Genomic DNA, 57,671 nt, shown 5'->3' with positions numbered 1-57,671 from the left:
CTGACCCTGACCATCGCCCACCATGCGCTGCGCGCCAACCACCGCAGCAAGGCCATCTTCTGGCTGCTGGTCACGGTGATCCTGGGCTTCTCTTTCGTCGGCTGTCAGGCGCACGAATACCACGAGGCCTACACCGAACTGAACCTGCGCTTCGATTCGGGCATCTTCGGTTCGCTGTTCTTCATGCTGACGGGCTTCCACGGCTTCCACGTGATCCTGGGCGCCACCATGCTGACCGTCATCCTGCTGCGCCTGATCCGCGGCCATTTCACGCCCGACCATCACTTCGGCTTCGAAGGCGCGGCCTGGTACTGGCACTTCGTGGACGTGGTCTGGCTGGGCTTGTACTTGTTCGTGTACTGGTTCTAGGTACTACACGCGCCGCGGGCCGCCTGGCGCGGCGCCGCGGCAGGCCCCACGGGGCCGGCATTTCATGGCAATACCCGAAAGGCTGGCTGCGCCAGCCTTTTTTCCAGTGGCGCGAACATGGCAGCGCACTTGCAGCCCCGGCGCAGCAAGGCAGCCCAGGCCGCGGCCACAAGGCCCAGCAAGCGCACATGGGCACAGACACGATGTACATAGCGCCCTCGCCTCGCGGTTTCAAGGGCGCCCGGCCGCCGGCCGGCAGGCCAACCCAGGCCGGACCGGCGGAACAGCCCCGAAACTACCGCGCCTGCAGCCCCGTGCTCTGTATCCAGCCCATGTGGTGGGCGAACAGCACGAACAGGAACAGGGCTATCGACAGGCCGATGCGCACGGTCAGGGCATTGACGGTGCGGTTGGTGCCGCCCTTGTCGCGCATCAGGTAGTACAGGGCGGAGGCCAGGCTTGCCAGGATCCCCAGGAAAGCCAGGATTACTACGTAGCGCATAACAGCCTCCAGTAAAACTGGAATTATTGCAGACATGACCGCAACTTCGAGCATTGCCCCCAAACGCACGCTGGCCACTCTGGTGGTGCTGGCGGCTTTGCTCGCCATATTCGTGGAGGCAGGGCGCTGGCAGTTGCGGCGCGCCGACGAGCGCCGCGCCATCGGCCAGCAGATCAGCGCCGCCAGCAGCCACGCGCCGCTGCAACTTCAGGCCGGCACGCCGCCCGCGGAATTCATCAAGTGGCGCAGCGCCCTGGCTTCAGGCACCTGGGTGAACGCCGCCACGGTGCTGGTGGAAAACCGCAGCTTCGAGGGACGGCCCGGCCTGTGGGTCGCCACGCCCCTGCTGCTGGATGCCGGCTCGCGCAGCGCCGTCGTGGTGCTGCGCGGCTGGATACCCAGCCCCATCGGGCCCGAGGCCCGGCTGCAGGCCATACCGGCCCCCACGGCGCCCGTGACGCTGCAAGGCACCATGACCGACCAGGTGCCGCGCCTTTTCGAGCTGTGGTCGCTGGAACACCGCCACGCCGGCAAGATGCCGGCGCGGCTGCCGGCGCCCGGGCAAGAGCCGCCGCGGGTACAGAATATCGACCTGGCCGCCTATGCGCAGGCCAGTGGCTTAAAATTGCTGCCGGTCGTCGTCGAACAGACCAGCGACGACGGCAGCGGCTTCGTCCGCCAATGGCCCCAGCCTTCGCAGGACGCCAACCAGAACATCAGTTACGCCATGCAGTGGTTCAGCTTCGCCGCCATTGCCGCCATCGCGTGGCTGGTGACGCTGGCGCGAGCCCTGCGCCGCCGCCGCGCATCGGGCGCACAGCCCGGCCGCCAGCCCTGAAGGCCGTCACTTTTACCCCCGAGGAATCCGTGTCCAGTTCGTCCAGCTCCAGCTCCAGCTCTATCAAGCTTATGCCAACCAAGCCCGCCAAACCGCGTTCCATCCTGCCCCTGGTGCTCGTGCTGCTCGTCTGCCTCGCGCCGCTGGTCTTCGCCCTGCTCGCCTATTATGTGCCCGCGCTGGGCCTGCGCCCTTCCGGCGAAAACAACTACGGCGCGCTGGTCGAGCCGCAACGCCCGGTGCCCGAAGCCCAGGCGCTGGACCTGCACACGCTGGACGGCCAGCCCTTCGACCTGCGCAGCCTGCACGGCAAGTGGGTGCTGCTCAGCGCCGGCAGCGGCGCCTGCCCCGAATCCTGCGTCAAGAAGTTGTTCATCCTGCGCAATTCGCACGCCAGCCAGGGCAAGGAAGTCAACCGCCTGACGCGTGTCTGGTTCATCACCGACGACGCGCCCGTCTCGCAGCAGATCCTGGACGCCTACAAGGGCACCATCATGGTGCGCGCCGATCCCGCGCGCCTTGCCGCCTACCTGGCGCCCAAGACCACCGACCCCAGCGCCACCCTGGCGACCCCGATGTGGATCATCGACCCCCTGGGCAACCTGATGATGCAGTTCCCCGCCAACGCGGACCCGATCAAGGTGCGCAACGACATCAAGAAGCTGCTGGCCAATTCGCGCATCGGCTGAAATGAAACACGCCCCCACGTCGCCTGCGCGCGCCGCGCTGCGCAAGAACGCGCCGGCGCCCGAGGCCAACCGGCGCAATTGACATGATCGACCGCATCCACGCCAGATACCGCAAGCTGGTCTTTACCACCTGGTTCCTTACGCTGGACCTCATTATGTTCGGCGCCTTCGTGCGCCTGACCGATTCGGGCCTCGGCTGCCCGGACTGGCCCGGCTGCTACGGCCAGATCACGCCGCTGCAGGCCAGCGGCCATATCGAAAAAGCGCTGCAGGCCATGCCCTACGGCGCGGTGAGCTTTTCCAAGGCCTGGATCGAAATGATCCATCGCTATGCGGGCTCGATACTGGGCATGCTGATCATCGCGATCGTGTTCATGGCCTGGCGCTACCGCGCGCGCCTGGGCCAGACGCCGCGCCTGGCCACGGGCGCACTGCTCCTGGTGTGCGTGCAGGGCGCCTTCGGCGCCTGGACGGTGACGCACCGCCTGATGCCCATCGTGGTGACCAGCCACCTGCTGCTGGGCATGAGCCTGCTGGCCGTCATGACCTGGCTGGCGGCGCGCGAACGCGGCCACCTGCCCATCGCCGCCTCGGCGCGGGCATGGATGCCCTGGATGGCCATAGGCTTCGTGCTGCTGGCCGTGCAGATTGCACTGGGGGGCTGGGTCAGCACCAATTACGCGGCCCTGGCCTGCATGGATTTCCCCACCTGCCATGGGCAGTGGCTGCCGCGCATGGATTTCCGCGACGGCTATTCGCTGGTACGAGCCCTGGGCCAGTTGCCTTCGGGCGCGATCATTTCCCAGTACGCGCTTACCGCCATCCACTGGACGCACCGTAATTTCGCGTTCATTGTCTTTGTCTACCTGGGCACGCTGGGCTGGAAAATGCGCCGCGAGCCGGGGCTGCGCGGGCCCGCCAACCTGCTGCTGGCGCTGCTGGCCTGCCAGTTGTGCACGGGCCTGGCCACCATCTTCCTGCAATGGCCGCTGCTGATCGCGGTATTGCACAATGGCGGCGCCTCCGGCCTGGTCCTGGCCAGCGTCACATTACTGGTGCGGCTGTCGCGCGCCGGAAGGTCTAAAATACCGGAATGATCACCGCTACCGCCGCCCAACCCAGCCTTTGGCGCCAATACCTGGTACTGACCAAGCCGCGAGTCTCGCAGCTTGCCGTCTTCTGCGCCGTGATCGGCATGTTCCTGGCTTCGCCCGGCCTGCCGCCGCTGGCCACGGTCGTTGCGGCAACATTGGGCATCTGGCTGCTGGCGGCCGCCGCCTTCGCCATCAATTGCCTGATCGAACAGGAAATCGACGCCCGCATGCTGCGCACCGCGCGGCGCGCCACGGCGCGCGGCACCATCTCCAACACGCAAGTGCTGGCCTTCTCGGGCCTGCTGGGCGGCCTGGGCATGGCGGTGCTGTACAACCTGGTCAACCCGCTGACCATGTGGCTGACCTTCGCCACCTTCGTCGGCTACGCCATCATCTACACCGTCATCCTCAAGCCGCGTACTCCGCAGAACATCGTCATCGGCGGCCTGTCCGGCGCCATGCCGCCGGCGCTGGGCTGGGCGGCGGTGGCCAATGCCGTGCCGGCCGAAGCCTGGGCGCTGGTGCTGATCATCTTCATCTGGACGCCGCCGCACTTCTGGGCGCTGGCGCTGTACCGCAACCACGACTACATCAAGTCGGGGCTGCCCATGCTGCCCGTCACCCACGGCAAGAAATTCACCCAGCTGTACGTGCTGCTCTACAGCATCGTGCTGCTCGCGGCCAGCCTGCTGCCCTTCGTCATCCGCATGAGCGGCGCCGCCTACCTGGTGGCCGCGCTGGCTCTGAGCGGGCTGTTCGTCTGCTATGCATGGCGGCTGTACCGCGAATACAGCGACGAACTGGCGCGCAAGCTGTTCCGCTATTCGATCGTCTATCTTTCGCTGCTGTTCGCCGCGCTGCTGCTCGACCACTGGATCGCGCTGCTCTGATTCGATTTTCCCGGGCTGCCTGGCGGGGTGCGCCAGCACGCTGCCGCCGGCAGCCCATGCCATTGCCGGATTCTGCCATGTCCCGCCGCACCCTGTTCCCCATGCAATCGAGCCATCACGCATCGCCCTCCGCGAGCGCCGGTGCGTACCCGCGGCCCGATGCCGCGCCTGCAATGTTTGCCGCGGATGGCGCGGACGATACGGACGGCGCAAGCCTGCCCGGCAGGCGCCGGATGCTAGCCGCGATGGCGGCCGGCGTGACGCTGGCGGCGCTGGCCGGCTGCAAGCAAAAATCAGCCCCCAAGTTCCAGGGCTCGGACATTTCCGGCACCGATATCGGCAGCGGCATGGCCATGGTCGACGGCTCGGGCCAGTTGCGCACGCTGGCCGACTACAAGGGCAAGGTGGTGGTGGTGTTCTTCGGCTACACGCACTGCCCCGACGTCTGCCCCACCGCGATGGCCGAGCTGGCCCAGGCCATGACCTTGCTGAAAGAAGACGCGAAAAAGGTACAGGTCATCATGATCACCGTCGACCCCCAGCGCGACACGGGGACAGCCTTGAATGCCTACGTCAAGGCGTTCAACCCGAGCTTCGTGGGGCTGACCGGCACGCCGGAACAACTGCACAAGACGGCGCAATCGTTCAAGGCCTACTACGCCAAGGCGCCCGGGCCCACGCCCGAACAATACGCCATGGACCATTCGTCCTCGTTCTACATAATCGACCAGCAAGGCCACGCTCGGGTGCTGCTCAACGGCAACGCCCCGGCGAAAACGATAGCCGGGGACATCCAGCAGCTTTTGTAGGATCAGGCCGCCTGGCCGTCCGGGGCTTCGCCCTTCGGCCGGCCTGCTGCGCCAGGCGCCGGGGATGCGGGTTCACGACCGGCAGCCCCTTCGGAATCCGGGCCACCTTCTTTGCCTGCCGCAACGTCGTCATCTACGCCTGGCTTGGACGACGCCGGCGATTGGGCGCCAGGTTCTTGTGCTTGGGCATCGGAGGGCGGTGCGGAGGGCCTGGACGCAGGCGCGGGCGGCTCGCCCGACGATCCACTGTTCGACGACTCATCGCTCGATGAGCCTCCACCCGAGGGCTCTTCGCCCGACGGTTCTTCGCTCGGCCGCGAGGCCGGCAGCATATCGGGCAGCGGCTCGTACTGGCGCAGGCCCGACTGGAATTCCTGCCAGACCGCCAGGGCGCGCAGGCGCTGCTTGGCAACCGCCTCGATTTTTTCGCGCAATACCGGGTCGCGCGCCAGCAGTGCGTCGAAGTCCCGGCCCGCCAGCATCAGCAGCCGGCTGTAGCCCAGCGATTGAGCCCGCATCGCGAATTCGTTGCCCGAGATCAGCGCGATCTCGCCGAAGAATTCGCCGGTACCCAGTTCCATGGTGGTCTGGTCGGGCAGGCTGACCGAGACGGCGCCCGAGGCCACGAAATACATGGCGCGCATGCGCCCCACATGGATGCTGATGGGCTGGTCGGGCACCGCCAGGCGCGGCTTGAGCAGCTTGCTGATCGCCTCCATGGCATCGGCCGAAATACCCTCGAACAGCGGCACCCGGCGTATCAGCTCGCCGGCGCTCATGGCGATGTCCAGCGCCGGCCGCTTGTCCAGATGGCTCCAGCGGCTGTCGATCTGCTTGACCAGGTCGGCGTAGACTTCGCCGCTGATCAGGAATTCGGTCAGCATGTCGCGATAGCGTATTTGTTCCAGCGCGCGCGCCATGCGTCCGAGATAGGATTCCTGCAGCCACAGGGCGAACGACGGGTATTGCAGGGTCAGGGCCTGTATGGCGCTTTCGAGCTGCGCCAGGCGCCGCTGGTGCGCATGGACGATATCCGCCGTGGCCTCTTCGCCCAAGAGCGGCTGGATCTCGGTGTTGGCGAACTGGATCAGGCGCTGCGCCACCGAGCGCTTGCTCATCAGGTTCATGAACCGATAGGCCAGTTCGCGCGCCAGCCATCCCTGGAAGCCGAACAGATAATGCATGCGCAGCGCCACGCGAAAGCCCAGGGAATAACGCATATCGGCGGCGATGGCATCTTCGAAGCCTTTCAGGCCGCCGGCGCGCACCGCGTCGCTCATGCGCTCGGCGCGCGCCAGCAGGGATTCGGCCATGCGCCAGTCGACGATGCGCGCCTTGAGCACATCGAAGAACATTTCTTCTTCGCGCGCCGCGACGATGGCCAGGCCCACTGCCACCTTCTCGTCGGTGGACAGCTGGCGCACCTGGGCGTCGGAAACCGCCGTCAGGCTGGCGTCGAACACCGCGTGGATGCGCGACCGCGCCTCGGTGCCGATGTGTTCGCGCGTGGCGATGTCGTCGGTCTGGGTCTGCAGGTCTTCCAGCGCCACCACCTGCGCCTGGTTGCGGATGGTGCGCTCGATGGGCGAAAGCTGGTTCAGCCGCAGGCGGCGAATCAAGGGCCGCAGGCTGATGCCGTTGATGAACAGCGTCATCAGCACGAAGCCCGTGGTGGCCACGGCGATGAACTGGCGCGCCTCGTGCGGCACGTTGTGCTGTTCGGTGACCGCCAGGGCCAGGGCTAGGGAAACCGCGCCGCGCAAGCCGCCCCACAACATCACCAGGCGGTACGAAGGGCTGACCTTGGTGCCGAAGCGCGTCAGCCCCAGCAGCGGCAGCACGCCGAACACCATGACGGCACGCGCCGCCAGCGTCACCACGAACAACAGCAGTATCAGCAGCACTTGCACCCAGGTGATTTCGTCCATCATGCGCGGGATCAGCATGGCGGCGAACACGAAGATCAGCGAATTGGCCCAGAAGCCGAATTGCGACCAGGCGCTTTCGAGCTGTTCGAAGGTGGTGGGCGACATGCGGGTGCGGCCGGTGGAGCCCACCACCAGGCCGGCGATGACCGTGGCCACGACCCCGGACACATTCAGGTAGTGCTCGGAAATGAAGAAGGTCAGATAGGCGGAAGTAATGGTGAGCGTGATCTCGGCCGCCGGCCAGCCGCGCAGCCGCATGATCAGCCAGCAGGTCAGCCGGCCCATCAGCAGGCCGGCCACACCGCCGCCCAGGAAGCTGATCAGGAAGCTGCTGACCACGGCGCCCACCGACAGATGCGCGCCGCTGAACAGCGTGGCCAGCAGCACCGAATACAGCGAGATGGACGCCGCGTCGTTGAACAGCGACTCGCCTTCCACCAAGGTAGTCAGGCGCTTGGGCGCGCCGACGTCGCGGAACAGGCCGATGACCGCCACCGGGTCGGTGGTGGCCACGATCGCCCCCAGCATCAGGCAGACGATGATGCCGTAATCCGAGGCGGCGGAAAGGGTGAAGCCCACCGCCACGGTACACACCACCACCGCGACGATGGCCATCATCAGGATAGGGCCCAGGTCATCGAGCAGGCGCCGCACATTGATCGACAGCGCCGTCTCGAACAAGAGCACGGGCAGGAAGACGAACAGGAAGGTCTCGGACGAAACCTCGAAGTTCTGCAGCGAATCGAGGAAGTCGGACGCCACCATCGGCGCCCAGCCGTGCACGTGCACGATTACGCCCAGCACGAATCCGAGTATGGCCAGCAGCACCGAATATGGCAGGTGCAGGCGGCCGGCCAGCGGTGGCATGAAGCACACCAGCGCCAACAGGCCAGACAAGCCGAATACCCAGAACCCTACCTGCATTTACCCGATCCCATTGCTTATTTGTTTGGCGCGCCGCGTATGCATGCATGCGCGGGCAGGTTTTCTTAGGATAGCGGTTTTTTGGGCATCTGTTCGCGATCGCGCGAAAACTCGGCCGCCGGAGGCGCGGCCTTTGCGGTTCTTGAACGGTGCCGGGGAGTTCGTAGCGGTTTGGCGGGACGGGTTTGGTGGCGGCCAGGGGCGGTTGGATGACGACTGGGGATGGCTCGGCGGCGGCTTGGCCGCGGGACAGGCAAGGGAAAACATGGTGCGTTTTTGGCGTTTGTTTTTCGGCGTTTATTTTTTTCGCTTCCCCTTGGTTTTTCTTTGCGCTTTGCCTACGCAGCGCCGAACCGCAAATCGAGCGCGCATAAAAAACGGGACTCGCGGAGAGTCCCGTAAACATCCGTTTCAAAAGGGAGGGGAAAGAGGAGAAGCCGAAACGGACGACAAGACTAGAAGCTGGCAGGGGATGCCGTGTTCATCGTCTATGAGGTTTAGTCAGCGGCTCTCGGGATAAGTTCTCGGCGGCCTCACCTGAATTTTGCAACAAAAAGTAATCGAATAATTTGCGGCCATAAGCGCAGATGGCACAAGCGAGAACGGAAACAGAAACAGAGTCAGGAGCAGAGCAAAGCAGAGCAGGAGCAGGCACAGGATCAAGAACAAAAACGGCCAGCTTGCGGCTGGCCGTTCGTGCCGGATGGCAAAATGCGCAGGGTTCAGGCAGCCAGCGCCACGCGCATTTTCTTGAGCGCCGCGGCTTCGATCTGGCGTATGCGTTCGGCGGACACGCCGAATTCCGCGGCCAGTTCGTGCAGCGTGGCGCCGCCGTCGTCCTGCAGCCAGCGCGCCTCGACGATGCGGCGCGAGCGCGCATCCAGGCCTTCCAGCGCGCCGGACAGCCCGGCGCCCTGCAGCGCGTCGCGCGAGCGGCGTTCCAGAACCTGCGAAGGTTCTTGCTGGCCTTCGTCGGACAGATAGGCGATGGGCGCATAAGTGTCGTCGTCGCCCTGGCCTTCGAGCGCCATTTCGCGCCCGGACAGCCGCACTTCCATTTCGCTGACGTCTTCGGGGCGCACATTGAGTTCGCGCGCGATGTCGCCGACCTGCTCGGTGTCGAGCGTCTGGCCATCGGGGCGCATGCGGCGCAGGTTGAAGAACAGCTTGCGCTGGGCTTTGGTGGTGGCCACCTTGACCAGGCGCCAATTGCGCACGATGTATTCGTGGATTTCGGCCTTGATCCAGTGCACGGCGAACGACACCAGGCGCACCCCGCGATCGGGGTCGAAACGCTTGACGGCCTTCATCAGGCCGACATTGCCTTCCTGGATGAGGTCGGCGTGGGCCAAGCCATAGCCCAAGTATTGGCGCGCAATCGACACCACCAGCCGCAAGTGCGACACGATCAGTTGTCGCGCGGCATCGAGGTCGTCATGATCGCGCAGCCGCTTTCCCAATTCGGTCTCCTGCTCGTGCGTCAGCATGGGCACACGATTGACGGCGCCCACATAGGCCTCGATCGTGCCCAGCGCGCCGGGATTGGAGATAGCCATGGCCAAACTGGTGTTGGACAGGACCAGAGAATGCGATTGTTGAGTCATCAGACGATATGCCCCCAGGGACGTAAATACCTTGATGTTTATATTAGCACTCTCGAACCCGGAGTGCTAACCATGAGATCGGATAGCGGCGGAAAAGTTCCCGCCTGCGGCCAGGAGGAGTGGGCGCGCGCGGGCATTCGGGCAGATTCAGGCGCGAATCCAGTTTTCCACTTCGAGTGCCGGCACACGCGCGAATTCCGACACATTGTTCGTTACCAGCACGATGCCTTCGCTGCGTGCGTGGCCTGCAATATGCATGTCGTTCACGCCGATGGGTTGGCCCTGTTTTTCGAGGGCGGCACGGATAGCGCCATAGTGTTGGGCCGCCTTGGGGCCATAGGGCAGAACCTCGAGGCGGCTGCAAAAATCGTCGATGACGGACAGGTTTTCGTTGACGCGACTGCTTTTTTCCGCGCCATGCAGCAGCTCGGCCAGGGTGATGGACGAGATCGCCATGCGGCCAGCATTGGCGTTGAAGATTGGCAGCACCTCGATGGGGCGCCGCTTCAGCACATAGATGACGATGTTGGTGTCAAGAAGGTAACGCAGCATCAGAGCGCTTCCCGCTCCGGCTGGTGTTGGCTGGCGCGTTCGGCCATGAAATCGTCGCTGACGGCGGGACCGTCCAGGAAAAAGCTGTCCCAGGCCTGCCCGACCGGCACAATGATGCGCTCATTCCCTTTGACACGCACTTCTACCTTATGCACGCCCTCGGGTAGGCGCACATCCAGCGGAAGCCGGACGGCCTGGGTTCGGTTGTTGATAAAGACGGTGCCAATGGACATAGCGCGGATCCTTGAAGCCTGACAAAAGTATATAGCAATAGTATATAGCATGGTACTGCCCGTCAAGCTCGGCACAACAGCCTCCCGGATACCAAGGCCTCTGGGCCTCTCCGGAAGGCTGCTCGTAGGCGCTTGTGGTCAGAACCGCCAGCTCAGGCTCAGCATGGCACCGTGATCGCTGGAACCGGAACCGTACTGGCCCATATAGGCCAGGGACAGCTCGGCGTCGCGGGCCAGGCTGGCCCGCAAGCCCAGGTCCAGCGTCCAGGCATCGCGCCGGATGGGCTGGCCTTGCGAATGGAACGACGCGTGGCGCGCACTGTGGCGGAAGCGCTGTTCGGTGACCGCGCGCAGGTCGCCTCCGGCGCGGCGCCACGCCGCCGCGGCCCGTAACTGCACGGGCCCGGCCGGCCCCGCGACCGTGCCCGTCAGGCGCAGGCCCAGCGCGCCGAACCAGGTGGCAGTGGCCGTGGGGTCGACGTCCAGCGCCGCATCCGCCCCGCTCTCGGCGTGGCCGCGGGTGTCGGCGCGCACCCAGGCCAGGCGGGCGTAGGGCTCGAGGACGGCCGCGCCGGAGGCATCCGCAGCCAAGCGCAGGGGCAGGGACCATTCCCCGAATACCTGGAACAGCCCCGCCCGATAGTCGTCGCGCAAGGTGTCGCGCCAATCGCCCAGGATGACGCGACGCGTGCTGTTCAGGCGCTGCCAGGAATAGCCGGCGCCCAGCACGTACAGGCCGCCCGCCCCGCGCCCGGCCAGGCTCAGGCCGGCGTGCACGCCGTCGATCGAGGCATCGGCCATGCCGTCGGCGCGCCGCAAGCGGCTGCGCTGGAACCCCAGGTACAGGCCGGCGACAGTGTCTTGCTCCAGCTCACGGGTGGCGCCCAGCACTAGCCCCTGCGTGTCGCGCCCGTCGCCGAAGGCGCCGCCGGAATCCGCGCGCTCGGCCGAGGCATGGAATGCCCGGCTCCAAAAGCGCCAGGGCGAGCGCGCAGGGGCCGGGCCGCCGGCCGCACCACCCGGACGGAAGACAGAGTCCGAGACTGAGCCTGGGATAGAGATGGAGCTATAGGCACGATCCGGGCCAACATCCGAGGCAGTACCCGGCGCAGAATTCCCGGTGCGATGCAGGGTCGAAGGCCCGGAATCGCGGGCGGCGGAATCCGCGACGGAATTCCACGTGGAATACGGATTCGCGGCATCGAGAACCGCCTCGCGCACATAGCGGCTGTCTTCCACCATGGCGGACCAGAGCGACCCGCCCCAGCTACCGGACAGCTGGCGGAACGCCGCACGCGCCCCGGCCGGGTCCAGCGCCACGACCCGATCGTACAAGCCGGGGCCCGGATCGCCTGCGCCGTTGTCACGGCCGTCGCCGTCAGCATCGCCGTCCTTGCCATCGGGCCCCCGGCCGTCTCCCGCACGATCGTCCCCTCCGCCGCCGGGCCCCTCTTCCTCCACGGCCTCGGCCAGTTCGTCGTCGGGGTCGTCGGCCACATCCTCGAAGGACACGTCGTTGCGCCGCAGGGTCAGGTATACCTGCTTGTCGTCATAATCCAGCGAGGGCTCCAGGAACGCGAAATTGCTGTCCGCCGAGGCAAAGCGCGTGCCGTCCAGGCCGCCTTCGGCGCTCAACACCATGTATTGCGTCCGGGGCTTCCAGTCGCCGGCCTGCGCCAGCACGGCGAGTTGGCCGTCCAGGCGAGCCTTGCCGCCCACCAGCACCTGGTCGGCATCACCCGCGGGGCCGGCATCGACCTCGAAGCGCGCGCCCGCTTGCAATACCAGGTCGCCTTGCACGCGCAACAGGCCGATACCCCCGGACGTGCCGCCGCCGCTGCCGCTACTGACACTCCCGCCGCCACTACCACTGTAGCTTGCGCCCTTGGCGTTGCTACTGCCACTGCCATAGCTTGCACCCTTGGCTTCGCCGCTGCCGATGTCTCCACTATCGCCGCCGCTCCCGCCACTATTACCACTTGCCCCTGGGGCCAGCACGCCTCCGGCCTGTATCGTCGCCGAACCCACCGAGCCATTGCCTTCCAGCCGCGCGGCCGCCGCTACCGTCACCGCTCCCGAGAAGGCGGCGTCGGCCGCCAAGGCCCCTTCCTGCACCAGCGCATCGCCCCAATACGCCAGCGCGTCGCCGCTTATGCGCAAACGGCCCGCGCCCAGCTTCACGAAAGGCGCCGTGCCCAGCAGCAGGCCCGCCTGCGCCGCCTCGCCTTCGGCCACCGTCCAACGCGCCCGATCGGCGTACTGCGCCGGCGTGGCGGGCGTCCATGAGCCCTCGGGCAACTGCGCCGCGATATCCACGGCTTGCAACTGGACGGGGTTGTCCACCACTACGCCTGGCGCATATTCCAGCGCGGTGCCGATATTCACGTTCAAGGTGCGGCCCGACGCGCCCAGCGCCTGGCTGCCCGCCACACGCAGGCCGCCCTGCAGCAACACGGTATTGCCGCGATAGCTATTGGCGCCGGACAGCTCCAGCGTGCCGGCGCCCAGCTTCATCAGGCCCTCGCGCGAGCCGCCGTCATTGGCTATGGGGCCGCCCAGGCGCAGTTCGGCGCCTTCCAGCACATCGATACGCGCCTGCTCGCCTATGAGTATCGGACGGCCCGACTCGAAGCTGCCGCCGATGCGCAGCGTATCGCCCAGAAAAACAAAAGGCGCATCGGGAGAACCCCATTGCGCCTCGTCGTAAATGACATCGCTGCCGGCAGCCAGAGCGGGCGGCGGCGACCACAGCACCCGCGACAGCGGATCGTGCGTGCGCTTGTGCTCGATTTCGTCCACGGGCTCGGCCAGCGCCGCGCCGTCCACGCCCATGCAGGACAAGCCGGCCGCCACCACCAGATTCCACATACCGCAACGCAACGCGCGCCACAGTGGCGAACTCGATGCGGGCGCATGCTCCGCACAGCCTGTTTCTTGGTTTGTCTCCCCACTTTTTCCCAAAAGGCATTTCGACGACATAGGGATCTCCATGCTTCCTCCTGTAGGATAAAAATGCCACACATGTGGTCCGGGGATTATGAAACTTTTAGATTCAAATTGAAATCTTTTAAGCGTGTGCCCCAACGCGGCAGCGACGGCAGCGACGGCAGCGACGGCAGCGGCGATGGCGATGGCGATGGCGATGGCGATGGCGATGGCGATGGCGATGGCGATGGCCGTGGCGGTGGCGGTGGCGGTGGCGGTGGCGGTGGCGGTGGCGGTGGCGGTGGCGGTGGCGGTGGCGGTGGCGGTGGCCGTGGCGGTGGCCGTGGCGGTGGCGGTGGTGCGGCGTTAACGCGGTGACGCGGTGACGGCTATGACGGGACTATGACGGCGGTGACGGGCGCGGTGATGATGGTGATGGCAACGATGATGGCGGTAGTAGCCGTGACAACGATGCGAGATCGGCCTCAGACCCAATGACGCGGGTATGGACGGCGGCGCACAGGTCTCTTATAGTAGCTATAGGTATTACCTTCGGCTAATGAGGCGCATATGGCGACAGCGACATCCATCAAGCTCGACGACGAGCTCAAGGGGCGCGTGCAACATCTTGCCGACGCGCGCCAGCGCAGTTCGCACTGGATCATGCGCGAGGCCATCAAGCAGTACGTAGACCGCGAAGAAAAGCGCGAGGCGTCCAGGCAAGACGCCCTGCGTGCCTGGCAGGAATACCAAAGCACCGGCCTGCACCTGACGCTCGAAGAGGCCGATGCCTGGCTGGCGAAGCTGGAAGCCGGCGAAGATGCAGAACCGCCGGCATGCCACAGCTGATCTGGGCTCCCTCGGCGCTGGCGGACGTACAACGGCTATACCGATTCCTGGCCCCCAAGAACGCCGACGCAGCCCGCCGAGCCGTAAAGGCTATCCGCAACGGGGTCAAGATCCTTGCGCGGCAAGCGCAGATCGGGCGGCCCATCGAAGGCATGGACGGCGAGTTTCGCGAATGGCCAATCGACTTCGGCGCCGGCGGCTATGTGGTCACGTACCGGCTCGACGGCGAGCGGGCCATCATCCTGGCCGTCCGGCACCAGAAAGAAGCGGGCACTAATTGATAGAATGGACGCAATGGATCGGGAGGCATGACGAACCATGAACATCCTGCTTTTGGGCAAAGACGGCCAGGTGGGGCGCGAACTGCAGCGCACGCTGCTGCCGCTGGGGCGGCTTACCGCGCTGGGGCGCAAAGGCGCCGACCTCGGCGACTTGGCGCACCTGCAAAACCTGTTGCAGACACACCACCCCGGCATCATCGTCAATGCGGCCGCCTATACCGCTGTGGACCGGGCCGAAACCGACGCCGACACCGCCTATCGCATCAATGCCGAGGCGGTGCAGGTGCTGGCAGACCATGCATGGCGCAGCGGCGCGCTGCTGGTGCATTATTCGACCGACTACGTCTTCGACGGCACGAAGGCCCAGCCTTATCTGGAAACCGACGAAACCAGGCCGCAGAACGTCTATGGGCGATCCAAGCTGGCAGGCGAGGCGGCCATACTGGAAAGCCGCTGCGCCGCGCTGGTGCTGCGCACCAGCTGGGTCTTTTCCTCGCAGGGCAATAACTTCGTCAAGACCATGCTGCGCCTGGCCCGCGAGCGCGACGGCCTGAGCATCGTCGACGACCAGACAGGCGCGCCCACATCGGCCGAACTGATCGCCGACGTCACCGCGCTGGCCATCGCCGCCTGGCGCAAGGAAATCATCGCTAGCGGCCTGTACCACCTGACGGCGGCCGGCAGCACCACCTGGTACGGGCTGGCCCGCCATGTGCTGCAGCGCGCCCAGGACAACGGCGCCAAACTGCGCACCGGGCCCGACGGCCTGCGCCCGATCGGTACCGCCGAATACCCCCTGCCCGCCCCCAGGCCCAAGAATTCTTGCCTGGACACCAGCAAGCTCAGCACTGCCCTGGGGCTGCAATTGCCCGACTGGACCGCGCACGCCAATCGCGCCGTGGACCAGTTAACCGGGGGCGACAGCCGCTAAGTTCACCTCAAGGCGAGCCGCAGGGTCTTTCCCGGCTTGGCATCGGGCCCGATGCACCCGAGCCCCGCCCCCCATACATCCAGCATGCGCTTCGCGACTTCACGAAATCCCGGATAATGCCCCGCATGCTCGGCAACCTTGGGCACCACCTTGCGCATGGCGGCCGCGATGCGTTCGCGCGCTTCGTTCATGTCAGTTTTGCTCAGGCCAAGCCGAGCGCCCCCATACAGCGCCAGCATGCTTCCAGACGCCCAGGTGCGCTTGCCCTGCAAGGGCAGCGCCGGCAACTGCGTCGCATATTTGGGATAGGCCGTCACGCTCAGGATGTCGTACACCGGGGCCAGCCGCACGTCCTCGGTACTGGTGTAGACCAGCGCGAAATTCTTCAGATGCGCGTCGGCATTGCCGATCGCGTAGTTCAGCAGTATCAGCGTATAGAGACGCCGCGCCGCATCCTTGAATGCCGTGCGCGGCACATAGACGCTGGTGAGCCTGGCGAGATCTTCAAGGCTTCCCTTGTACTTATTGACGGGGTCGGCGGGCTTGAGCGCGCAATAGTCTTCGACCGCAATCATCAGGCCGTCCGCGCTGCGGTCGAAGCGCCGCAACGCAAGGACTTGCCCATCGTGGGACAGATGCGCTTCGGGCACATCGAGGCCGGCTTCGCGAGCGACTTCGAGACAGAGAAATTCGTTGATTGCAAGGCCCGGCAAATCACCGAAACCCGTCTTCAAGATGAACTCATCGGTCCAGACCGTAGCCCTGTCCGCAGGCTGCACAAGCGCCTTGGGCATGACACCCGACACCCCCTGCGCGACCCCGTCTTCAAGCAGGCGCAGCAGGTTGTCGCGCGAATCGGCCGACGCGAGCAGGGCCGCCATGTCGGCGCGGTTGTTTGCGGCCTCAAGGGCGGCGCCACGCGGCACAACTTGAACACGCCCGATCGTGTTTACGCCCGTGAATGCGAGCAGGCCGAAATCGCTCACGTCCGCATGCGGCCCAAGGCGCCGAACCAGCAGATCCTTCTTCCAGCCTTCCGGCAAGTTCATCTGAAAGAAGGGATGCAGCGTTTTCCAATCGTACGATGCCGCCCGCACCGGCATGAGCAAGGAAACGAGATTCTGCGGCGCAACATCCGGCAAATAGCTGAATACGAATCGAGCCGCTTCTTCGGTAAGCGTGCCCACAAGCCCGCCGCTTACATAGACATCCAGGGCCGCGCGGTTCATGACTTGCTCTTTGCTGCCTTCGGATGCCGCGGCAGCCTGGCCCGCACACGCTGGCGTGGCGGCGCCTCGTCCACCGCGTCCGACTCCGCCAGGACATCATCGAGCGTACGCTGGTGCCCTGGCCGACGGGCGATCAGTTCCAGCCCGACCGCATCAAAAAGGCTGAGCATCTTCACGGCACCAATTTCGGGCAACATGCCCGTCTCGAACAGACTGACACGGCTGCGCGCAACGCCGCTCGACTCGGCGACCTGTTGTTGCGTCAGGTTGGCCGCAATGCGGGCGCGGCGAAAGGCTGCGCTAAGCTCGGCAAGGTTCATGTTCTGAATACAGCACATTAAAGTGTTATCTATAGCTAATGTACTGCATACATCACACAAAGTCTATGCGCGACGCACTGTAGGTCGAAGGCGGCGTAAGCCGCCTTCGGCTCAGGGCTCGATCGGCGGCAGTTCTTCGGCCAGTATCTGCAGGCCGGCGCGCAGGACGCGGCTGTAGCGGTCTTGCTCGGCGCGGATGCGTTCGGGCGGCCAGGCGTAGAAGCCCTGGCCGGACTTCATGCCCAGATGGCCGTGGCGCGGCTTGTCGGCCAGCACCGGCGCGGGCTTGTCCGTGTTGGACAACGACGGATAGATCGTGGCCGCGGCCGCGGCGTGTATGTCCCAGCCGGCGTGTTCCTTCTGCATGATGGGCCCGGCCGCCAGGTAGCGGAAGCCGAAGCCGAAGCGCACCGCGGCGTCGATGTCCTCGGGGCTGGCCACGCCCTCCTGGATCAGCGCAAAGGCCTCGCGCCCCAGCGCGTGCTGCAGGCGGTTGGCAATGAAGCCCGGCACGTCCTTGCGCACCAGGATAGGCACCGAGCCGCAACGGCGCATGAAAGCCATCAGCGCCTGGCCCACGGTCGGGTCGGAATCCGGCCCGAGCACGACTTCGACCAGCGGCACGATGTGCGCGGGCATGAAGAAATGCAGGCCCAGCATGCGGCCCGCGTGCGGCAGGCCCGCGGCGATCTGGCTGATGGGAAAGCTGGAGCTGTTGCTGGCAAGAACGGCCTGCTGCGGCGCCAGCGCGGCCAGCTTGGCGAACAGTTCGCGCTTGATGTCCAGCACTTCGGGCACGCATTCGACCACCAGCCCGATGGACGGCCAATCGACTTGTTCCAGGCCGGGGGCCACCTGCAGCAGATCCAGGCTGTCTTCGCGCCCCAGCGCACGCAGGTTCGCGGCGATTTTCTCGCGGATCACGGCGTGCGTTTCAGCGCGCGGCTCGACCACCGTGGTAGCGCAGCGGGCGCGCAGCAGCACCACCGCCACGTCCGCCCCCATGGTGCCGCCGCCCACCACCACCGCGCGCGTCGCCGATGGCGCTCCCAACAAACCGGCCTCGGTCACGTTCATCCCTTTTCTTCCCTACGATATTCGAACAAGCAAAATCATAACGCTTGCGCCGCGGCCGGCATGGCCCGGACCGGCAGTCCGTATAGCTTGCCTGTATCTCAAATTTGCCCGTAACGATTTGCTGGCGATCGTCGATTGACACACCCACGGAGCGCCCGCGTTTCTCCGCTGACCGCATCCGTAATGACAACGTCTTTACGCTACTGCTAGAATAAGCTGCACACTTGGAGAATTTCTGCCATGACTACGGCGACAAATGCACAAGCCGCGAAGCGCGAAACCTTGAACATCCGGATCCGGGCCGAAGAACGGCACCTGATCGACCGAGCCGCTAAGGTTCGCGGCAAGAATCGTACGGATTTCATGCTGGATGCCGCCCGCGCAGCGGCCGAAGAGGCTCTGCTCGACCAAGCCATCCTCATGGCCTCGCCACAGGCCTACGCCGCCTTCCTGGCACGCCTGGACATGCCTGCGCAACCGAACGCGGCGCTGCGCAAGACCCTGCAGACACGGGCTCCGTGGGACAAGGCCTGAAAATCAGGGCGCCCGAGCCCCTTGCACCTCATCATGATCTGGAGCCGTTTGCCTCGGGCGTCGAAAGCCTGGATCAATGGCTCAAGCATCGCGCACTGAAAAACCAGAACACGGGGGCTTCGCGCACCTTCGTCGCCTGCGCCGAGCATCGCGTGCTGGCGTACTACGCGTTGGCATCGAGCGCCGTCACGGTGGATGCGGCGCCAGGCCGCTTCCGGCGCAATATGCCGGACCCGATACCCGTCGTAGTGCTGGGGCGGCTCGCCGTAGACCAATCATGGCATGGCAAAGGAATTGGACGAGCCTTGGCTAAGGATGCATTCCTGCGCGTGATCCAGGCGGCGGACATAATCGGTATCCGAGGCATATTGGTGCATGCGCTCTCCGAGGAGGCATGCTCCTTCTACGAGCGTATCGGCTTCGAACCGTCGAGACTCGACCCAATGACGCTGATGGTGACGCTGGCAGACCTGAAAGCCGGCGTATAAGTCATGGCGCCCGGATAAAACCACGCCATTATCACGACGCCGCTACCTGCCCCGATCGGGAATCGCCGCGCGGATGCGTGGCGCGGCGGCCAGCAGCACCGGCAGTACGCGTTCCTCGAGGTAGGCCTGGCCGCGGCTGCCGAGCACCATGCTTACGCCCAGGCCGGCCAGCACTTCGCCGCTGGCGGTGGCCACGGGGATGGACACCCCGGCAAAGCCTTCCACCAGCTCGCTGACCGAAATGCTGTAGCCCTGCTCGCGCACTTTCTTCAGCAGGTCTTTCAGGGCGGTCTTGGACGTGTAGGTGTACGGCGTCAAGGGCTTGAGCGTGGCCTGCTGGAAATAGCGGTCCAGGCCGTCCTTGTCGAGGCCGGCCAGCAGCACCTGGCCCATCGAGTGCGCATAGGCCGGCAAACGGCTGCCCACGTTCAGGTCCAGCTTGAGCAGACGCCCGGTTTCTTCCCGCGCCACGAACACGATGTGCTGGCCGTCGAGCACGCCCAGCGAACACGTTTCGCCGATTTCGGCGGCGATCTCCTGCATGATGGGCCGCATCAGGTCGTGCAGGCCCAGCGAAGAAAAATACGCGTAGCCCAGGTCCAGCACCTTGGGCGTCAGCGAGAACTGCCGCCCTATCTGCTGCAGATAGCCCAGCTTTTCCAGCGTAAGCACCAGGCGGCGCGCGGCAGCGCGCGTCACGTCCAGGTGTTCTGCGGTTTCCTGGATCGTCAGCGTGTAGGCGCCGGCGCCGAAGATGTTCAGCACCTTCAGGCCGTTGGCCAGGCTTTCCAGGAACTCTTCTTTAGGCTGGGTCTCGCTCATCTGCTTGGTTTTCATGGTTTCTTTCGATGAAGGCGCCCGGGCGTTGCATCGCGGCGCCGGCGGCCAATCTTAGCAAACAGCGCCGCGGCGGCAAACCTCGGCCGCGGTCTTGACGCCGTCCGTCTCCAGGTATAAATTGCGTTTTGCGAACTTATGTTCGCAAATTAACCAAAACAGACCAAGGAGACTCTCCATGCCATTCCGATCCCCTGCAGGCCTGTCCGGCCTGATGCGCCGGCTTTCGTGCGCCGGCGCACTGGCCGCCTGCATTGCGGCCCCCTCTTTCGCGGCGGACCACTTTCCGGACCAGCCGATACATTTCATCGTGCCGGCCGCCGCGGGCGGCCCCACCGAGATCGTCACCCGCCTGCTGGCAGTCAACATGGCCAAGGACCTGGGCACCAACGTGCTGGTCGAAGCCAAGCCCGGCGCCGGCGGCAATATCGGCGCCGAATATGTCGTGCGGTCCAAGCCGGACGGCTACACGATCTTGATGGGCACCATAGGCACCAACGCCATCAACCAGACGCTGTACAAGAACCTGCACTACAAGGCGCTGACCGACCTGGTGCCGGTGTCGCAGGTGGTGTCCTACCCGCTGGTGGTGGTCGTCAACCCCAAGCTGCCGATCAAGACCATCGGCGACCTGATCGCCTACGCCAAGGCGCATCCCGGCAAGCTGAACCGCGCTTCGGGCGGCACCGGCACGTCCATGCATATGTCGGGCGTGCTGTTCAACAAGATGGTCGGCATCAACACCGTGCACATTCCCTACAAGGGCAGCCTGCCGGCGCTGACCGATGTCATCGGCGGCCAAGCCGACTATGCGTTCGACAGCATGGTGCTGGCGCTGCCCATGATCAAGTCGGGCAAGCTGCGAGCCATCGCCGTCACCGGCCCCGAACGTTCTGCGGCGCTGCCCGACGTGCCCGCCATCAAAGAGACGGTGCCGGGCTATGTGATGACCTCGTGGATAGGCGTGTTCGCTCCGGCCGGCACGCCTTCGCCCATCGTGCACCGCCTGTCGCAATCCATACACAAGGCCCTGGCCGACCCCGAGATCAAGCAAAGGCTGATGTCGCAGGCCGCCCAGCCGGTGGGCAGCACGCCCGAGGAATTCTCGAAATTCGTCCATGACGAAACCAGCCGCTGGACCACCGTGGTGAAGGAATCCGGCGCCTCGGTCCAGTAAGCGGCGCTGCTCGTAAGCAGCGCCGCCAGCCCGGGCCCCGGCCCGCAATCCATGCCTACGCAACACGCATAAGGAATCAATCAGTGAAGAACATCGATTTTCGGGCCCGCCGCCAGGCGGTGGCCCGCCAGGCCCGCGAGCAAGGGTTCGACGCCTACCTGGGGACCCGGCAGGGTTCCCTGCATTACCTGAGCGGCGCCTTCATGCCCTGGCGCGGCGCCGTGCTGGTCACGGCCAGCGGCGAATGCGAATTCATCTACTGGGCCATGGACGCCTCGCGCGTGCGCGCCGAAGGCCACGACATGGAACTGCACGAGTTCGAATTCTCGGACTTCCCCAGCCTGATCCAGCAGCGGCTGGCCAAGCACGGGCTGAGCGCCGGCCGCATCGGCCTGGACCTGGCGCACCCCGGCGCCGCGCAGGTCGCCCCCGGCATGCTGACCGCCGCCGAATACTTCGAGCTGAAAGAGCACATGCCGCAAGCCCGCCTGGAAAACGGCGTGGACATCATCGACGAGGTCATGCTGATCAAGGACGCAGCCGAAATCGAACGCCTGCGCCACGCCGCGCAGGTCTCGGACTACGGCTTCGAGCAAGGCAGGCAGCAGGTGCGCCCGGGCGTCACCGAAAACCACGTGGCCGGCGCCATCGAGCAGGCCATCCGCGACAAGGGCAGCATCTGGTCCTGGGCCGTGACCGGCGGCACCGAAGTCGGCTCCGGCCCGCGCACGGGCTTCCTGCGCGGCGTCACGCAACAGGCCAGCGACCGCCCCATCGGCAACAACGAATTCGTCATCCTCGACCTGCATCCCATGCTCGACCTGTACCTGGCCGACACCGCACTGCCGCTGTTCCTGGGCAAGCCCACGGCCGAACAGGAAAAACTCATCGCCTGCTGGGAAGAAACCGTGGACACCATGCTGGCCTCGCTGACGCCCGGCCGCGCCATCGCCGAATGCGCCGCGATGGGGGTCAAGGTCTTCGAAAAACACGGCCTGGCCGAATACGGCCTGCCGCTGTTCGGCCACGGGCTGGGCACCTGCGCACGCACCCGCCCCTTCATCAACCTGCGCAGCCGCGACGAAGTGCGGGCCGGCATGGTGGTGGCGCTGGGCACCCACCTGTACCGCCCGCAACTGGGCGGCATGCGCCTGGAATATCCGGTGCTGGTCACCGAACACGGCTCCGAGCCGCTGGTGAGCACGCCCGCCAAGGTGCATCGCCTCGCCTGACCGGCACACGCGGCGCCCGGGCCCAGGCATGACGGGCCCCGGCGCCGCGCGACTCGTCTCCACCCCTGGAAGCTGGAAGCCATCATGAAAGTCACCCCCCTGAGCTCGTATATCGGCGCCGAAGTCCGCGACCTCGACTTGGAACACCTGGACGACGCGCAGTTCGAAGCCGTCAACCAGACCTTCTTGCAGCACCAACTGCTGGTCTTTCGCGACCAGCGGCTTTCGCCGCAAGGCCAGTTGTCGTTCGGCCGCCGCCTGGGCGAGCTGGACATCCACATACTGCGCCAATACAACCACCCCGAATACCCGGAAATCTTCGTACTGTCCAACCAGACCAAGGACGGCAAGCCCATGGGCATCGCCGACGGCGGCTCGTACTGGCATTCGGATTTCGCCTTCCGCGAAAAACCCGCCAAGGCCACCGTGTTGAACGCCATCACCATCCCCCCGGAAGGCGGCAACACCCTCTTCATCAATATGTACCAGACCTACGAAGAACTGGACGCCGACACCAAGCGCAGCCTGGACGGCCTGCAGGCCGTGCACCGCTATCGCAAGAAATCGGCCGGCGGCGAAGAAAGCACGCGCGTGCAAATGACAGGCAGCCAACTGGCCGAAACCCCCGACATCGCCCACCCGGTAGTGCGCACGCACCCCGAAACCGGGCGCAAGGCCTTGTATGTGCACCCCGGCATGACCGCCGAAATCGTCGGCTGGGGCGAACGGGAAGGCCAGGAGCTTCTGGATCGGCTCTTTGCCCACTGCACCCAGGAAAAATACCAGTACGTCCTGCGCTGGTCTCCCGGCGACGTGGTGATGTGGGATAATCGCTGCGTCATGCACAAGGCCACTACCCGGAACCTGTCGGCGCAGCATGCGCGCACCATACACAGGGTCACGATCATGGGAGACCGGCCGCTCTGAGCGCACTTTCCGATCGATTGAAAGCCCTCACCTTTGAAGCATTGCCGCTGCAATCCGGCGACACCCTGCCGGCGGCGACCCTCGCCTGGTGCCATTACGGTCCGCCGCCGGATAAAGCTCGCGCAGTCATTTTGCTGCTGCATGGCATAAGCAGCAGCCCTCAAGCAGCGATCTCGCCCAACGACCGTCCCGAATTCTGCGACCGCGGCTGGTTCCGCGACTGGATCGGCCCCGACCGCCTCTTCGATACCGAGCACCATTGCGTACTGGTACCCAACGCCCTGGGCTCGTGCTTCGGCTCCACCGGGCCGCAGCACTGGTCGCGGCCCGACACTTTCCCCGACATCAGCATCGGCGACACCGTGGCGCTGCAAGGGCTATGGCTGAAAGCGCTGGGCATCCCGCGCCTGGACGCGGTGATCGGCTATTCCTACGGCGGCTACCAGGCCTTCGAATGGGCCATGCGGGCGCCGGTGCCGGCGGACAAGGTCGTGGTGCTTGCCTCGGCGCCCCGCGGCAACGGCGCCCCCGCCGACATCCAAAAGCTGCGCCATATCGCCGCCAGCCTGCGCAGCGGCAAGCCCGGCGCCCCCGAACAATGGATACAACAGCGCCTGAACACGCTGGAACGCTATGGCTACGCCCGCAAGCTGGCCGACGACGGGGTCGAAGACCCGGCGGCCCGCCTGCGCCACGAGGCCGAAACCTGGGCGCGCCAGTTCTCGCCCTGGTCGCTGGCCTGCCTGCGCGCCGCCAGCGTCCACTTCGACATACGCCGCGAACTGGCCGCCGGCAGCAACCCCATGCAACTGCTCTGGCTGCAATGCCTGACCGACCCGATCTTTCCGTGCGAATTCGGCAGCTACGAAAAATCCCCCAGGCTGAAGACACTGTGCGTCCCGGGTAAATACAAGCACGTATCGCCGATATACGAAAGCGGGCTGTGGATCGGGCATGTGGCGGCGTTCTTGAACGCACGCTCCTGACCACGCCGCTGGCGCCCAGCCCCAATCCCTTCCGCACATGGACCCAGACTAAGGGTTAATCCCGAGTAGCTCTCTCATTTGTTACCGGTAACATATCCCTTTGAATTCAGCCCGCGCAGAGATCGACAGGCACCGCCACCGGTGCAAACCCCTGCTTGCGCCACGCCACCACGGGCCGCCCGCAACAAGACCGGAGGAGACACACATGAAAACACGATTCACGGCGATGTTCCTGGGCGCCTTGGCCCTGGCCGCCGCCATGCCTTGCATAAGCCAGGCAGCCGGCGGCGACACGTACCCGTCGCGGCCCATCACGATGGTCATCCCCTTTCCCCCCGGCGGGACCGCCGACGGGTTCGCCCGATCGCTGGGCCAGGAACTGGGCAAGCGGCTGGGCCAACCCATCATCGTCGAGAACAAGCCCGGCGCCAACGGCAACATCGGCTCGGCCGCGGTCGCGCACATGCCCGCCGACGGCTACACGCTGCTGTATGCGTCATTGAGCACCCTGGCCGTCAACCCGTTCATCTACCCCGTCAAGGGCTACGATCCGCGCACCGATTTCGCGCCGGTCACCATCACCCACCAGATGGCGAACGTCCTGGTGGTGGGCGAAAAAACCCAGTTCCACGATGTGGCTGGCCTGATCAAGTACGCCAAGGCCCACCCCGGCAAGCTGAGTTTCGCCTCGGCCGGCATCGGCAATACCATGCACCTGGCCGCCGAACAATTCCTGGCCGCAACCGGCACGAAAATGGTGCACGTGCCCTATAAGGGCGGCGCCGGCGCCATCAACGACATACTCGGCGGACGCATACCCTTGATGTTCGACAACCTGCCCGCCATCGTGCAACTGGTCAAGGCCGGCAAACTGCGCGCCCTGGCGGTGGCCGACACCAAGCGATCGCCCCTGCTGCCCGACGTTCCCACCATGGCTCAAGCCGGCGTGCCCGGCTTCACCAACGTAGTCTGGGTGGGGTTCGTCATGCGCAAAGGCACCGACCCGAAAATCATCGACAAGCTGTCGAAGGAAATCCGGGCCGTACTCGACGACCCCAAGTTCCGCAAGATACAAGAAGACCAGGGCTACGAAATCATCGGGTCCACGCCCGAACAATTCGCCCAGACCTGGAAGGCCGCCACCAAAGACATGGGCGAACTGACCAAGCGCATCGGCATACGCGTGAACTGATTCCGCGCCGCATGCCGCGGCAACTCACTGTTTTGAAAGAGATGAAATGAGAGCAAACACCCTGAAAAGGACCCTGGCAGCGGGCGGCACGGCCACCAATGCCTGGCTGTCGATACCCTCGTCCTTCAGCGCCGAGGTCGTGGCCAACTGCGGCTTCGACGCCGTGACGGTGGACATGCAGCATGGAATGATAGATTTTTCGCAGGCCATGACCATGTTCCAGGCCATTTCCACCACCAGCGCCATCCCCATCGGACGCCCGGTCTGCTCGAGCCCGGTCGAGATCATGCGCCTGCTGGACGCCGGCGCGTACGGCGTCATCTGCCCCCAGGTCGACACGGCCGAGATCGCCGAGGCGGTCGTTTCGGCGTGCCGCTATCCGCCCGTGGGCGCGCGGTCCTTCGGGCCGCCCAGGGGGGTGCTCTACGGCGGCGCCGACTATTTCCAACATGCCAACGAAGAGATCCTCGTGTTCGTCATGATTGAATCCCGGCAGGCGATGGACAACCTGGACCGGATCCTGGACGTCAAGGGCATCGACGGCATATTCATCGGCCCCAACGATCTCAGCCTGAGCTTCGGCGGCGACCCCGGCTGCGAGCCGCAAGGCGAGGCTGGAGCCGCGATCGAAACCGTGCGGCAAAAAGCGTCGGACCGAGGCCTGTACACCGGCATCTTCTGCTCGGACACCGATATGTGCCACCGGCGCATGGACCAGGGCTTCCAACTAGTGAATGCCGCCAACGATTCGGCGGTGCTGAAAAGCGGGTATGTCGGGCAGGTGAGCAGGCTCAAGAAAACCGCAGCGGGGCCGGGGGGCAAGACAGGGTATTGAAGTCCAGTGGCCGCGGCAAGCGTGGCGCGGCCGCTCATGCATGAACGGCCGCCAATATCCAGGAGCGAACCGTCGGCCCGGCTTGGCTAGATTCCGAGTGGAAAGGGCTGCGAACCATTTACCGACCAAAGGAAACATCTGCCTCGGAGAAGCGGATTAAAATCCCGTACCACCTCCAATAGCAAGAAGCTGATGTTCAATCAAGGTTCGTTCAAGAAAACCCTGCAGTCCTCTCTAGCGAGTATCGGGTTGGCGTGCGCGGACTTTATTACCTTCAATGCCAGCGCCTTGATTGCCGCAGGCTTGGTGTACCTGCTCTGGGACAATTTCTATGCGTATATCCCGAAGGATGAAATCGGCTCGCGGCTGACGTCGCATTTTCTGCTTTCGCTGGTATGCGTCGCATGGTTCTGGATACGCCTGCGCCACTATACATACCGCAAGCCTTTCTGGTTCGAGTTACGGGAAACCCTTAGAACCATCGTGATTTTCGCCATCATAGACTTGGCGATCGTCGCATTTTCCAAGTGGCACCTATCGCGGTATGTCTGGGTTTTTACCTGGTCGATCGCCATCGTGCTGCTGCCACTAGGGCGCTATGGCGCCAAAAAGCTGCTGATCAAGCTGAAGATCTGGAACAAGGCCAGCATCATATTCGGCACCGGGCGCAATGCCATCGAGGCCTATGCCGCCATCAAGAGCGAAAAAGGGCTGGGCTACGAGATCCAGTACTTCTACGCGACGAGCCCGGACCACCCCGCAACCCTGTTCGACATCCCCGTGATCGACAACGAGGCCGACCTTTGGGCGAAGACCGACCCCCACACCACCCAATACTTCGTCGCGGTGGAACTGGGCGAGGACGGGCACCGGGAATTGTGGATCAAGAAGCTGGCCACCCATGCCTGCCGGGCAGTTTCCGTGATACCCACCACCCGCGGCATCCCGCTCAATAGCACGGACATATCGTTCATATTCAGCCACGAAGTGCTGATACTGCGAGTCCATAACAACCTTACCAAGCTGACCTCGCGTGTCCTCAAGAGAATCTTCGACATTTTCGCGTCATTGGGCTTGGCGCTGCTGCTGTCGCCGGTACTTATCATCCTGGCCGTGCTCATCATGCGCGACGGCGGCAAACCCATTTATGGGCATGTTCGCGTAGGGCGCGACGGACGCAAATTCAAATGCTATAAATTCCGGTCCATGATCCTGAATTCCCAGGAAGTACTGGAACAATTGCTCGCCAACGACCCCGAAGCCAGGGCCGAGTGGGAAAAAGACTTCAAGCTCAAGGACGACCCCCGCGTCACCCGAATCGGCCATTTCATACGCAAAAGCAGCCTGGACGAGCTGCCGCAGCTATGGAACGTATTGATGGGGACCATGAGCATGGTCGGCCCGCGCCCGGTGGTAGAAGAAGAACTGCAGCGCTATGCGGAAAATGTCGACTACTACCTGCTTGCCAAGCCAGGCATCACCGGCCTGTGGCAGGTAAGCGGCCGCAACGACGTGGATTACGAAACCCGCGTCTATTTCGACGCCTGGTATGTCAAGAACTGGTCGCTGTGGAACGATATCGCGATCTTGTTCAAGACCGCGAACGTGGTGCTCAAGCGCGTCGGCGCATACTGACGGCCACGGGCCAGGCAAGGCCTGCAGCGGCAAGGACAGTCACACCATCAAGTACAGCCCCAGAGTGCGCAAGCCGCTACTCATGCGCAAGCCATGACGCATGCAGAACCATTTGCGCCACAATCGCCCACGCCCGGACAACTGGGAAAACTGAAGAAAAAAGTCGCGCTGGGCAGGAGCAAGCTCGGCACCATAACGCTGGACTAAAGCCCCGGCCTGACGCTCGGATGCCAGCAAGGCGCCGCGAATGCCCTGCCTCATGTACATAAACCGGCGCAGGGCGTGGCCCAGCCCTTGCCCTTCCGAGCCCAGGACATTGGCGCCATGCTGCCGATACTTAAGCGTGGGCGCATCCACATAGCCGATATGCCCGAACAGAGCGGCTACCAACATCATCCAGTGGTCGTGCATCCTCGCCTCGGGCGGGATATCTCGCAGCTTTTCAAGCAAGGCCCGATTGAAGACGAAAGTGCAACCCTGGCCGACATTCTGCAGCGCCAGTCGCTTGTATGAATGGCAGAAACCGGGGTCGAGCTTTTCATGGCGCCAGAACGAAGCCGCAATGGTATGCAAGTTTTCGTCGACCACTTCCGCATCGGTAAACACCAGCAGCGGCACGGACGCACCATAGGCCTGCTCCATTTCCCGGAGCTTGTCGATGCCCAAGCGCAGTTTCCCCGACAGCCATACATCGTCCTGATCACTCAGGCCGAAATAGCGCTGCCGGCGGTCCAGCGCGCAACGCAGCAAGCTGGAAAAATTACCGGCTGCGCTGCCCGAAGGCGCGGCATGCTCGATATATTCCAGGCCGTCCGCAGGGTAGTCGGCCAATACTTCGCGGCTGCCATCCGTGGAAGGATCCAGGCCAGCAAGCACCGAAATCCGGCCGTCAAAGTCCGAAAGAAAAATGGAATCCAATTGCGCGCGCAGATAACGAGCGCCATTGCGAACCGCCAGCAGAATCAGGATATCGGCGTTCACCGCGGCGCCGCCCCCTTCAACGCGCACTGCCGGCGTGTACTACGGGCAGCGCAGCTTCCCGATGGCGCAGGCAGCCCCAAAACACGGCCAGCGAAATCAGGAAGAAAAGCAGCGTATTGTTGCGCCCCAATATCACCTGCGACATGCCAAACACCAGAAACGAAACCAACAAAGACGTGCCGGCCACGGCCAGCACACGTAGATCCATACAGGGCGAACGCAGGCGCCTGCCAAAACACCACAGCATGTAGGCGAACAAAGCCAGGGTGGCCGCCAGCCCCAACAGGCCTTGAAACACCCACAATTCCAGATAATTGTTATGAGTATTGGCCAGAAACAAAACAACGGGGCGCGCCTGGCCGCTATCCACCAGCGCCTGCATGCGCGCATGAAAATCCTTGACGCCCCAGCCCAGCCACGGCTTCTCGGGGATAATCTTCGCCAATGCGCGCCACATTTCGAAGCGGGCGCCGAGCGATGTGTCGGCATCGCGGTCTTCTTGATACTGCTGGACTTCACTGACCGCCTGGTCGTAGCGCGACTCGATGCTGGGCACGGAAACCGACAAAACACCTATCCCCACACATAGCGCCAACAGCCAAGCCAGCACACGCTTCACATTGCGGCGGTGCAGAAACGCAATACAGAAAATGACAGCCACCGGGGCGACCGCCAGCCAGCCGCCGCGGCTACCCGACGCAATCGACGTGTAGACCCCGCCCAGCAAGCCGATCGCCATGAATGCCTGCCATGCCCGGCGGCCCTGCATCCCGTACCATACCAGGGCAGCCAGACACAGAACCCCCATCATGATGCCCAGGTCGCCGAACTGGATCACGCCGGTAAAGCCCACGGCCCGCGGCATGCCCAAGTATTCAATCTGCCAGGCCGCAAGCGCCGCTGCCGACACACCACCCAAGGCCAGCCCGGCCCATAAAGCATCCAGACGGGGCGGCACCCGGCACAACATCCACAACACGGGGATCAACAACAAGTAGCGGCTGGGCAGGTCCAGCGCCCTGGTACGGTTTCCATGAAACAGGCTCAGCCCAAGGGCAATCAGGAAGATGGCGCACAACAGCCATGAAAATACCCGGTCTTCGTGCGACAAAGACCGCCAGGGCCGGGTAATCAAGAACCAGACGCCGGCCAGCAACAACATGGCCGTTCCCAGGTTATAGCTGTCGGGTATCGACAGCACGGGGGCAAAGAACACAAATACGCCGCAAGATACCCAGGGGCCCAGTAGCCGGCAACGGCCGGATTCAATATTTTTCATAGTCATACACAGGCGGTGGTATCGGCCTCAAAGCGGGCCACTGAGCCCGAATTATAGTCGGACCTTCCTTCCGCCCGCCCCCTTATCCAGGGCGCCGAGCCCTTACAATCCATGATATCCACCTGTCGCCACAACCACCCCAACCCCATGCCCCCCGACACAGCCGCAAGCCCCCAAGTCGCCATCCTGCTGGGCACCTATAACGGCGAAAAATACCTGCCCGAGCAACTGGATTCTTATGCCAGCCAAAGTTACGGCAACTGGAAGGCCTGGGCGTCGGACGACAGCTCGTCGGACGCCACGCCCAAGCTGCTGAACGACTACCAGCGCAAATGGGGGGAAGAGAAACTTGCCATCATCAACGGGCCGGCCCGTGGCTGCACCCGTAATTTCTTGTCCCTGGCGACCAACCCCGCAATAGTGGCCGATTACTATGCGTTTTCCGACCAGGACGATATCTGGGAACCCGACAAGCTGCAGCGCGCACTTGACTGGCTTCAAACCCAGCCGCAGGACATACCGGCGCTGTATTGTTCACGCACAATGTTCGTGGACGAGGCCAACCACGACATAGGAGTTTCGCAGCTATATACCCGCCCTCCGGCCTTTGCCAATGCGCTGGTGCAGAATATCGCAAGCGGCAACACCATGGTCTTCAATCACGCAGCCCGCCAGCTATTGTGCGCGAGCGGCGCCGATGCCGATGTGTACATCCATGACTGGTGGCTGTACTTGCTAGTCACTGCCTGCGGCGGGCCTGTTCACTATGACCCACACCCCACCTTGCGCTACAGGCAGCATGACATCAACCTGATAGGCATGAATACCGGCTGGAAGGCCCGCCTGGCGCGAATACGCATGTTGTTTGCCGGGCGTCTGGCGGAATGGGACGAACAGCACGTGCGTGCGCTACAAAAGCTGGACTCCCATTTGATAGCAACTACCAAGCAAACCTTGAGGTTGTTCGCCATGGCCCGACACCGGCGGCTCCTGCCTAGGTTAGTGGGTTTCAAACGTGCAGGAATTTATCGTCAGACCCGATTGGGAAATGTGGGCCTATTGATAGCTGCAGCGTTCGGCAAATTATGACGCCGGCCCCTTCGTTCGCCAGAAGATCTTAAGCAATGTACGATGCTTATGTGGTATTCAAGCATCCCCATACCGCCTAAAACCATTCTAAAAACCAGTTTCTGCAAAAATAATTAATCCGGGTGGTAGCCGATTTCATATTTCGTCATATCATGTATTGCTTGACGCGATCAATTCTCGGCTACAGTTGGTTCATGCACGCCATGTCACGCTCTATCACGTATTCCATAGCTGCCCGAGTCTCAGATTCTGTTCATATTTACATTTGGAGAAAGCTTGATTACAGAAGAGCAATCCATTGCCGTAGTTATTCCCGCATATAAGGTAAAAAGCCACATCTTACAAGTCATTGAAAAGATAGGGCCGGAAGTATCTCATATATATGTGGTAGACGACTGCTGTCCCGAAAATTCTGGCGACTTTGTTGAGAGAAATTGCGCGGACAAGCGTGTCGAGGTTATCCGCTGCCTGCAAAATCTGGGCGTCGGAGGAGCTACGATGACCGGATACAAGGCCGCAATAGAAAAAGGAGCTCTCGTCATCGTAAAAATTGATGGTGATGGTCAGATGGATCCGGCGTTAATTTCCGATTTTGTAGAACCCATAATTGCTGGGATAGCTGATTATACGAAAGGCAATCGGTTTTATGAGTTAGAAAGAGTCCGCGCAATGCCCAGAATACGTCTACTAGGCAATGCCATATTATCCTTCATGACAAAGCTCTCTTCAGGGTACTGGGATTTTTTTGATCCAACAAACGGATACACCGCCATACATAGAGATGTTGCCCGCTGCCTCCCATTCTCAAAAATAAGTAGTCGTTATTTTTTTGAATCAGACATGCTTTTTCGACTAAACACGTTAAGAGCCACAGTTGTTGATATACCAATGGATGCCAAGTACGAAAATGAAGTAAGCAATCTAAAAATAAAAAAAATAATCGCTGAATTCTTGCTCAAACATTTTTCAAATTTTCTGAAGAGAATTTTCTATAATTATTATTTGCGTGACACATCGTTGGCCTCCATCGAACTACCTTTAGGCATCGCGCTGTTAATTTTTGGGGTAGCCTTTGGCGGCATCCATTGGGTCATTTCAGCAAAGGAAGCCACACCGGCCTCCGCGGGCACAGTGATGCTGTCTGGACTAACAATTTTGGCGGGATTGCAACTCATTCTGGCATTCATCGGCCACGATATTGCTTCCGTGCCTCGCAGGCCATTTCATTTGCTGCGAAGCACAAGCCTAAAGAAAAACAAAGGTTATAAAAACTGATGGCTTACCTAATTTCGTTGTTATGCGTGCTCGGGATAGCAATTGGGCAAATATTGTTTAAATTAAGCGCCGCTTCATTACGCAAATCCGGCTCATTCTTTGATATTTCCACTATTACAACCCTCGCTCTTGCATTCGCATTATATGGAGTGACAACTATAGCTTGGGTATGGGTCCTGCAAAGAGTAGATTTAGGGAAAGTCTACCCCTTGATGGCCCTCGCATTCATCTTGGTCCCGTTAGGGAGTCACTATATTTTCGCAGAGAGATTCCATCCCCAATATTTTATCGGTATTACATTTATCATGATCGGCATAGTAATAGCCGTAAAATCCTAACCACATTGAGCCCTAACATTAGATTTACGCTTACCCCATGAGACACAGATTGCAAATAGAAGAATTATTGGGAAAATTGGGAGGCGGCTATCATTATTTTTTAAGGCGTTTCGAACTAATAGAAAAACGGTATATCCCGGCTCTCCTCCTGGGATTCATATTATTTTCCACCCTTGGCCGACTGATACCTCCCATGCAATCACCCGATGAAAACGCTCACATCATGCGGGCCTACCTACTTTCGAGGGGATATATAACTTTAAAATCCGTACCTGGCAAAATGTCCGGAGGAGAAGTCGATCAAGGGCTATATCACTATCAGCAGCTAGCTACAGGCGAATTTGCTTTTCATCCAAATCGCAAAATCACTCAAAAAGACATTGAGACACTTTCCTCTGTCAAATGGGCAGGAAAAAATGTCTTTGTGGAAATCCCGACCACTGGGTATTACTTCCCATTGATATATACACCGCAAGCGCTAGGTCTAACCGTCGGGAAATGGATGGATTTGACCGTACAGCAATCATACCTTCTCGCTCGATTGTTTGCTCTACTCTCAATAGTAGCGTTGCTATTAATTGCATTTCGCACTAGCTCGGTCGGGCCCTTCACCATTGGATTGGTTATCCTACCAATGAGCTTATTCCAGTTCTTTACGGCTAGTATAGACGGGATAGCTCTTGCTCTAGCCCTAGCTTGCTTCAGTACATTTAATGCCAGTTGCAGAAAGGCAGTTGATTTTCCGGACCGAGCCTCATATCTATTAACCGTCGGTCTATTTATTTTAATAAACAGCAAAATTCAACTTCTGCCGTTTTCATTTATACCTTTCGCGATCGCAATAATTCGCAGGAAGCTTCTTTATTTTTGGGAAGGGCTTATATTAGTGGTCGCCAGCCTATCATGGCTTTATATCGGCATACGATTTACGAATGACGGTGGAATACGGCACGCGGGGATAAGCCAGTTCTTTGTGCTTGAATACTATATTTTTCACCCACTCAGATTTTTGGATATTTTAATTAATACCCTAAATATCGACGGAAGGCTTCTATACTATCGAAATAGTTTTATTGGCGTGTTGGGCTGGATAGACACCTATTTCACGCCGAAATTTTACAAGCACGTATCACTGTTGCTAATACTATTGGCCGTTACCTCAACCTCATTAGCAAACCTACGTGATAACTGGTTTCCACGCGCGCTACTACTCACCATGTCTGCCGCGTCCATTTTCGTTATTTTTCTCGCCTTGCTCGTACAATGGAATACTTTTCCAGCGCAGTCCATAGATGGAATTCAAGGGCGATATTTTATCATCCCATTCTGCGCTTTATCATACGCCCTAAGCTGGTCCACCAGCATGAAACCCCGGCCAACCCCTATAAGCAGCTGCCTCCTGGCAGCGTTAATCGTCTTGGTGGCGACGGAGATGCCAAAAGTTCTACTAACCCGTTACTACATCTGGTAGACACGCAAATCCCCTCGAAAATTTGATATAACGAACCTTCAAGGCTTATACGCTAACAACCCTAGCGATGAGCGCCACCTACTCCGCCAGCCAAGCGAGAGCCTAATTATGATTCTTCGACGGCCTCATTAAATATACCCACCAATTGAATTGCCTGCTCCTGAGAAGTGGTAATAGCTGCACCGTTCAAACCTATCTCGTCCCCCACATTCAAACTGCTATAACGTTTAATTACATCAAGAACGGCAGCGATGAGATCTGCCTTGTCCGCCTCCAAAGGAATAATAGTTCCATTCTTGCCCGGCACTATATCCTCGACCGCCCCCCCAGAATCGGTAGAAATAACCCATACGTTCCTCGCAATAGCCTCTCTCACCACCAAGCCAAAGCTCTCTTTAGCCCGAGTCGGAAATAGCAACACATCTACGCCATTGAAAAATTCATCTATTGTTTCTTGGGTATACGCAGGTACTATTTCCACCCACTCCTCTCCGCTTATATCCGAAGGAGAATAAGAAGGGAAGCCCAAGTTATAGGTATTATCAACTATAACTAATTTTATATCATCCTTAACAGGCAAATCGGAAAAGGATTCTTTTACTAAAGAGTAGCCTTTTATATCCGTTTTTCCTCCTACATATGCAAAAACCAGTGGCCCTGGCCTTTTATATTTGGCATACGGTCTTGGCGGCTTAATGCCGTTTTTATTAACTCTCAGCTTCTCTTTTGGTACACCATTCTGAATGTAGAAGTCGGCAAAATATTCGCTTGGAGAAACTAACAACGTTGCCTTATTCAATGCACTTCTTAGCTCTCGCTGTCGAATAGAATTTAAATTTTTATCATCAACACATCGAGCGCAAATATCTAGGTCTATCCGAGTTTGTCCGCAAAACTTACCTTGTCTATTGACCATGTACTGCCTGCCACAGAGCCACCACGCGTCATGCAGAGTAATAACAGTCGGAATACCCCTCTGTTCACATGCGTCTATTATTGATATGCCTATGCCTTGAATACTGTGAAAATGGACGATATCCGGGCGCACTATATCTAGTACTTCAAGAAAAGGCTTTACCATATCCCGATTTTGAAATTGAGCAAGGGGATCCAATGCATCAGGCAGCCCAACCCCAAATACTACCCCTCCCCTATACTCGTATCGCCGAATACCATAAGCAGGCACACCAGCCGTCGGCAATGTGGTAAACACATACACATTAAAAGCGCTATCGCCCTCATTAACTATATTATTGACTTGTTCGGCAACTATCGTAGCTCCACCATACGAGCGAGGGCCATAATATATATTTACGGAAAGCACGCGCTTGGCTTTAACGACATTAGCTTTAATTGCATTTACAAATATAGGCCTTAACTGCCTAGTTGCGATGCTCAAAGGGGAATATGAATTAATAACATCATTGCGAGCAGCCACGCCAATTTGCTCACGCAAGGCCCCATCAGAGATCAACAATTTCAAGGCATGATACCAACTACCAACGTCGTCTTCGGCCAGAAAGCCGTTGACACCATTTTTTATGGTAGATCGAAATGCATCCCGCGGCGAACACACACTCGGAATTTGGATTATGCTAGCCTCTAAATACTTAATATTGCTCTTCGCGTCGTTAAACTCCTCATTTTCCAATGGCGCTATACTGATATCGCTCTCTGATAGATGTTGCAAGTACTCCGGATAGCTACAAAACGGAATTATTTCTATCTGCTCTCTATATCCATTTAACTCTTCTGGAATATCCAACATCCCAATAATTCGCAACCTGACATTGAGAAAATCGTGAAGAATTTTCGCTATCGCTAACGACGCCACCTTAAAATCCGAATTATGAGTATTGGTTCCTGATCCATATACAATCCGGACAGCAGCGTCACCGGTGCCTTTTTTAGCACACCGCTGATCCAAGATCTCTTGGGCGACCCGTAATGTTTCCTCGTCAAGGGCATTTTCCACCACAAATACGTCTTCTATCTGGGAAGACGAATGCATGGCATTTGCGAGCCCTGGAGTAGAAGCTATAGCCTGATCGCAGGACAACATTGTCTTTCGATAAAGATCAGCACCTTCTAGCACTCCATCAAACGTCGATGGGTCTAAGCCGTGTAGTGCCCGGCGACTTGCTAATAAGTTTCGGTCGAAGATTAAATCGTCAACCTCCCAAAGGGTTCGCATCTTAAGCCTACGTGCTTCAGCAAGAAGCTGGAGCACGGATGAGACTGCTGGCGTTCGATAAAATATCACTACCGAATGTGTAGAAAGAGCATCGAAGCAAGCCTCCGTATGGGTCCAATTGAGAGTGGTACAGGGAATCCCCAGGCTATTTAGCATCTCCTCTTTTTGTGTCACTCTATACTTGACACACTGAGGAATACTAAGCTCGGCTATGATCAATACGCGTAAAGGCAGGGCCTCCTCTGCCAAGCGAGTTATTCGCGGTAACAAGCCTCCAACACTCAGTTCTGCCCCTTCTTTCTCCCGGCCAGCATTGGCCTTTAGTTTACTTTTTAAAGTTACAAGGCCTTCATTTCTATACACACCCCAGGCTTTCGCTGCGGCATACTTTACCCCTCCGGCCCGGTTAACTCCTGATTTCACCGCAGACAGTACTTGCTTTGCCCTTCTGGCTTGGTCCATCGGCCAGCGTAACGGCGCTGTGATTCTCCAGCTTCTTGAATGACGTAATGTATGTATCTCTACAGACAGGCTTTCAATCGCCCGCCTGTGCTCGTTGGCCTGTAATTCCTGCGCCGACACCGTCTCTGTCAAATGGCGGATTTCTTGCTCTTGGCCAGAATTGGCCTCACGCAGCATCGCCAAGTCTTGCGCATAGCTCCTCAGCCGACCCTCTTGCTCCACAATCTGAGTACGCTGCCGCTCAACCTCTTCCATAGGATGAAAGGCTCGAGCAGTCCAAGGATTATTTATCTGGGGAAGCGTTGCCTGCTTACTGCTAAGTGGCGCCACACCTTTGATCTTAACGACGTTTTCCTCTTCGCCCACAATGTACCGATGGCCCAACAGATTTTCTTGAGCTGGAGCTCGTCGAATAACACATAAAGAATTGATAAATTCGATTGAATGTATCCGAGATAGCAATTCTCGTTCGATGGCGCAGCCAAAATGCTTTAAAAAAACCTCCAGCACATCATCAGGCTTTTTCTCCACTCCCCAATGCTCGTAATTGACTACATCCACCAACTGCTTAAAGAAACTTATTGACGAATAAGGGTCATAAAGCCCCCCATCAAATTCTTGCCAATAACTGCAATGCAAGTCCTCCACGACAAACAGGCCGCCATCGGATAAGTGCTGAAAATACCGTGCGAATGTGCGTACGATATCGCCCGATGTGTGCGACCCATCGTCTATTATCAGGTCGAATTTCCCGGCATGGGCGAGTATCTGGCGCTCACTCTCATCCGTATTTGCGTCCCCGACAATTAAGGATATCTTAGGATCGACATATTTCAACTTGCCACAATCCGGGTTTATATCACACCCGACTATAGCCTTAGCCTGTCCGAAGTACTCTCCCCATATTTCCAGAGACCCACCATTTTGCACGCCAATTTCCAGCAAGCTTAGGGGCGACTCTCTATATGAAGAGAAAAGCCGATCGTATTCGGATAAATATATACCCCATTTATCAGATGTATTCCCGTGATGCTCTTGGTAAATCTGCAAAAGGCTCTTCATGAAATTTCGCGAAAATGGTATTACTCAAATTAGCTCGCCAATTTCCAATCCATCGAAAAAATCGAATGCGGGCATCATCAGGAGCCGAAGAACTTCATGATAAGAATTATAGGCTGGTTTTTTCTAAATAAAGTTCACACAAAATATGTTCCCGTGGAGGCCATGCCAAGCAAAAATCTTCTGTTTCGAGCGATAAATTCCTATTGTAGGCTGGATCATTCGGAAGCGTTTCTTTCCAGTGTTCAAGCATGTACGTAGCCTCATGCCTAAACCTAGCTTGCGCCTCAGGAGCACTATCGTCCCCCCTTGTAGCCGACTCGTGGTGATATAGCTCTGCATAAGGGGTCCAAACATTCCTGTATCCGGCGTCCCTAACCCGCAAGCAGAAATCGACATCATTGAAAGCAATTTTCAAATCCGCCTCATTTAACCCCCCCACTTCCAGGTAGATAGCTTTCTTAACCAGCAAACAGGCTGCTGTAACAACAGACAAATTCTGGATTAAAGCAGCGCGAGAGAAATAGCCTCGCATACCCTTCGGAAGATGTTTGTGGGCATGATTTGCTACTCCCTTTATTCCTGTTATGACGCCTCCATGCTGCAAGGTATCATCCGGATACCACAATCGAGCCCCAACCACTCCGGTTTTATTCTGTATCGCGTGCCCCATCATCTCGTCAAGCCACCTTGGGGAGATGACTTCAATGTCATTATTTAGCAAACATACATATTCGCCTGTCGCTAAATTTACCGCGGAATTGTTAAGAGCTGAATAATTGAAATCTCGTTCATCTCTAACAACTCGAACTTTCGAATTGGCGGATATTTCCGAGAAATATTGTAAAGTTCTAGGATCATCAGAATTATTATCTATGATCAATACTTCATAGTTTTTATAAACCGTCTTCTTTAGGATACTTTCGATACATTGCTTGATCAATGAAAGACCATTTCGAGTTGGGATTATTATAGTCACCAAAGGCCCACTGTCAGGCAGAGCATAATGGACACGATACATGCCTGAATCCAGCAAATCAATCGTCCCTTTTATTTCATTACGTCGCAAATAATCCTCGAGGGCCATTTTCCCCGCTGTGAGGGCATACTTCTTAGCATGGCTGGACATTGCTGTACTCCCCTCATGCACCCTCCAATGATAAAGTACCTTAGGAATATGAATAATTTGCTCATCAACAATCCTCTCTATATATCTTAGAGCTAGATCATAATCTTGAGCGCCGTCAAACTCAGACCGAAATCCGCCAATCTGTCTTACTAAGTCAGTGCGATAAACACCCAAATGACAGATCATATTCTGAGACAAAAAGAGCGCGGGATTCCAATCCGATTTAAAATGTGGATCGAAACGGACTCCATTCTGGCTGATCTTGTCCTCATCACTATAGATAAGCTTAGCCTCGGGATTAGTAGAAATTACATGCGCAACAACAAATAGTGCGTCTTCAGTCAACAAATCATCATGGTCAAGAAGGGCCACCCACTGCCCCATAGCCAGACTGAGGGCCGAGTTGGAGGCAGCCGAAATATGTCCGTTTTCGGATCGAAGCATTATTTTTATTCTGGAATCCGCTTGAGATTCTTTTTTTAGTAGTGCAGCGATCCGTTCGTCTGAAGACGCGTCATCCGCTATGCATAATTCCCAGTAAGGGTATAGTTGCGACTTAACCGACTGAATGGCCGCGGATAGATACGTCAAGTCTGAGTTGAAGGTAGGTACCAAGATAGAAATTAATGGATGGCTATCCATCTTTTCAATGACGCCGCGTATCACCGCACGTTGATTTTCATCTATAGTATCAAAACGTCGAATCCATTCCACATAATCATTACGGTCGTATGGGAATGAGCCTGGCGTCGGATTCAGTTTTTGATGAGCATTGGCCTTTAGTTTACTTTTTAAAGTTGCAAGGCCTTCATTTCTATACACACCCCAGGCTTTCGCTGCGGCATACTTTACCCCTCCGACCCGGTTAATCCCTGATTTCACCGCAGACAGAACTCGCTTTGCCCTTCTGGCTTGGTCCATCGGCCAGCGTAACGGCGCTGTGATTCTCCAGCTTCTTGAATGACGTAATGTGTGTATCTCTACAGACAGGCTTTCAATCGCCCGCCTGTGCTCGTTGGCCTGCAATTCCTGCGCCGACACCGTCTCTGTCAAATGGCGGATTTCTTGCTCTTGGCCAGAATTGGCCTCACGCAGCATCGCCAAGTCTTGCGCATAGCTCCTCAGCCGACCCTCTTGCTCCACAATCTGAGTACGCTGCCGCTCAACCTCTTCCATAGGATGAAAGGCTCGAGCAGTCCAAGGATTATTTATCTGGGGAAGCGTTGCCTGCTTACTGCTAAGTGGCGCCACACCTTTGATCTTAACGACGTTTTCCTCTTCGCCCACAATGTACCGATGGCCCAACAGATTTTCTTGAGCTGGAGCTCGTCGAATAACACATAAAGAATTGATAAATTCGATTGAATGTATCCGAGATAGCAATTCTCGTTCGATGGCGCAGCCAAAATGCTTTAAAAAAACCTCCAGCACATCATCAGGCTTTTTCTCCACTCCCCAATGCTCGTAATTGACTACATCCACCAACTGCTTAAAGAAACTTATTGACGAATAAGGGTCATAAAGCCCCCCATCAAATTCTTGCCAATAACTGCAATGCAAGTCCTCCACGACAAACAGGCCGCCATCGGATAAGTGCTGAAAATACCGTGCGAATGTGCGTACGATATCGCCCGATGTGTGCGACCCATCGTCTATTATCAGGTCGAATTTCCCGGCATGGGCGAGTATCTGGCGCTCACTCTCATCCGTATTTGCGTCCCCGACAATTAAGGATATCTTAGGATCGACATATTTCAACTTGCCACAATCCGGGTTTATATCACACCCGACTATAGCCTTAGCCTGTCCGAAGTACTCTCCCCATATTTCCAGAGACCCACCATTTTGCACGCCAATTTCCAGCAAGCTTAGGGGCGACTCTCTATATGAAGAGAAAAGCCGATCGTATTCGGATAAATATATACCCCATTTATCAGACGTATTCCCGTGATGCTCTTGGTAAAGCTGCAGAAGACTCTTCATGACGTGGTTTTCAATGATACTTTTTCAAACGGGATACCGATCAATCCCCAGCGTATCTTGCTGGAAGATACATTCAATATTAGTGCGTCATGCAGCCAATGATGCTGGACATTATTGTATAAATCCCCATCTGCTACAGACACCATAACCGAATACTGGCCGTTTGGCAGCATAGGAAGCGTAAAGACAAATTCACCGCAAAAAAACTGTCCAGCCTCAACGGCAATAGTGTTGGATGAGGTGAAAGGTAAAGTATTTTCCCCAAACAAATCCTGGCCGAGGCGGTCTCGAACTAAGAAACCCAATATTGGGCGATCCAAACCCTCTTTTGATACCGCCGTGATTGACAACCTCACACGCTCCCCACCGTGAAAGACCGTCTGTGGGCTGCCGTCCTCTCGCGCTAAGCCGACTGCAGTGATCTCCGCGGCGCCGCTCTTCCAACCATTTGCGCGAGCCAAGTTGTCTTGTAGCGCTACCTGAGACTCGTAATTGAGAATGGGGGGCACTTGGGCTTCATGATTTACAGGCAGGTCTTCTTCCTCTTGATGCGGCTCACCTGAGCCCGACGCGGGTTGAATAGCAGTGAGCTCCGCGCCTTCACCATACACTTGCTGTAATGTGTACTGTAGATAGGCCTCAGCAATCTCTTTTGCGGGACCTGCCTGAACGATATTGCCATTACCCAGCCAAATTGCCCTTTTACAGAGATTCAACACAGAGCTCATATCATGGCTCACAAACAATAATGTGCCCTTTTTCTGAAACTCCCGGATGAAACGCATGCATTTCTGCGTGAAAACAGCATCCCCCACGGATAGAGCTTCATCCACAATGAGTATATCTGCGTCGACATGCGCGATAACTGCAAACGCCAACCGTACATACATGCCGCTGGAGTAAGTCTTAACCGGTTCGTCCAGATGCTCCCCAATATCAGCAAAGGTAGCGATCTTTTCGAATCGCAAGTCAATCTGATCGTTGGTCAAGCCATACAGAGATGCTGCCATATAGACGTTCTCTCTGCCGGTAAATTCGGGGTTGAAGCCGGCCCCCAGTTCAAGCAGTGCCGCGACTTTTCCCGTTACTTCAACCTCCCCAGATGAAGGATTAAGAGTTCCGCATATCATCTGCAGCAAGGTGGACTTGCCTGACCCATTGCGGCCAATGATAGCGACAGTCTCCCCCCTCCTCACCGTAAACGAAACATCACGCAATGCCCAGAACTCTTTATATAGTGCCTTCCTACTCCTCAAGAACATTTGCAGCAAGCGATCTTTTGGCGATGTATAGATCGGATAGCATTTACTAAGATTGGAAACCCGAATCGCGATCGGAGCGGCGGAGGCATGCGAATCTGCATCTCCGTGGGTCTCTGTTACAGGAAGCACCATTTCAGAAGATCCTAGAGTACGTCCGCAAAGCCCTTCCTCGTTTTTTGAAACCACGCAAACCCTAAGCATGCAATAACGGCTGCACCAACAAGGTAGGCAACATAGTGCATAGGATTCGGAATTACACCCCAATACAGCACATCGCGGATCTGCGCTATTGGCGAGGCCAGAGGATTCAACGAAAGCAGTGGCTGCAACTTGGCTGGCAGAGCACTAATTGGGAAAAATATCGGGGACACAAACATCAATACCGTAGTCAAAATCCCGACAATCTGGCCGACATCCCGGAGATATACGCCCAAAGACGCAAGGAGCCAGCTTACCCCTACGGTAAAAAGAATCATTGGGACCAAAACCAAAGGAGTCAGCAGCACAGTCCAATGAGGAATACCGACGACAAAGATATAAAACAGTAGCCAAACCACGACGCTCACTAGAGCATGAAATAATGAAGACCCTAAAGCCACCCAAGGCAGCACCTCAAGAGGGAATACCACTTTCTTTACATAGTTGGCGTTTGAGATGATCAAAGTAGGAGCACGATTGAAACACTCAGCAAACAAATTGAATACGATAAGGCCCGCAAATAAAACTAGGGCAAATTCCGTCTGAGTTTGATTACCCCCTCCCCACTTTGCCCGGAATACTATGCTAAAGACAAAGGTGTATACCGCCAACATGAAAATAGGGTTGAATAATGACCACAAAATTCCCAAGGCAGAGCCTCGGTAACGCCCTATGACCTCGCGCTTGGTAAGCGCCAAGATTAGCCTTCTGTTTTTTATCAGGCTCTCCAGCATTGCTCCCGGAGACACACGAAAGCTTTGCATCAGCTAAACACCTCAGCATCTTTTAACCGTATGGCGTTTTGATCCTTGAGAGACAGGATAGGCGGTGTGGATAGTTTCCAATCGATGCCTATATCACTATCGTTCCAGCAAATACCTCGCTCAAACTCGGGGGCGTAATAGTTAGTGGCCTTATAGAGGAACTCGGCAGCATCAGAAAGGACCACAAAACCATGGGCGAACCCTTCTGGCACCCAAAGCTGTTTCTTATTTTCGGCACTTAGCAGTTCACCCACCCATTTACCAAAGTTTGGCGAACTTTTGCGTATATCTACCGCCACGTCAAATACTTCACCCACCACAACTCTCACAAGTTTTCCCTGCGGTTGTTGAATCTGGTAGTGCAAGCCCCGTAGTACATTCTTGGTTGATTTAGAATGATTGTCTTGGGCAAAGGTAACTTTACGGCCCACTGCCTCTTCAAATCTCGTGTGGTTGAAGCTCTCAAAGAAGAAACCACGGTCGTCCCCGAAGACTTTGGGCTCAAACAGGATGACATCAGGAATCGTGAGTCGGGTAGCTTTCATTGGTGCTTGGCCTCCTTGACGATCTGCATCAAATACTTTCCGTAACCGTTCTTGCTCAACGGTTTGGCCAACTTCTTGACCTGCTCTGCATCGATCCACCGCTGGCGGAACGCGATTTCTTCGGGGCAAGCCACTTTCAAGCCCTGGCGATTCTCCAAGGTGGCAATGAACTGGCCGGCCTCCAGCAGGGACTCGTGCGTGCCGGTATCCAGCCAAGCGTAGCCGCGGCCCATGATTTCGACGTTCAATTTGCCCTGCTCCAAGTACAAGCGGTTCAGGTCTGTGATCTCCAGTTCGCCCCGAGCGGACGGCTTCAAGCCTTTCGCAAGGCCCGTGACCTGATTGTCATAGAAATACAGCCCGGTTACAGCATAATTGGATTTGGGCTTGGCGGGCTTCTCTTCCAAAGAAAGCACTTTGCCCTCTTGGTTGAATTCTGCCACGCCGTAACGTTCGGGGTCGTGCACATGGTAGGCGAACACGCTGGCACCGTCATCTCGCTGCATCGCACTACCTAACAGCTTGTGAAAGTCGTGTCCGTAGAAAATATTGTCGCCCAGCACCAACGCGGAAGGGGCACCGCCCACGAAGTCCGCGCCAATAATAAAGGCTTGCGCGAGACCGTCCGGGCTAGGCTGCACAGCATATTGCAGATTCAAGCCCCATTGACTGCCATCACCCAGCAATTGTTCGAAGCGGGGCGTGTCTTGCGGGGTGGATATGATCAGGATGTCGCGTATGCCTGCCAACATCAAGGTGGACAGAGGGTAGTACACCATAGGCTTGTCGTACACGGGCAGTAGCTGCTTGCTGACGGCCAGTGTGGCAGGATGCAGGCGGGTACCGGAGCCTCCGGCCAGGATAATGCCTTTGCGTTGTGTCATGCTTTATTTCTCTAGGATTTCTGCCAACATGCGGGCAACGCCCGTTTGCCAAGGAGGCAGGGTAAGGCCAAACGCAGTTTGTAATTTGCGGGTGTTCAAGCGCGAATTCCGGGGCCGTTCGGCAGGGGTAGGGAAGGCGGTAGTTGGCACGGGCTTGATGGCGCCTGGAGCCACCTTCAGTTCCACACCATATTTGCGAGCCGTATTCAGCACATAGCTCGCGTAGCCATACCAGGAAGTTTCGCCACTGGCCACCAGATGGTACAGGCCCGCCACTTCCGGCCTGTGCCACGCGATGCGCAAAGCATGGGCTGTGACATCGGCCAGTAAGTCGGCCCCGGTTGGCGCGCCTATCTGGTCGTCAATTACAGTCAGCCCATCTCGCTCCTTGCCCAGGCGCAGCATGGTTTTGGCGAAGTTGCCGCCGCGCGCAGCATATACCCAACTGGTGCGAAACACGAGATGCCGGCAGCCCACCTGCTGGATCGCGACCTCACTTTCCGCTTTGGTACGACCATAAACGCTGAGTGGATTGACTGTATCGGTTTCCGCCCAGGGGGTACTGCCGCTACCGTCGAAGACATAGTCGGTGGAGTAGTGCACCATCCACGCCCCGAGGCGTTGGGCTTCGGCCGCCAGCATAGCGGGAGCCAGGGTGTTCAGTTGCCGGGCTAGGCCGGGCTCACTTTCAGCCTTGTCTACCGCAGTGTGGGCCCCAGCATTCACGATGACATCTGGGGCGATGTCGCGCACAGTACACCGGACCTCGTCGAGACGGGTATAGTCCCCGCCCGGGTTGTCGCGACCCAAGGCGATCAGCTCACCCAGCGGCGCCAGGCTGCGTTGCAATTCCCATCCCAACTGGCCGCTTTTTCCCAAAAGCAGTATTTTCATGCGGAGCGTCGGCTGTAGTTTTGCTCGACCCAATCGCGGTAGGAGCCGGTTTGTACGGCCTTTACCCAGTCCTGGTTATCCAGATACCATTGCACCGTCTTACGGATGCCCGTCTCGAAGGTTTCAGCTGGCTTCCAGCCCAACTCGCGTTCGAGTTTGCGAGCGTCAATGGCGTAGCGGCGGTCATGACCAGGCCGGTCTGTGACGAACGTGATCTGTTCTTGGTAGCTCTTGCCGTCCGAGCGGGGCCGTAGTTCGTCCAGCAACCCACAGACGGTGTGAACGATCTCGATGTTCGGCTTTTCGTTCCAGCCCCCCACGTTGTATACCTCGCCCAGCTGCCCGGCTTCAAGCACGCGGCGTATGGCGCTGCAGTGATCCTTCACATACAGCCAATCACGAATCTGCTGACCATCGCCATAGACGGGCAGGGGCTTACCGGCCAAGGCGTTGACGATCATCAACGGAATCAGTTTTTCCGGAAAATGATAGGGACCGTAATTGTTGGAACAATTGGTGGTCAGCACCGGCAAGCCATAGGTATGGTGGTAGGCCCGTACCAAATGGTCACTAGCTGCCTTGCTAGCCGAGTAAGGGCTATTGGGCTCATAACGATGAGTTTCGCTGAACGCGGCATCACCCTTGCCCAGAGACCCATAGACCTCGTCAGTGGACACATGCAGGAAGCGGAAACCCGCCTTAGCCTCGTCCTCCAAGCCATTCCAGTAAGCGCGCACCGACTCCAGCAAGTGGAACGTGCCGACAATATTGGTTTGAATGAAATCTTCAGGGCCATGGATAGAGCGATCCACATGGCTCTCCGCAGCAAAATTGACCACGGCGCGGGGCTGATACTGGGCAAGCAGCTGGGTGGTCAGAGCTGCGTCACCAATGTTGCCCCGCACAAAAATATGCGCAGACTGGCCTTCCAAGCGAGCCAGGCTCTGTAGATTGCCGGCATAGGTCAGCCTGTCAAGGTTGATGACAGTTTCATTGCTTTGCGCGAACCAGTCCAGAACGAAGTTCGAGCCTATGAAGCCGGCACCGCCGGTCACGAATATAGTCATAAGAGTATTGCTCTAGTTGGCGAGAAGCCTACGCCGGACTTGCTACGGGCATGCCTGTGGCGATGCCTATTGTAGTGGGCTTGTCTGCTCAGCGCATGCATCAACGCACCATTTTGGTGCGTCGCAGCAATTAACAACCGTTAATTGTCGTCATGTTACAACGCCGCGCGGTATGAAAGGGTGTCGAATAACTACTTGTTATGAACGATCAAGGGGCAACATAAGCACGCCAATCCGGCCTGCGGCACTGTGCCTGTCCTCGCAAACAAATTGCCGGGCAGGGCTAATCCGCATGGAGATTCCCTATCTAACCGGAAAAGCACTTACCAAACCGGTAATACACGCCGTCTGCACACAGGCCCATTCCCACGAGCACGCTACCATCGCCAAGCAGTGCCTACTTCTCAAGGAAGAGATCGAGCAGTGTCCATACTCCTGCCTTGATCCGGCCCATACACCTTATTAACAATCCACATATGTGCCCGCTAACACACACCTCAGTCCATGCGCCTGAAACTTTGCCCAATTCACGGACTCACCCTTATCCAGCGGCACTTAAAAAAAAGGGGCATCCTTGCACACTCACCGATACTTATTTTTTTCCCGGAAAAGAAATAATAAAGCAAAACACATAAACAGAATGCCCAAACAAATTTCACCCATAACGTAGAAGCCTATAGGGTGATAATAAAACCTGACCTTTGTTGCTCCTGATACATATACAGCAGGAAACAAACCACGAAATAGCGACATGCTGGCAGGACGGCCATTTATCTCCGCCCTCCAGCCTTTCAAGTATCTCATTGGAGCGACAACCCACCCCTTATTGCCACCCGAATAAAGCAGATCAAAATCATCAGGAGAATATTTCAGCAAGCTCACGTCAGAATATACCGCCTCCGGGAGCCCGTCCATAGAAGCTACATAATAGCCGCTACCCTTAACCTCCGGGTTTTCAATAATTTGAACTCCATTATGGAAAAATATTTTTGGATGATTCTTAAATTTCCTGATTCTATTGAATGACATATCGGGGGCTCCGGAGTATCGTTCCCCGTCCGCCATATATGACATCCCTTTTAAAGATGGCACCATCCACACACTCAATGGGCTACTATTTTTTGCTTTCTCTAGAGAAATTGTGTAATCATAAGAGCCAGGAGTCAGTTCAATCTGCGCAGGAAAATCAAATTGGCCATATTGATTATCAGAAACATCCGACGCGGCAAGCATCGAATGAGCCACTTTATCAGCACCCTTATATAGCTCAAACTTTACGTCATAGCCGGAATAAACCTGGTTATAAGTCGCAAGCAATATGCGAATGTAATTTACAATCAGATCCTTATCAACTACGATTCGACCCCTTAAAGGCCCATTATTTAGGTCTGGAGACGGTTTATGCTCCGGCCCCGATATCTGAAAAACCGACAACACGCAAGGGGACTTAACAGCATAAAATCGCACCCCTGCGTAAATCGCATCCATTTCGCCAGGAACAATATTTGCACAATCCACCAATGATGCCGTCTCAGAGGCTTGTGAAAGCGGGGCGATTCTCTCTATGACTTGCTGCTGCGATTTCGTCCTGAACCCATGCCCTAAAAGCTCCGGGATACGATAATTACCCAATGTGCCAGAAAAAAGAAAGCTGCCATCTGCCACAACACTCTGTAGAGGCTTGAGGTTTTTTGCCAGATAACTTATGGATGAGGATGAAGGAAGAAAATCACTCCTTAAAGGCTTACTATTATATATGCCGAATTGATACGCAAGTTGCCCCGTTTGGAATATTAATGCAAATGAATATGCCAACAACCCATACACATACCATTTTCCTTCTCGAAGGCGGCCCATGACGAACGATAAGAAGTAAGCGGATAATATCGCAAAGGCTAGGCCTATCAATGCTCCTACTCGACTCCAGGGATTCATATCAAAAAATGGAATGTGCTGCACTATATCATCCGGTGCCATCCCATATGCTGTAGCGAGGACAAATAACACAATCAGCCCACCCAGCATGGCATTCTTATTTGGCCGCCAATATATCAATAAAAATGAGAAAATGGAAAAAATAGCCGCCAATGTTCCACAGAAAAAAGTCTTCTCAACAGTAATACGAGAGCCAGAATCTACTCCTATTAGATGCAGCAGATCTTCACTGCTTAACATCGTTCCCCCAGCCCGATACGTTAGATCAGTGTGATTGAGCGTACCAAGGAGCAAATTCAAGCCGGGCGCTGCCAAAGCTATTGCCCCAATCCCAGCAATAGCCAAACAGGCAAGTCTCCGCCAGTAAACCCTAGACATCTCTCCATTTCTTATGGCGCTCACCAGAAGCACCAATACGAATGCAGTTGCCGAGAAACAGCCAAGCAGGGACACGAAAGGGAATCCCCCCACTCCAAGCAAGAACACACTTGCCATAAAAATAAATGACCAACGCAACTTACCTTCTTGCCAATACCTAAGTATTGAGGCAAGCACCCAAGGAATACAAGCATTGGTCACTGCATGTGGCCAGTAAGCCCACGCGATGTTGAAGCCGGAAAATGCAAATGTTATTGCCCCAAAAATTGCAGCACATCGGCTTCCAAACATAAAGACCAACAGAAGATATGCGCCCAAGGCCCCAAAAAGGAAATTCCCAATAATTGCAAGTGTGTATCCGGAGGGCTCATCAGGCCACAACGCATATACCAGAAATGGAAGATTAATCCCAAACTGCGAAGGCTCTTGGATCCCGTACGACCCATCTTCAGCGATTGGATTCCATATGGGTATCCGGTGTTCTTTCCGAATCTCCCATCGAAAATAGCGCCATCGGGGGAGATAAAAATCCAAAATATCTGACCGCTCGGGATTCACCACGGCTCCGTCCCCTTTGCCCCATCCCTGGACGGTATGCATCAAATCCATCGGCGCCAAAACCTGCTTGAATGGGTTAACTCCTATGATCAATATCGATAAAACCAGCACACAGGCGACGGCAAGCCTTCCGTAAAGGCTGGAGTGTTGCTTGTTTAATAAATTGCTCACAATTTTTTTAATAATCATCATCGATATAAAGCCAGTCCTTAAGACAGAACCAGGATCCCGCTGAAAATCAAAGCCGCTCTCAACTCTCGATTTAATGAATCGAGGCCCGGCTTGTAGAAGAATAGCGGAGTTGCCTGCATCAGGCGTTGCATGTCACATCGCTATCATCTCGCTAGCCCTATAACGAGCCTGGCCGCCACTCCCATGGACTCATGGACGGCTGTATTTCCGCATACATGGTTTTCTGTCTTCGACGGACACGGACTCAGGCCATTTGCGGCATCATCCAGCATCACTGGGGAAAGAGCCTTCTTCTACCTCGACAAATAATTTCTGATCCTCGAAAACACCCAACTTCGCGCAGACACACTGGGGAAGGAGTTGTATATGACACCTGTGTGGTACTCACTCACACACGGTCCACAACCAAGCAGTTTGAGCCGTTCATATGACTCATTGGGTCATTCCCCAATATATTTAATGTGCATCGATAGGCATACCGACGCATCGAATCACTCAAGCATGAAAAGCCGAATAACCAGCCAACCGAAGAACAAACGTGAGGCGAGTAATACGCATGAGCAATGCCCCGCTTTAACGAGCCTATATGGCAGACATCCAAATCTAAACGGAGCGCCTGCCGACACTATGGTACTCAATCTGCGCTTCGGCCATCATCCTCAGGGCATATAAATTCCGTCCATCGAATATCACCGGCTGCTTAAGCCGGGACTTCGCGTCCTCGATGTCCAAGCTACGAAATTCCTTCCACTCGGTCAAAATAATCAAAGCATCAGCGGCCCCACCACAACTCAATGCGTCCGAGGCACATCCGGCAAAATTTACCCGAGGGTCGCCTGCATAAAGCTTTCTGGCTTCGCTCATTGCCGCTGGATCGTAGACGGAGAGTGTAGCGCCAGCCTCGAGGATATCTGCTATTACATAGCGACTCGGAGCCTCCCGCAAATCATCAGTATTAGGCTTGAAGGACAAGCCCCAAATAGCGAAATGCCTACCGTTCAGATCGTTACCAAAGCGAGCCTTGATTTTTTCCGCGATAACGTGCTTCTGCGCGTCGTTGGCCTGCTCCACCGCCTCTATCACTCTTAAGCGACTACCGCAACTCGTAGCGGTACCCAGCAAAGCCTTCACATCTTTTGGGAAGCACGAGCCACCATAGCCGCAACCCGGATAAAGAAAATGATATCCAATACGCGGGTCCGATCCGATGCCCTGGCGCACCGATTCAATATCGGCACCGACGAGTTCAGCCAAATTAGCCAATTCATTCATAAAACTGATCCGCGTCGCCAACATGGCGTTGGCCGCGTACTTGGTAAGCTCCGCCGCCCGCACCCCCATAAACATCAATTTGTCATGATTACGATTATAGGGAGCATAGCAAGCACGCATAACCTCTCGAACACGATCCGAATCTGTTCCGATGACGATACGCGGCCCGCGGGTGAAGTCTTCGATCGCAGCCCCTTCTTTCAAGAATTCGGGGTTCGAGCAGACGTCAAAATGAACATCCACTGCTCTTGCTTTCAATCTGCCTTCTATGACATCTTTGACTTTGTCTGCGGTTCCCACAGGAACTGTGGATTTATTCACAATCACCCGATATTCCACCATGTATCGGCCGATCTCCCCTGCCACCGCTAACACATGCCTTAGATCTGCCGAACCGTCTTCGTCGGGCGGTGTGCCTACTGCAATAAACACAATCTGACCATGCATCACCCCAGCTTGGGCATCGGTAGTAAATTGCAAATGGCGTGAGCTCCAACCGCGCCGTACCAGTTCCTCTAGCCCCGGCTCATAAATAGGCACGACACCATCGCACAATCGCGCAACTTTCTCGGCATCCACATCTACACACATCACGTGATGCCCGACATCTGCCAAGCAAGCTCCGGTTACCAAACCGACATAGCCAGTGCCAAATACCGTAATTTTCATTTTTTAACCTCGCTCCCTAATCAACAATATTGCTGTCCCACAAGTATCGGGCATGACAAGGGGCGGTTTGCCTCATAAAATCATTAATCAATCGAGCCATCAATTTTTGTGGGCAGTAATGACGAGCCAAGAAAAAAAATTGCATCTCCCCCTACCGTGACTACGCGCCCGACAACCACTGCAAGCAGCAAATCGGCTTCTGGTACTTGACCACGCATCAGAAACATTAGAACTAGCTCTCTAACCCCGACACCGGCAGGCGCCCCCGGCGTAACCAAACCTGCAAGCCATGCCACAATATACGCTGCGCCAATCGGGGCCCAAGAGCCCAAGGCAGGAGCCCTCTCCGGGGCAACGGTTATCAGCAACCAGATAAACAATAAGCTCGAAACTCCATGGAACAATAGATACAGAATCCAAGGCCGTATGTGTAGCCGGCTAAAGCCGTGCCCCAGCATCCAAGCTACTACAACTACCGTGACGAAGAATATGCCACCGCCTAACGCTACAGGCCACCCAAAGACGAGAGGAAGTGCCAAGCCGCCGTACGTAAGGCCAGCCAAGGCCAACAAGCCCAGCTCCCAAATCGTTGATTTTGCAAGAACCCAGCCAGGCGCCCCACCTGCCATCCCAAGGGCCTGCCGGCCAGCAAATTGGAAAATATTTCCAGGCACATACTTAGCCAATTGCGAAATGCCGTATACCTTGACGGCCCACAGCCGTTTTGCGTGCACATCCATCTGACAAAGCAACTCACGCCACGCCGCCGCCAGCAGCAAACCAGCCATGGCATAAGCCACCGCTGCTGCGGCTACCACTACCCAAACATGGCTTCCAATATGGTCAAAATCAATTTCCTTGCTGTATGCGCGGAAGCGGATTCCAACAAAAGCAACGCCAACAATCGCCAGTGCCGCCCCTAAACCATTCAACACCCGCTTCCAAGTTAGGCTAAACGGTGCCATCTCAAGAACTTTTCGGACGGCACAACAACATTGTCCACGGCAATGGATTCGCGTGCCCGATTACATCGAAATAGTGAGAGACAAATTTATTAAATTTACTGCTAGACCAATGCTGTATATGTCCTGGTGTGTTGCCCAAATTGGCTACATACTTACCTCGCAGCAGATTCAGGCCACACCAAAGAGGCTCCCTAGGCACGCTAACAATTAAATGTCGGCCGACAATGCCCTGCAAGGCACGCAATCCGGCATGCGGATCTTCGAGATGCTCAAGCACCTCGCAGCAGACAATAAGGTCTGCGGTATCGCGGTCAGGCAATAGATCATAGATACTGCATACAGAAAATAAATTGGCCGACAGCCCTGCGGCAGAAGCATTCGTTTTTGCGATATCAATAACTTGTTTGGAAAAATCGCTACCGCGCGCTGAAATTCCTTCGCGACTCCATTTTTCCACCCAATATCCTTCGCCACAGCCAATCTCATGAATGGACTCGGGATCTGCTCGTCGAACGAATCCGGAAAGAGTACGATCAAATCCCGCCATCAGTCTGCGGACGATGGGGTTGCCTGAGCCATATTTGTCATAAGTATTGCCCACCACCACACCGTCTTCTTTCAATCCCCCAGCAACTTTCACACTCCGCTCCTTACCCGGCATTCGATATATCTACGTTTTTGGTAGATTCATGCGCCACCCTAAATCGTAGTGAGTATCTGACATCTTCCATCAGTTTTCGATTTGCAGCGAGCAAATCGGCAACAAAAGCGATAAGTATCGTCTGAAAGCCCATACCCATCATCAGGCTAGCAAGAATCAAAGACTGAATATGGCCGTCGCCGTTACCGTCTAAATAGTGGACTAGAAAGCGTAATCCAATCACCACTCCTATAGCAAACAGAAAGGCACCTATCGTGCCGAAAAATCTAAAAGGGCGATAGATTACAAAAATCCGAACAATCGTAACGATACTGCGCTTGATATAGGACGGTATGCTCTTAACTAGCCGAGACGGCCGTAGATCTTCGTTCACACGTATAGGGACAGAAACAATGGCCATATTTTTTTGGCCTGCCTGAATGATAGTTTCCAACGTATAGGTGTAATCATTAAATACCATTAAACGCTGCGCAGCCGCTCGGCTAATTGCCCGGAAGCCACTTGGCGCGTCGGGAATTTCCGTTTTACTGGCAATGCGAACAACCCAGCTTCCAAGTTTTTGCAACAACTTTTTAGCTAGCGAGAAGTGTTCTATGTCCTGAATCGGCCGTGCGCCTATGACAATATCTGCACTGTGCTCCACAATTGGGTGAACCAAAGCTGGAATATCATCGGCGCAATACTGGTTGTCGGCATCAGTATTAACAATGACATCCGCCCCCAACTGCAAGCAGGCGTCCAGCCCCGTCATAAAAGCACGCGCCAATCCCTGATTACCCACATGTCTTACTACATGGTCGACACCATGCTCCCGAGCAATCCGAGCGGTGTCATCTTGGCTTCCATCATCTATTATCAGCCACTCTACCGAATCGAAACCCTCGACCTGCCTGGGCAGCACGCCCAGCGCTATGGCCAGGGTTTCTGCTTCGTTGTAGCACGGAATCTGTATGATCAATTTCACAATTTAAATCCCCTCAATCACGGCCTGATTCCTCAAGACTGCATACCGGAAATATTGACACCCATCTAACAGGCTGTGGCGACTGACTCATCTCTCACGTACACAATTGTAACTTACACTGCCAGCCTCGACGGCTTTCAACGGAGCTAGATCCATCTATTTACCGTGGTTGCCATCGGTCCTACTCCCCACGAACTGGGCTGGGCCCAGCTGAGACGATCCACCCTGGTTTTGTAGACGATATCAGGTGGATGGTTGCAATTAGGTGGCGCCACCTTTAACTGTTTTAAACAATGATTTTTTTATATTTCCCAAAAGCAGTCCCAAATCCATGCCGACCCTGATCACCCATGCCACTGCTGCCCCGACTATTCCGAAATAATGCAATAGAAAGAACAGTAAAGGCATGTAGATCAGGCATTCGAAGACATGGAAAATAGCGGTCGTCTTTGCATTGCCGGCAGCCTGGATCGCGGCATACGGCACATAGGCAATGCCGTTCAGCAGCAGCCCCACACTCATTACGACAACGATCAGCCATGATTTCGTTGCAAAATCATGGCCCAGCCATACCGACAGCCCCAAATACGAGCCTGCCGCAGTACACAGGCACAGCGGCACCAAGCCTAATGCCACCAGTCTGGTACTGCGTTCGTACATTCTTTTCGCCGCGCCGCGATCCGTCATCATGGTAACGGCCAGACGCGGAAACAATGCACTGGTCAAAGCGGCCGGCACTACCAGCAACCGGGTCAATACCTCGAACGGTACTGTGTAATAAGCGACAACGCCCGCCCCCAGGACCCCGGCAATAATGAAACGGTCGGCATTGACCATTAAGGGGCTGATGACGTTGGACACCGTCATCCAGGCGCCAAATGACAACAGTTGCTTGGCATCATTCTTCTGTATGGCGCTTCGGGTCCAGCCGGAAGGCAGTTTGTCGTAGACCAATTTCCACTGGAGAACCAGCACCAACAAACGGGCGGCAATCAACAACGCCACGATGTCATGCAGGCTCGGCCCGAACAGCGCCACGCTTAGCATGGGCAGGCCAAAATTTGCGGCGCCCAGCGCCATTCTCAAGATGTTGACGGCCCCGAAGTCCTCGTAAGCCTCCAGCACCCCACGCAAGCCAGTAGACACGGTTGTCAGCGGTATGCCCAAGGCTGCCAACAACAAGCTGCAAAACGTGTCGTACTGTAGATGGGGGCTGACTTTCAGCCAAATATGCCCCAAAGGAAAGGCCAGCGCAGCCAAGACCAAGCCGCCGATGAGCCCTGTGCCTGCAGTAAAGGCCAAGCCTGATTTGGCCAGATGCGGAATATGGCTATGGTCTTGCGAAGCCAGGCCAGCAGCTATCTGTTGCGTCAAGGCGCGGCCCAGGCCCAAATCGAATAGACCGAAATATCCGATAAGTGCCCAGATCAGAGTCAGTACACCAAACGCCTCTACGCCAATATGGCGTACCAGGTAGGGAAAGGCCACAATCCCCACCAGGAATGGCAAGCCCGTGCCAACCAGGTTCCAAAGAGTGTTTTTCCACAGAGACATTAAATAAGCCAAATAAGAACGATTCAGCTTTAAGTTTTAGTCGGCAATTGTAGGGGAGGCAGGGCTCAAAAGATACGGTTTGCAATAAATTTGGTGATATGAAAATATCGACGCCCAAAGCATTGCTTACAATCATCAGTCCTTGCTGCCTATGTCCATGCCCAAAGAAATGCCTATGACTGCCCGCGATGCTTCCGCTTTCCAAACTAGCTGGAGCGATTTCCTGGAGCTGGCCAAACACTCATCCGTGCAGCACGCAATCCCGGTATTACTGGAAGCCCCTGGCCTGACCCTGGACCTGAGCGATCAGCGCCTCAACCCCGCCGTCGTTGAGTACGCTCAGAGGCTGCTGCAGGAACGGAATTTCGATGCCCTGCGCGAATGTTTGCTTTCCGGCGGGCAAGCCAATCCGACCGAGCGTCGCGCCGCTTGGCATACCGCGCTGCGCGAACCGGCCCCCGCTACTGAAGTGGCGCTGGAACGGCAGCGCATGAATGATTTCGTGCGTGCCGCGGATTCCGAGCGGCGCTGGCGCAATATCGTGCACATCGGCATAGGCGGCAGCGACTGGGGGGTGCGGTTGGCAATCAGCGCCTTTGGCTACCAGGGCACATGGCGCAATGTACGGTTCGTGGCCAATATCGATGGGCACGCCATGCAGGGCGGGCTGGCAGGGTTGGATCCGCGTGAAACGTTGATCGTGCTGGCCTCCAAGTCGTTTACTACGTCCGAAACTTTGCAGAATGGCCTGCGTGCTGTGGAATGGCTGCAGGCTGCAGGCATCCCCGACCCCTACCAGCATGTCGTGGCCGTTACGGCGCGGCCCGAGGTTGCCCAGGCGTGGGGGGTTCCTGCGGCCCATGTCTTCCAATTATGGGATTGGGTGGGCGGCCGGTTCTCCATATGGTCTTCGGTAGGCCTGACGGTGGCGCTGGCAGTGGGCACCGATGTGGTGGCCGGCATGCATGCCGGCGCCGCGGCCATGGATGTGCATTTCGCCCAGGCCCCGCTGGCAGACAACGCGCCAGTACAGATGGCGCTGGCCGGCATCATCAATCGCAGCGTGCTGGGCTACGGCTCGCTGAATATCGCCCCCTACGACTTCCGCCTGGCGCAGTTGGTGCCTTACATCCAACAACTGGAAATGGAATCGCTGGGCAAGTCCGTCGGCAACGACGGCGAAACACTGACGGTGGCTACCGGCCCGGCGGTCTGGGGCATGCCGGGCACCGATGCCCAGCATACGTTCTTCCAGTGGCTGCACCAAGGCAGCGACGGCGCGCCAGTGGATTTCATTGTCTGCCAGGAAGCCGACCACGGCTGGCCGGAACACCATCGCAGCTTGCTTGCCAACTGCCTGGCGCAGCGCGAAGCGCTGCTGCAAGGCAAGGACTACGACACTGCGCTGGCGGAATGCTTGGCCGAAGGCATGCCGCCGGAACAAGCACGTGAACTGGCCCGCCATCGGGTGCACCCTGGGGGCCGCCCATCCAGCTTGATCGTACTGCCACGCCTGACCGCCTACAGCCTGGGCTCCCTGCTGGCGCTGTATGAGCACAAAGTGTTCGTGCAAAGCGTGGTGTGGGGCATCAACCCCTTCGATCAGTGGGGGGTGGAATACGGCAAGGTGCTGGCCAAGGGCATACTGCGTGAACTGGCCGGAGACACGGGAGCAAGTGCGGGCTCAGCAGCCGCGAGCGCCGCAGTACCGAAACACGATGCTTCTACGGCGTATTGGGTGAAAGCTTTCGCCGATTCTTTG

The 57,671-nt window shown here is 57.4% G+C and carries 49 protein-coding genes (2 of these 49 cut by a window edge); 23 read left to right on the top strand and 26 right to left on the bottom strand.

Features of this window, described 5'->3' with window-relative positions; translation table 11 throughout:
* Window positions 1-369, top strand: the 3' portion of a protein-coding gene (locus KVP10_RS06260; protein WP_217963639.1) for a cytochrome c oxidase subunit 3. Its footprint begins 510 nt before the window's first position; the window shows 369 of its 879 coding nt (coding positions 511-879); the start codon falls outside the window, past its left edge; its stop codon occupies window positions 367-369.
* A gap of 295 nt (window positions 370-664) precedes the next feature.
* Here the strand turns inward: KVP10_RS06260 and KVP10_RS06255 are convergent, their stop codons facing one another.
* Window positions 665-871, bottom strand: a complete 207-nt coding sequence (locus KVP10_RS06255) for a twin transmembrane helix small protein (protein WP_217963638.1) — start codon at window positions 869-871, stop codon at window positions 665-667.
* 34 nt (window positions 872-905) lie between these two features.
* On the opposite strand from KVP10_RS06255, the gene KVP10_RS06250 reads away from it, so the two are divergent.
* From KVP10_RS06250 to KVP10_RS06230, 5 genes are all read left to right on the top strand, one after another.
* Window positions 906-1,709 (top strand): SURF1 family protein, encoded by an 804-nt coding sequence (locus KVP10_RS06250; protein WP_217963637.1) that lies wholly within the window; start codon window positions 906-908, stop codon window positions 1,707-1,709.
* A gap of 71 nt (window positions 1,710-1,780) precedes the next feature.
* Window positions 1,781-2,398 carry an SCO family protein gene (locus KVP10_RS06245; RefSeq protein WP_217963825.1) on the top strand — a complete coding sequence of 206 codons (618 nt, stop codon included), beginning with the start codon at window positions 1,781-1,783 and terminating at the stop codon, window positions 2,396-2,398.
* A gap of 86 nt (window positions 2,399-2,484) precedes the next feature.
* On the top strand, window positions 2,485-3,495 hold the full coding sequence (locus KVP10_RS06240; RefSeq protein ID WP_217963823.1) for a COX15/CtaA family protein: 1,011 nt from the start codon (window positions 2,485-2,487) through the stop codon (window positions 3,493-3,495).
* Entirely contained in the window at window positions 3,492-4,382 is an 891-nt protein-coding gene (gene cyoE, locus KVP10_RS06235; protein ID WP_217963636.1) for a heme o synthase, read from the top strand. The genes KVP10_RS06240 and cyoE overlap by 4 nt, the downstream gene beginning before the upstream one ends.
* A 173-nt stretch (window positions 4,383-4,555) precedes the next feature.
* Window positions 4,556-5,191, top strand: coding sequence for an SCO family protein (locus KVP10_RS06230; RefSeq protein ID WP_217963822.1), 636 nt, complete (start codon window positions 4,556-4,558; stop codon window positions 5,189-5,191).
* 2 nt (window positions 5,192-5,193) lie between these two features.
* Here the strand turns inward: KVP10_RS06230 and KVP10_RS06225 are convergent, their stop codons facing one another.
* From KVP10_RS06225 to KVP10_RS06205, 5 genes are all read right to left on the bottom strand, one after another.
* The gene (locus tag KVP10_RS06225; protein WP_217963635.1) at window positions 5,194-8,043 is read right to left on the bottom strand and encodes a cation:proton antiporter domain-containing protein; all 2,850 of its coding nucleotides are present in this window, start codon (window positions 8,041-8,043) and stop codon (window positions 5,194-5,196) included.
* A gap of 722 nt (window positions 8,044-8,765) precedes the next feature.
* Complete coding sequence (rpoH, locus tag KVP10_RS06220) at window positions 8,766-9,647, bottom strand: RNA polymerase sigma factor RpoH (protein WP_217963634.1); 882 nt, start codon at window positions 9,645-9,647, stop codon at window positions 8,766-8,768.
* A 147-nt stretch (window positions 9,648-9,794) separates the two neighbouring features.
* Window positions 9,795-10,199 carry a type II toxin-antitoxin system tRNA(fMet)-specific endonuclease VapC gene (gene vapC / locus KVP10_RS06215; RefSeq protein WP_217963633.1) on the bottom strand — a complete coding sequence of 135 codons (405 nt, stop codon included), beginning with the start codon at window positions 10,197-10,199 and terminating at the stop codon, window positions 9,795-9,797.
* Entirely contained in the window at window positions 10,199-10,432 is a 234-nt protein-coding gene (vapB, locus tag KVP10_RS06210) for a type II toxin-antitoxin system VapB family antitoxin (RefSeq protein WP_217963632.1), read from the bottom strand. The genes vapC and vapB overlap by 1 nt, the downstream gene beginning before the upstream one ends.
* A 138-nt stretch (window positions 10,433-10,570) precedes the next feature.
* Window positions 10,571-13,300: an autotransporter family protein gene (locus KVP10_RS06205; RefSeq protein ID WP_217963631.1), complete on the bottom strand. Its 2,730-nt coding sequence runs from the start codon at window positions 13,298-13,300 to the stop codon at window positions 10,571-10,573.
* 280 nt (window positions 13,301-13,580) lie between these two features.
* Between KVP10_RS06205 and KVP10_RS06200 the strand changes: the two genes are divergently transcribed.
* From KVP10_RS06200 to rfbD (KVP10_RS06185), 4 genes are all read left to right on the top strand, one after another.
* Window positions 13,581-13,727, top strand: coding sequence for a hypothetical protein (locus KVP10_RS06200; RefSeq protein ID WP_217963630.1), 147 nt, complete (start codon window positions 13,581-13,583; stop codon window positions 13,725-13,727).
* Window positions 13,728-13,927: 200 nt separating this feature from the next.
* Window positions 13,928-14,206, top strand: coding sequence for a CopG family ribbon-helix-helix protein (locus KVP10_RS06195; protein ID WP_217963629.1), 279 nt, complete (start codon window positions 13,928-13,930; stop codon window positions 14,204-14,206).
* Window positions 14,194-14,487 carry a type II toxin-antitoxin system RelE/ParE family toxin gene (locus tag KVP10_RS06190; RefSeq protein WP_217963628.1) on the top strand — a complete coding sequence of 98 codons (294 nt, stop codon included), beginning with the start codon at window positions 14,194-14,196 and terminating at the stop codon, window positions 14,485-14,487. Before KVP10_RS06195 ends, KVP10_RS06190 begins: the two co-directional genes overlap by 13 nt.
* A gap of 37 nt (window positions 14,488-14,524) precedes the next feature.
* Window positions 14,525-15,418, top strand: coding sequence for a dTDP-4-dehydrorhamnose reductase (gene rfbD, locus KVP10_RS06185; protein ID WP_217963627.1), 894 nt, complete (start codon window positions 14,525-14,527; stop codon window positions 15,416-15,418).
* Between the two features lie 2 nt (window positions 15,419-15,420).
* Here rfbD (KVP10_RS06185) and KVP10_RS06180 read toward each other — a convergent pair whose 3' ends face one another.
* The 3 genes from KVP10_RS06180 to KVP10_RS06170 all read right to left on the bottom strand — a co-directional run bounded on the left by KVP10_RS06180 (window position 15,421) and on the right by KVP10_RS06170 (window position 18,044).
* Window positions 15,421-16,647: a type II toxin-antitoxin system HipA family toxin gene (locus KVP10_RS06180; protein WP_217963626.1), complete on the bottom strand. Its 1,227-nt coding sequence runs from the start codon at window positions 16,645-16,647 to the stop codon at window positions 15,421-15,423.
* Window positions 16,644-16,967 carry a helix-turn-helix domain-containing protein gene (locus KVP10_RS06175; RefSeq protein WP_217963625.1) on the bottom strand — a complete coding sequence of 108 codons (324 nt, stop codon included), beginning with the start codon at window positions 16,965-16,967 and terminating at the stop codon, window positions 16,644-16,646. Before KVP10_RS06175 ends, KVP10_RS06180 begins: the two co-directional genes overlap by 4 nt.
* A gap of 111 nt (window positions 16,968-17,078) precedes the next feature.
* Window positions 17,079-18,044, bottom strand: coding sequence for a 3-hydroxyacyl-CoA dehydrogenase family protein (locus tag KVP10_RS06170; RefSeq protein WP_217963624.1), 966 nt, complete (start codon window positions 18,042-18,044; stop codon window positions 17,079-17,081).
* A 240-nt stretch (window positions 18,045-18,284) separates the two neighbouring features.
* Here KVP10_RS06170 and KVP10_RS06165 point away from each other — a divergent pair, with 240 nt between their 5' ends.
* Together KVP10_RS06165 and KVP10_RS06160 are read left to right on the top strand one after the other, a co-directional pair.
* Window positions 18,285-18,578, top strand: coding sequence for a type II toxin-antitoxin system TacA family antitoxin (locus KVP10_RS06165; protein ID WP_217963623.1), 294 nt, complete (start codon window positions 18,285-18,287; stop codon window positions 18,576-18,578).
* Entirely contained in the window at window positions 18,563-19,066 is a 504-nt protein-coding gene (locus KVP10_RS06160) for a GNAT family N-acetyltransferase (protein ID WP_376810940.1), read from the top strand. The genes KVP10_RS06165 and KVP10_RS06160 overlap by 16 nt, the downstream gene beginning before the upstream one ends.
* A gap of 42 nt (window positions 19,067-19,108) precedes the next feature.
* Here the strand turns inward: KVP10_RS06160 and KVP10_RS06155 are convergent, their stop codons facing one another.
* Window positions 19,109-19,903, bottom strand: a complete 795-nt coding sequence (locus tag KVP10_RS06155) for an IclR family transcriptional regulator domain-containing protein (protein ID WP_246600356.1) — start codon at window positions 19,901-19,903, stop codon at window positions 19,109-19,111.
* Between the two features lie 178 nt (window positions 19,904-20,081).
* Here KVP10_RS06155 and KVP10_RS06150 point away from each other — a divergent pair, with 178 nt between their 5' ends.
* The 7 genes from KVP10_RS06150 (at window position 20,082) to wbaP (ending at window position 27,887) form a co-directional block, all read left to right on the top strand.
* Complete coding sequence (locus tag KVP10_RS06150; RefSeq protein WP_217963622.1) at window positions 20,082-21,080, top strand: Bug family tripartite tricarboxylate transporter substrate binding protein; 999 nt, start codon at window positions 20,082-20,084, stop codon at window positions 21,078-21,080.
* 83 nt (window positions 21,081-21,163) lie between these two features.
* Window positions 21,164-22,312: a M24 family metallopeptidase gene (locus KVP10_RS06145; RefSeq protein WP_217963621.1), complete on the top strand. Its 1,149-nt coding sequence runs from the start codon at window positions 21,164-21,166 to the stop codon at window positions 22,310-22,312.
* 84 nt (window positions 22,313-22,396) lie between these two features.
* Complete coding sequence (locus tag KVP10_RS06140) at window positions 22,397-23,239, top strand: TauD/TfdA dioxygenase family protein (RefSeq protein ID WP_217963620.1); 843 nt, start codon at window positions 22,397-22,399, stop codon at window positions 23,237-23,239.
* A gap of 17 nt (window positions 23,240-23,256) precedes the next feature.
* The gene (locus KVP10_RS06135) at window positions 23,257-24,225 is read left to right on the top strand and encodes an alpha/beta fold hydrolase (RefSeq protein ID WP_246600354.1); all 969 of its coding nucleotides are present in this window, start codon (window positions 23,257-23,259) and stop codon (window positions 24,223-24,225) included.
* A gap of 205 nt (window positions 24,226-24,430) precedes the next feature.
* Complete coding sequence (locus KVP10_RS06130) at window positions 24,431-25,417, top strand: Bug family tripartite tricarboxylate transporter substrate binding protein (protein ID WP_217963619.1); 987 nt, start codon at window positions 24,431-24,433, stop codon at window positions 25,415-25,417.
* Between the two features lie 46 nt (window positions 25,418-25,463).
* The gene (locus KVP10_RS06125; protein WP_217963618.1) at window positions 25,464-26,252 is read left to right on the top strand and encodes an HpcH/HpaI aldolase family protein; all 789 of its coding nucleotides are present in this window, start codon (window positions 25,464-25,466) and stop codon (window positions 26,250-26,252) included.
* Window positions 26,253-26,444: 192 nt separating this feature from the next.
* Window positions 26,445-27,887 (top strand): undecaprenyl-phosphate galactose phosphotransferase WbaP, encoded by a 1,443-nt coding sequence (wbaP, locus tag KVP10_RS06120; RefSeq protein WP_217963617.1) that lies wholly within the window; start codon window positions 26,445-26,447, stop codon window positions 27,885-27,887.
* Between the two features lie 39 nt (window positions 27,888-27,926).
* Here the strand turns inward: wbaP and KVP10_RS06115 are convergent, their stop codons facing one another.
* Window positions 27,927-28,868 (bottom strand): glycosyltransferase, encoded by a 942-nt coding sequence (locus KVP10_RS06115; protein ID WP_217963616.1) that lies wholly within the window; start codon window positions 28,866-28,868, stop codon window positions 27,927-27,929.
* A 16-nt stretch (window positions 28,869-28,884) separates the two neighbouring features.
* Window positions 28,885-30,084 carry an O-antigen ligase family protein gene (locus KVP10_RS21500; RefSeq protein WP_217963615.1) on the bottom strand — a complete coding sequence of 400 codons (1,200 nt, stop codon included), beginning with the start codon at window positions 30,082-30,084 and terminating at the stop codon, window positions 28,885-28,887.
* A gap of 174 nt (window positions 30,085-30,258) precedes the next feature.
* On the opposite strand from KVP10_RS21500, the gene KVP10_RS06105 reads away from it, so the two are divergent.
* The 3 genes from KVP10_RS06105 to KVP10_RS06095 all read left to right on the top strand — a co-directional run bounded on the left by KVP10_RS06105 (window position 30,259) and on the right by KVP10_RS06095 (window position 34,320).
* Entirely contained in the window at window positions 30,259-31,236 is a 978-nt protein-coding gene (locus KVP10_RS06105; RefSeq protein ID WP_246600352.1) for a glycosyltransferase family 2 protein, read from the top strand.
* 276 nt (window positions 31,237-31,512) lie between these two features.
* Window positions 31,513-32,511: a glycosyltransferase family 2 protein gene (locus KVP10_RS06100; protein ID WP_217963614.1), complete on the top strand. Its 999-nt coding sequence runs from the start codon at window positions 31,513-31,515 to the stop codon at window positions 32,509-32,511.
* Between the two features lie 387 nt (window positions 32,512-32,898).
* Complete coding sequence (locus KVP10_RS06095; protein ID WP_217963613.1) at window positions 32,899-34,320, top strand: DUF2142 domain-containing protein; 1,422 nt, start codon at window positions 32,899-32,901, stop codon at window positions 34,318-34,320.
* A 106-nt stretch (window positions 34,321-34,426) separates the two neighbouring features.
* Here KVP10_RS06095 and KVP10_RS06090 read toward each other — a convergent pair whose 3' ends face one another.
* The 14 genes from KVP10_RS06090 to KVP10_RS06025 all read right to left on the bottom strand — a co-directional run bounded on the left by KVP10_RS06090 (window position 34,427) and on the right by KVP10_RS06025 (window position 55,909).
* Complete coding sequence (locus tag KVP10_RS06090; RefSeq protein ID WP_217963612.1) at window positions 34,427-38,038, bottom strand: glycosyltransferase; 3,612 nt, start codon at window positions 38,036-38,038, stop codon at window positions 34,427-34,429.
* Window positions 38,039-38,144: 106 nt separating this feature from the next.
* On the bottom strand, window positions 38,145-41,147 hold the full coding sequence (locus KVP10_RS06085) for a glycosyltransferase (RefSeq protein WP_217963611.1): 3,003 nt from the start codon (window positions 41,145-41,147) through the stop codon (window positions 38,145-38,147).
* On the bottom strand, window positions 41,144-42,541 hold the full coding sequence (locus tag KVP10_RS06080; RefSeq protein WP_217963610.1) for an ABC transporter ATP-binding protein: 1,398 nt from the start codon (window positions 42,539-42,541) through the stop codon (window positions 41,144-41,146). Before KVP10_RS06080 ends, KVP10_RS06085 begins: the two co-directional genes overlap by 4 nt.
* A gap of 11 nt (window positions 42,542-42,552) precedes the next feature.
* On the bottom strand, window positions 42,553-43,371 hold the full coding sequence (locus tag KVP10_RS06075; protein ID WP_217963609.1) for an ABC transporter permease: 819 nt from the start codon (window positions 43,369-43,371) through the stop codon (window positions 42,553-42,555).
* Window positions 43,371-43,916, bottom strand: coding sequence for a dTDP-4-dehydrorhamnose 3,5-epimerase (gene rfbC, locus KVP10_RS06070; protein ID WP_217963608.1), 546 nt, complete (start codon window positions 43,914-43,916; stop codon window positions 43,371-43,373). The genes KVP10_RS06075 and rfbC overlap by 1 nt, the downstream gene beginning before the upstream one ends.
* Window positions 43,913-44,800: a glucose-1-phosphate thymidylyltransferase RfbA gene (gene rfbA / locus KVP10_RS06065; RefSeq protein WP_217963607.1), complete on the bottom strand. Its 888-nt coding sequence runs from the start codon at window positions 44,798-44,800 to the stop codon at window positions 43,913-43,915. The genes rfbC and rfbA overlap by 4 nt, the downstream gene beginning before the upstream one ends.
* Window positions 44,801-44,803: 3 nt before the next feature.
* Window positions 44,804-45,694, bottom strand: a complete 891-nt coding sequence (gene rfbD, locus KVP10_RS06060; protein WP_217963606.1) for a dTDP-4-dehydrorhamnose reductase — start codon at window positions 45,692-45,694, stop codon at window positions 44,804-44,806.
* Window positions 45,691-46,761 (bottom strand): dTDP-glucose 4,6-dehydratase, encoded by a 1,071-nt coding sequence (rfbB, locus tag KVP10_RS06055; protein WP_217963605.1) that lies wholly within the window; start codon window positions 46,759-46,761, stop codon window positions 45,691-45,693. The genes rfbD (KVP10_RS06060) and rfbB overlap by 4 nt, the downstream gene beginning before the upstream one ends.
* 582 nt (window positions 46,762-47,343) lie before the next feature.
* Window positions 47,344-49,824: a glycosyltransferase family protein gene (locus KVP10_RS06050; RefSeq protein ID WP_217963604.1), complete on the bottom strand. Its 2,481-nt coding sequence runs from the start codon at window positions 49,822-49,824 to the stop codon at window positions 47,344-47,346.
* A gap of 603 nt (window positions 49,825-50,427) precedes the next feature.
* Window positions 50,428-51,765 carry a UDP-glucose dehydrogenase family protein gene (locus KVP10_RS06045; protein ID WP_217963603.1) on the bottom strand — a complete coding sequence of 446 codons (1,338 nt, stop codon included), beginning with the start codon at window positions 51,763-51,765 and terminating at the stop codon, window positions 50,428-50,430.
* An 83-nt stretch (window positions 51,766-51,848) separates the two neighbouring features.
* A complete protein-coding gene (locus KVP10_RS06040) occupies window positions 51,849-52,697 on the bottom strand; it encodes a hypothetical protein (protein ID WP_217963602.1) in 849 nt (282 codons plus the stop codon).
* A gap of 34 nt (window positions 52,698-52,731) precedes the next feature.
* Window positions 52,732-53,370, bottom strand: a complete 639-nt coding sequence (locus tag KVP10_RS06035) for a class I SAM-dependent methyltransferase (RefSeq protein ID WP_217963601.1) — start codon at window positions 53,368-53,370, stop codon at window positions 52,732-52,734.
* A 10-nt stretch (window positions 53,371-53,380) separates the two neighbouring features.
* Window positions 53,381-54,355, bottom strand: a complete 975-nt coding sequence (locus KVP10_RS06030; protein WP_217963600.1) for a glycosyltransferase family 2 protein — start codon at window positions 54,353-54,355, stop codon at window positions 53,381-53,383.
* A gap of 261 nt (window positions 54,356-54,616) precedes the next feature.
* Window positions 54,617-55,909, bottom strand: coding sequence for a flippase (locus KVP10_RS06025; RefSeq protein WP_217963599.1), 1,293 nt, complete (start codon window positions 55,907-55,909; stop codon window positions 54,617-54,619).
* Between the two features lie 175 nt (window positions 55,910-56,084).
* Here KVP10_RS06025 and pgi point away from each other — a divergent pair, with 175 nt between their 5' ends.
* Window positions 56,085-57,671, top strand: partial view of a glucose-6-phosphate isomerase gene (pgi, locus tag KVP10_RS06020; RefSeq protein ID WP_217963598.1) — the 5' portion only. It continues 21 nt past the right edge of the window; only the first 1,587 of its 1,608 coding nucleotides appear in the window; its start codon is at window positions 56,085-56,087; the stop codon falls past the right edge of the window.

Source organism: Candidimonas humi, assembly GCF_019166065.1.
GTDB classification, from domain to species: domain Bacteria; phylum Pseudomonadota; class Gammaproteobacteria; order Burkholderiales; family Burkholderiaceae_B; genus Candidimonas; species Candidimonas humi.
The sequence above is the reverse complement of the archived record's forward strand: the minus strand, read 5'-3'. Positions and strand labels throughout refer to the sequence as shown.

Excerpts from the sequence above, each read along its gene's own strand:
- KVP10_RS06165 (WP_217963623.1), top strand. The coding sequence starts at position 18,285 with ATGACTACGGCGACAAATGCACAAGCCGCGAAGCGCGAAACCTTGAAC.
- KVP10_RS06205 (WP_217963631.1), bottom strand. The coding sequence starts at position 13,300 with ATGTGGAATCTGGTGGTGGCGGCCGGCTTGTCCTGCATGGGCGTGGAC.
- wbaP (WP_217963617.1), top strand. The coding sequence starts at position 26,445 with ATGTTCAATCAAGGTTCGTTCAAGAAAACCCTGCAGTCCTCTCTAGCG.
- KVP10_RS06050 (WP_217963604.1), bottom strand. The coding sequence starts at position 49,824 with ATGATGATTATTAAAAAAATTGTGAGCAATTTATTAAACAAGCAACAC.
- vapB (WP_217963632.1), bottom strand. The coding sequence starts at position 10,432 with ATGTCCATTGGCACCGTCTTTATCAACAACCGAACCCAGGCCGTCCGG.
- rfbD (WP_217963627.1), top strand. The coding sequence starts at position 14,525 with ATGAACATCCTGCTTTTGGGCAAAGACGGCCAGGTGGGGCGCGAACTG.
- cyoE (WP_217963636.1), top strand. The coding sequence starts at position 3,492 with ATGATCACCGCTACCGCCGCCCAACCCAGCCTTTGGCGCCAATACCTG.
- KVP10_RS06245 (WP_217963825.1), top strand. The coding sequence starts at position 1,781 with ATGCCAACCAAGCCCGCCAAACCGCGTTCCATCCTGCCCCTGGTGCTC.
- rfbD (WP_217963606.1), bottom strand. The coding sequence starts at position 45,694 with ATGAAAATACTGCTTTTGGGAAAAAGCGGCCAGTTGGGATGGGAATTG.
- rpoH (WP_217963634.1), bottom strand. The coding sequence starts at position 9,647 with ATGACTCAACAATCGCATTCTCTGGTCCTGTCCAACACCAGTTTGGCC.
- KVP10_RS06225 (WP_217963635.1), bottom strand. The coding sequence starts at position 8,043 with ATGCAGGTAGGGTTCTGGGTATTCGGCTTGTCTGGCCTGTTGGCGCTG.
- vapC (WP_217963633.1), bottom strand. The coding sequence starts at position 10,199 with ATGCTGCGTTACCTTCTTGACACCAACATCGTCATCTATGTGCTGAAG.
- KVP10_RS06140 (WP_217963620.1), top strand. The coding sequence starts at position 22,397 with ATGAAAGTCACCCCCCTGAGCTCGTATATCGGCGCCGAAGTCCGCGAC.
- KVP10_RS06130 (WP_217963619.1), top strand. The coding sequence starts at position 24,431 with ATGAAAACACGATTCACGGCGATGTTCCTGGGCGCCTTGGCCCTGGCC.
- KVP10_RS06090 (WP_217963612.1), bottom strand. The coding sequence starts at position 38,038 with ATGAAGAGCCTTTTGCAGATTTACCAAGAGCATCACGGGAATACATCT.
- KVP10_RS06255 (WP_217963638.1), bottom strand. The coding sequence starts at position 871 with ATGCGCTACGTAGTAATCCTGGCTTTCCTGGGGATCCTGGCAAGCCTG.
- rfbC (WP_217963608.1), bottom strand. The coding sequence starts at position 43,916 with ATGAAAGCTACCCGACTCACGATTCCTGATGTCATCCTGTTTGAGCCC.
- KVP10_RS06155 (WP_246600356.1), bottom strand. The coding sequence starts at position 19,903 with ATGAAAACCAAGCAGATGAGCGAGACCCAGCCTAAAGAAGAGTTCCTG.
- KVP10_RS06170 (WP_217963624.1), bottom strand. The coding sequence starts at position 18,044 with ATGAACGTGACCGAGGCCGGTTTGTTGGGAGCGCCATCGGCGACGCGC.
- KVP10_RS06200 (WP_217963630.1), top strand. The coding sequence starts at position 13,581 with ATGGCGATGGCGATGGCGATGGCGATGGCCGTGGCGGTGGCGGTGGCG.
- KVP10_RS06195 (WP_217963629.1), top strand. The coding sequence starts at position 13,928 with ATGGCGACAGCGACATCCATCAAGCTCGACGACGAGCTCAAGGGGCGC.
- KVP10_RS06175 (WP_217963625.1), bottom strand. The coding sequence starts at position 16,967 with ATGAACCTTGCCGAGCTTAGCGCAGCCTTTCGCCGCGCCCGCATTGCG.
- rfbB (WP_217963605.1), bottom strand. The coding sequence starts at position 46,761 with ATGACTATATTCGTGACCGGCGGTGCCGGCTTCATAGGCTCGAACTTC.
- KVP10_RS06075 (WP_217963609.1), bottom strand. The coding sequence starts at position 43,371 with ATGCAAAGCTTTCGTGTGTCTCCGGGAGCAATGCTGGAGAGCCTGATA.
- KVP10_RS06080 (WP_217963610.1), bottom strand. The coding sequence starts at position 42,541 with ATGGTGCTTCCTGTAACAGAGACCCACGGAGATGCAGATTCGCATGCC.
- KVP10_RS06085 (WP_217963611.1), bottom strand. The coding sequence starts at position 41,147 with ATGAAGAGTCTTCTGCAGCTTTACCAAGAGCATCACGGGAATACGTCT.
- KVP10_RS06250 (WP_217963637.1), top strand. The coding sequence starts at position 906 with ATGACCGCAACTTCGAGCATTGCCCCCAAACGCACGCTGGCCACTCTG.
- KVP10_RS06180 (WP_217963626.1), bottom strand. The coding sequence starts at position 16,647 with ATGAACCGCGCGGCCCTGGATGTCTATGTAAGCGGCGGGCTTGTGGGC.
- KVP10_RS06105 (WP_246600352.1), top strand. The coding sequence starts at position 30,259 with ATGATATCCACCTGTCGCCACAACCACCCCAACCCCATGCCCCCCGAC.
- KVP10_RS06190 (WP_217963628.1), top strand. The coding sequence starts at position 14,194 with ATGCCACAGCTGATCTGGGCTCCCTCGGCGCTGGCGGACGTACAACGG.
- KVP10_RS06125 (WP_217963618.1), top strand. The coding sequence starts at position 25,464 with ATGAGAGCAAACACCCTGAAAAGGACCCTGGCAGCGGGCGGCACGGCC.
- rfbA (WP_217963607.1), bottom strand. The coding sequence starts at position 44,800 with ATGACACAACGCAAAGGCATTATCCTGGCCGGAGGCTCCGGTACCCGC.
- KVP10_RS06025 (WP_217963599.1), bottom strand. The coding sequence starts at position 55,909 with ATGTCTCTGTGGAAAAACACTCTTTGGAACCTGGTTGGCACGGGCTTG.
- KVP10_RS06230 (WP_217963822.1), top strand. The coding sequence starts at position 4,556 with ATGTTTGCCGCGGATGGCGCGGACGATACGGACGGCGCAAGCCTGCCC.
- KVP10_RS06150 (WP_217963622.1), top strand. The coding sequence starts at position 20,082 with ATGCCATTCCGATCCCCTGCAGGCCTGTCCGGCCTGATGCGCCGGCTT.
- KVP10_RS06045 (WP_217963603.1), bottom strand. The coding sequence starts at position 51,765 with ATGAAAATTACGGTATTTGGCACTGGCTATGTCGGTTTGGTAACCGGA.